The 57,671-nt window shown below is 68.3% G+C and carries 55 protein-coding genes and 2 tRNA genes (1 of these 57 cut by a window edge); 12 read left to right on the top strand and 45 right to left on the bottom strand.

What is annotated here, in order from left to right:
* Positions 1-186 precede the first annotated feature (186 nt).
* The 22 genes from AMD30_RS04195 to rsmD form a co-directional block, all read right to left on the bottom strand.
* The gene (locus AMD30_RS04195) at positions 187-1,155 is read right to left on the bottom strand and encodes a hypothetical protein (protein WP_055474825.1); all 969 of its coding nucleotides are present in this window, start codon (positions 1,153-1,155) and stop codon (positions 187-189) included.
* Positions 1,155-1,511: a hypothetical protein gene (locus tag AMD30_RS04190; RefSeq protein ID WP_055474785.1), complete on the bottom strand. Its 357-nt coding sequence runs from the start codon at positions 1,509-1,511 to the stop codon at positions 1,155-1,157. The genes AMD30_RS04195 and AMD30_RS04190 overlap by 1 nt, the downstream gene beginning before the upstream one ends.
* A complete protein-coding gene (locus tag AMD30_RS04185) occupies positions 1,498-1,842 on the bottom strand; it encodes a YbaB/EbfC family nucleoid-associated protein (protein WP_010841585.1) in 345 nt (114 codons plus the stop codon). The genes AMD30_RS04190 and AMD30_RS04185 overlap by 14 nt, the downstream gene beginning before the upstream one ends.
* A gap of 36 nt (positions 1,843-1,878) precedes the next feature.
* Positions 1,879-2,598, bottom strand: a complete 720-nt coding sequence (trmD, locus tag AMD30_RS04180) for a tRNA (guanosine(37)-N1)-methyltransferase TrmD (protein ID WP_010841586.1) — start codon at positions 2,596-2,598, stop codon at positions 1,879-1,881.
* Entirely contained in the window at positions 2,598-3,131 is a 534-nt protein-coding gene (rimM, locus tag AMD30_RS04175) for a ribosome maturation factor RimM (protein ID WP_055474784.1), read from the bottom strand. The genes trmD and rimM overlap by 1 nt, the downstream gene beginning before the upstream one ends.
* A gap of 26 nt (positions 3,132-3,157) precedes the next feature.
* Positions 3,158-3,400 carry an RNA-binding protein gene (locus AMD30_RS04170; protein WP_004572301.1) on the bottom strand — a complete coding sequence of 81 codons (243 nt, stop codon included), beginning with the start codon at positions 3,398-3,400 and terminating at the stop codon, positions 3,158-3,160.
* Positions 3,397-3,834 carry a 30S ribosomal protein S16 gene (gene rpsP / locus AMD30_RS04165; RefSeq protein WP_010841588.1) on the bottom strand — a complete coding sequence of 146 codons (438 nt, stop codon included), beginning with the start codon at positions 3,832-3,834 and terminating at the stop codon, positions 3,397-3,399. Before rpsP ends, AMD30_RS04170 begins: the two co-directional genes overlap by 4 nt.
* A 473-nt stretch (positions 3,835-4,307) precedes the next feature.
* Positions 4,308-5,378 (bottom strand): amidohydrolase family protein, encoded by a 1,071-nt coding sequence (locus AMD30_RS04155; RefSeq protein WP_055474783.1) that lies wholly within the window; start codon positions 5,376-5,378, stop codon positions 4,308-4,310.
* On the bottom strand, positions 5,375-6,937 hold the full coding sequence (gene ffh, locus AMD30_RS04150; protein ID WP_055474782.1) for a signal recognition particle protein: 1,563 nt from the start codon (positions 6,935-6,937) through the stop codon (positions 5,375-5,377). Before ffh ends, AMD30_RS04155 begins: the two co-directional genes overlap by 4 nt.
* Before the next feature lie 37 nt (positions 6,938-6,974).
* Positions 6,975-9,515, bottom strand: a complete 2,541-nt coding sequence (locus AMD30_RS04145; protein ID WP_055474781.1) for a [protein-PII] uridylyltransferase — start codon at positions 9,513-9,515, stop codon at positions 6,975-6,977.
* Positions 9,516-9,625: 110 nt separating this feature from the next.
* Positions 9,626-9,964, bottom strand: coding sequence for a P-II family nitrogen regulator (locus tag AMD30_RS04140; RefSeq protein ID WP_004572306.1), 339 nt, complete (start codon positions 9,962-9,964; stop codon positions 9,626-9,628).
* A gap of 50 nt (positions 9,965-10,014) precedes the next feature.
* Positions 10,015-11,367, bottom strand: coding sequence for an ammonium transporter (locus tag AMD30_RS04135; RefSeq protein ID WP_014926454.1), 1,353 nt, complete (start codon positions 11,365-11,367; stop codon positions 10,015-10,017).
* A gap of 231 nt (positions 11,368-11,598) precedes the next feature.
* On the bottom strand, positions 11,599-13,188 hold the full coding sequence (gene ftsY / locus AMD30_RS04130) for a signal recognition particle-docking protein FtsY (RefSeq protein WP_055474780.1): 1,590 nt from the start codon (positions 13,186-13,188) through the stop codon (positions 11,599-11,601).
* Complete coding sequence (smc, locus tag AMD30_RS04125; protein WP_055474779.1) at positions 13,185-16,793, bottom strand: chromosome segregation protein SMC; 3,609 nt, start codon at positions 16,791-16,793, stop codon at positions 13,185-13,187. Before smc ends, ftsY begins: the two co-directional genes overlap by 4 nt.
* A 44-nt stretch (positions 16,794-16,837) precedes the next feature.
* Positions 16,838-17,143 (bottom strand): acylphosphatase, encoded by a 306-nt coding sequence (locus AMD30_RS04120; protein ID WP_010841596.1) that lies wholly within the window; start codon positions 17,141-17,143, stop codon positions 16,838-16,840.
* A gap of 4 nt (positions 17,144-17,147) precedes the next feature.
* Positions 17,148-17,606, bottom strand: coding sequence for an OsmC family protein (locus AMD30_RS04115; protein WP_014926451.1), 459 nt, complete (start codon positions 17,604-17,606; stop codon positions 17,148-17,150).
* Positions 17,607-17,715: 109 nt separating this feature from the next.
* Entirely contained in the window at positions 17,716-18,606 is an 891-nt protein-coding gene (gene mutM, locus AMD30_RS04110; RefSeq protein WP_055474778.1) for a bifunctional DNA-formamidopyrimidine glycosylase/DNA-(apurinic or apyrimidinic site) lyase, read from the bottom strand.
* 36 nt (positions 18,607-18,642) lie between these two features.
* The gene (gene rnc / locus AMD30_RS04105) at positions 18,643-19,368 is read right to left on the bottom strand and encodes a ribonuclease III (protein WP_055474777.1); all 726 of its coding nucleotides are present in this window, start codon (positions 19,366-19,368) and stop codon (positions 18,643-18,645) included.
* Positions 19,361-20,008: a YceD family protein gene (locus AMD30_RS04100; protein ID WP_148281273.1), complete on the bottom strand. Its 648-nt coding sequence runs from the start codon at positions 20,006-20,008 to the stop codon at positions 19,361-19,363. The genes rnc and AMD30_RS04100 overlap by 8 nt, the downstream gene beginning before the upstream one ends.
* Positions 20,009-20,100: 92 nt before the next feature.
* Positions 20,101-20,952 (bottom strand): DivIVA domain-containing protein, encoded by an 852-nt coding sequence (locus tag AMD30_RS04095; protein WP_010841605.1) that lies wholly within the window; start codon positions 20,950-20,952, stop codon positions 20,101-20,103.
* Positions 20,953-21,069: 117 nt separating this feature from the next.
* Positions 21,070-21,558, bottom strand: a complete 489-nt coding sequence (gene coaD, locus AMD30_RS04090) for a pantetheine-phosphate adenylyltransferase (protein WP_014926444.1) — start codon at positions 21,556-21,558, stop codon at positions 21,070-21,072.
* A gap of 16 nt (positions 21,559-21,574) precedes the next feature.
* Entirely contained in the window at positions 21,575-22,126 is a 552-nt protein-coding gene (gene rsmD, locus AMD30_RS04085; protein ID WP_055474776.1) for a 16S rRNA (guanine(966)-N(2))-methyltransferase RsmD, read from the bottom strand.
* Positions 22,127-22,290: 164 nt separating this feature from the next.
* On the opposite strand from rsmD, the gene ectA reads away from it, so the two are divergent.
* The 3 genes from ectA to AMD30_RS04070 all read left to right on the top strand — a co-directional run bounded on the left by ectA (position 22,291) and on the right by AMD30_RS04070 (position 24,750).
* Positions 22,291-22,818, top strand: coding sequence for a diaminobutyrate acetyltransferase (gene ectA / locus AMD30_RS04080; RefSeq protein WP_010841608.1), 528 nt, complete (start codon positions 22,291-22,293; stop codon positions 22,816-22,818).
* A 232-nt stretch (positions 22,819-23,050) separates the two neighbouring features.
* A complete protein-coding gene (gene ectB, locus AMD30_RS04075) occupies positions 23,051-24,322 on the top strand; it encodes a diaminobutyrate--2-oxoglutarate transaminase (protein WP_055474775.1) in 1,272 nt (423 codons plus the stop codon).
* The gene (locus AMD30_RS04070) at positions 24,319-24,750 is read left to right on the top strand and encodes an ectoine synthase (RefSeq protein WP_010841610.1); all 432 of its coding nucleotides are present in this window, start codon (positions 24,319-24,321) and stop codon (positions 24,748-24,750) included. Before ectB ends, AMD30_RS04070 begins: the two co-directional genes overlap by 4 nt.
* 61 nt (positions 24,751-24,811) lie before the next feature.
* Here the strand turns inward: AMD30_RS04070 and AMD30_RS04065 are convergent, their stop codons facing one another.
* Entirely contained in the window at positions 24,812-25,657 is an 846-nt protein-coding gene (locus AMD30_RS04065; RefSeq protein ID WP_055474774.1) for an alpha/beta fold hydrolase, read from the bottom strand.
* Between the two features lie 92 nt (positions 25,658-25,749).
* Between AMD30_RS04065 and AMD30_RS04060 the strand changes: the two genes are divergently transcribed.
* Positions 25,750-26,367, top strand: a complete 618-nt coding sequence (locus AMD30_RS04060; RefSeq protein WP_055474773.1) for a TetR/AcrR family transcriptional regulator — start codon at positions 25,750-25,752, stop codon at positions 26,365-26,367.
* Positions 26,368-26,388: 21 nt separating this feature from the next.
* A complete protein-coding gene (locus tag AMD30_RS04055) occupies positions 26,389-27,267 on the top strand; it encodes a Sir2 family NAD-dependent protein deacetylase (RefSeq protein ID WP_055474772.1) in 879 nt (292 codons plus the stop codon).
* Positions 27,268-27,283: 16 nt separating this feature from the next.
* Here the strand turns inward: AMD30_RS04055 and proB are convergent, their stop codons facing one another.
* The 11 genes from proB to mobA all read right to left on the bottom strand — a co-directional run bounded on the left by proB (position 27,284) and on the right by mobA (position 41,323).
* A complete protein-coding gene (gene proB / locus AMD30_RS04050; RefSeq protein ID WP_010841614.1) occupies positions 27,284-28,435 on the bottom strand; it encodes a glutamate 5-kinase in 1,152 nt (383 codons plus the stop codon).
* The gene (obgE, locus tag AMD30_RS04045) at positions 28,432-29,901 is read right to left on the bottom strand and encodes a GTPase ObgE (RefSeq protein ID WP_010841615.1); all 1,470 of its coding nucleotides are present in this window, start codon (positions 29,899-29,901) and stop codon (positions 28,432-28,434) included. Before obgE ends, proB begins: the two co-directional genes overlap by 4 nt.
* A gap of 98 nt (positions 29,902-29,999) precedes the next feature.
* Positions 30,000-30,263 carry a 50S ribosomal protein L27 gene (rpmA, locus tag AMD30_RS04040; RefSeq protein ID WP_004019626.1) on the bottom strand — a complete coding sequence of 88 codons (264 nt, stop codon included), beginning with the start codon at positions 30,261-30,263 and terminating at the stop codon, positions 30,000-30,002.
* Between the two features lie 37 nt (positions 30,264-30,300).
* Positions 30,301-30,612 carry a 50S ribosomal protein L21 gene (gene rplU, locus AMD30_RS04035; protein WP_004019625.1) on the bottom strand — a complete coding sequence of 104 codons (312 nt, stop codon included), beginning with the start codon at positions 30,610-30,612 and terminating at the stop codon, positions 30,301-30,303.
* Between the two features lie 282 nt (positions 30,613-30,894).
* On the bottom strand, positions 30,895-34,467 hold the full coding sequence (locus AMD30_RS04030; protein WP_055474771.1) for a translation initiation factor IF-2 N-terminal domain-containing protein: 3,573 nt from the start codon (positions 34,465-34,467) through the stop codon (positions 30,895-30,897).
* Positions 34,468-34,894: 427 nt separating this feature from the next.
* A complete protein-coding gene (gene ndk / locus AMD30_RS04025; protein ID WP_010841617.1) occupies positions 34,895-35,311 on the bottom strand; it encodes a nucleoside-diphosphate kinase in 417 nt (138 codons plus the stop codon).
* A 37-nt stretch (positions 35,312-35,348) separates the two neighbouring features.
* A complete protein-coding gene (locus AMD30_RS04020) occupies positions 35,349-35,810 on the bottom strand; it encodes a hypothetical protein (RefSeq protein WP_083888955.1) in 462 nt (153 codons plus the stop codon).
* Positions 35,811-36,032: 222 nt separating this feature from the next.
* Positions 36,033-36,422, bottom strand: coding sequence for a DUF4233 domain-containing protein (locus tag AMD30_RS04015; protein WP_010841619.1), 390 nt, complete (start codon positions 36,420-36,422; stop codon positions 36,033-36,035).
* Positions 36,419-37,951: a bifunctional tetrahydrofolate synthase/dihydrofolate synthase gene (folC, locus tag AMD30_RS04010; RefSeq protein WP_055474770.1), complete on the bottom strand. Its 1,533-nt coding sequence runs from the start codon at positions 37,949-37,951 to the stop codon at positions 36,419-36,421. Before folC ends, AMD30_RS04015 begins: the two co-directional genes overlap by 4 nt.
* The gene (locus tag AMD30_RS04005; protein WP_055474769.1) at positions 37,948-40,638 is read right to left on the bottom strand and encodes a valine--tRNA ligase; all 2,691 of its coding nucleotides are present in this window, start codon (positions 40,636-40,638) and stop codon (positions 37,948-37,950) included. The genes folC and AMD30_RS04005 overlap by 4 nt, the downstream gene beginning before the upstream one ends.
* 67 nt (positions 40,639-40,705) lie before the next feature.
* On the bottom strand, positions 40,706-41,323 hold the full coding sequence (mobA, locus tag AMD30_RS04000; protein WP_014926435.1) for a molybdenum cofactor guanylyltransferase: 618 nt from the start codon (positions 41,321-41,323) through the stop codon (positions 40,706-40,708).
* Between the two features lie 70 nt (positions 41,324-41,393).
* Between mobA and AMD30_RS03995 the strand changes: the two genes are divergently transcribed.
* Complete coding sequence (locus AMD30_RS03995; protein WP_156354139.1) at positions 41,394-43,727, top strand: FdhF/YdeP family oxidoreductase; 2,334 nt, start codon at positions 41,394-41,396, stop codon at positions 43,725-43,727.
* A 74-nt stretch (positions 43,728-43,801) separates the two neighbouring features.
* Here the strand turns inward: AMD30_RS03995 and clpX are convergent, their stop codons facing one another.
* The 5 genes from clpX to AMD30_RS03970 all read right to left on the bottom strand — a co-directional run bounded on the left by clpX (position 43,802) and on the right by AMD30_RS03970 (position 48,437).
* A complete protein-coding gene (gene clpX, locus AMD30_RS03990; protein ID WP_010841624.1) occupies positions 43,802-45,082 on the bottom strand; it encodes an ATP-dependent Clp protease ATP-binding subunit ClpX in 1,281 nt (426 codons plus the stop codon).
* A gap of 192 nt (positions 45,083-45,274) precedes the next feature.
* Entirely contained in the window at positions 45,275-45,970 is a 696-nt protein-coding gene (locus AMD30_RS03985; protein ID WP_010841625.1) for an ATP-dependent Clp protease proteolytic subunit, read from the bottom strand.
* 49 nt (positions 45,971-46,019) lie between these two features.
* Positions 46,020-46,631, bottom strand: a complete 612-nt coding sequence (locus tag AMD30_RS03980; protein ID WP_014926432.1) for an ATP-dependent Clp protease proteolytic subunit — start codon at positions 46,629-46,631, stop codon at positions 46,020-46,022.
* A 276-nt stretch (positions 46,632-46,907) separates the two neighbouring features.
* Entirely contained in the window at positions 46,908-48,275 is a 1,368-nt protein-coding gene (tig, locus tag AMD30_RS03975; RefSeq protein ID WP_055474766.1) for a trigger factor, read from the bottom strand.
* A gap of 88 nt (positions 48,276-48,363) precedes the next feature.
* Positions 48,364-48,437, bottom strand: a tRNA-Pro gene (locus AMD30_RS03970).
* A 235-nt stretch (positions 48,438-48,672) separates the two neighbouring features.
* Between AMD30_RS03970 and AMD30_RS03965 the strand changes: the two genes are divergently transcribed.
* A tRNA-Gly gene (locus AMD30_RS03965) sits at positions 48,673-48,746 on the top strand.
* 52 nt (positions 48,747-48,798) lie between these two features.
* On the opposite strand, the gene AMD30_RS03960 is transcribed toward AMD30_RS03965, so the two are convergent.
* A complete protein-coding gene (locus AMD30_RS03960) occupies positions 48,799-49,047 on the bottom strand; it encodes a hypothetical protein (protein WP_010841628.1) in 249 nt (82 codons plus the stop codon).
* 248 nt (positions 49,048-49,295) lie between these two features.
* Between AMD30_RS03960 and AMD30_RS24435 the strand changes: the two genes are divergently transcribed.
* Complete coding sequence (locus AMD30_RS24435; RefSeq protein ID WP_081637187.1) at positions 49,296-49,481, top strand: hypothetical protein; 186 nt, start codon at positions 49,296-49,298, stop codon at positions 49,479-49,481.
* A gap of 253 nt (positions 49,482-49,734) precedes the next feature.
* Positions 49,735-50,493 carry a L,D-transpeptidase family protein gene (locus AMD30_RS03955; RefSeq protein ID WP_051129764.1) on the top strand — a complete coding sequence of 253 codons (759 nt, stop codon included), beginning with the start codon at positions 49,735-49,737 and terminating at the stop codon, positions 50,491-50,493.
* Between the two features lie 58 nt (positions 50,494-50,551).
* On the opposite strand, the gene AMD30_RS03950 is transcribed toward AMD30_RS03955, so the two are convergent.
* The 4 genes from AMD30_RS03950 to AMD30_RS03935 form a co-directional block, all read right to left on the bottom strand.
* Positions 50,552-51,481, bottom strand: a complete 930-nt coding sequence (locus tag AMD30_RS03950; protein ID WP_055474765.1) for a PE-PPE domain-containing protein — start codon at positions 51,479-51,481, stop codon at positions 50,552-50,554.
* 88 nt (positions 51,482-51,569) lie between these two features.
* Positions 51,570-52,007 (bottom strand): hypothetical protein, encoded by a 438-nt coding sequence (locus tag AMD30_RS03945; protein WP_010841631.1) that lies wholly within the window; start codon positions 52,005-52,007, stop codon positions 51,570-51,572.
* 104 nt (positions 52,008-52,111) lie between these two features.
* Positions 52,112-52,915, bottom strand: a complete 804-nt coding sequence (locus tag AMD30_RS03940; protein WP_055474764.1) for an Fpg/Nei family DNA glycosylase — start codon at positions 52,913-52,915, stop codon at positions 52,112-52,114.
* 16 nt (positions 52,916-52,931) lie between these two features.
* Complete coding sequence (locus tag AMD30_RS03935) at positions 52,932-53,414, bottom strand: ribose-5-phosphate isomerase (RefSeq protein WP_010841633.1); 483 nt, start codon at positions 53,412-53,414, stop codon at positions 52,932-52,934.
* A 22-nt stretch (positions 53,415-53,436) separates the two neighbouring features.
* Here AMD30_RS03935 and AMD30_RS03930 point away from each other — a divergent pair, with 22 nt between their 5' ends.
* On the top strand, positions 53,437-54,483 hold the full coding sequence (locus AMD30_RS03930) for a M48 family metallopeptidase (RefSeq protein ID WP_010841634.1): 1,047 nt from the start codon (positions 53,437-53,439) through the stop codon (positions 54,481-54,483).
* A gap of 32 nt (positions 54,484-54,515) precedes the next feature.
* Here the strand turns inward: AMD30_RS03930 and AMD30_RS03925 are convergent, their stop codons facing one another.
* Entirely contained in the window at positions 54,516-55,136 is a 621-nt protein-coding gene (locus AMD30_RS03925) for a mycothiol-dependent nitroreductase Rv2466c family protein (RefSeq protein WP_010841635.1), read from the bottom strand.
* Between the two features lie 198 nt (positions 55,137-55,334).
* Between AMD30_RS03925 and AMD30_RS03920 the strand changes: the two genes are divergently transcribed.
* A complete protein-coding gene (locus AMD30_RS03920; RefSeq protein WP_055474763.1) occupies positions 55,335-56,582 on the top strand; it encodes a TetR/AcrR family transcriptional regulator in 1,248 nt (415 codons plus the stop codon).
* 37 nt (positions 56,583-56,619) lie between these two features.
* Positions 56,620-57,671, top strand: partial view of an aminopeptidase N gene (gene pepN / locus AMD30_RS03915; protein WP_014926423.1) — the 5' portion only. The gene runs 1,552 nt beyond the window's last position; only the first 1,052 of its 2,604 coding nucleotides appear in the window; its start codon is at positions 56,620-56,622; its stop codon lies off the right edge, out of view.

Raw genomic sequence — 57,671 nt, 5'->3', positions numbered from 1 at the left:
AAACGTTGAGCAGAGGAACCTGGCGGCCCGTGGGCTCGACCGGTTCGTGCTCCGAGTCGTTGGCGTCGCTGCCGACGGTGTCACTGACGTCGAGGTCACGGACGGCCCCGGAGACGGGGCATCGTCGGCAGGCAACCCGACTATTGTGCCAGAGACACCCCGGGCCGACGAAATCGCGGTGCGGCACTACACGCGCGGGCCGACGACCACCACATTGCCGGCCTGCAAGGCGGAGACGGTGGCCGGGTCCATCGGGGTCGCCGCGGCGATCGCGGTGGGCGTGACTCCGGCGTGCACCATGTGGTCGAGAATCGCGAGTTCCGGCGCCCGCCCGTCGGCGGTGAGCGCCTCGTCGTCGGCGAGTTCCACCCCGGCCCGTTGATATGGCTGCGGGTCGTTGGTCCCCACGACGACCACCCGCGTTCCTCGTGCACCGGTCCCCACCCCCACCGCCGTCCGGAACCAGCCGGCGATCGACGACGGAACCGTCGTCTGCAGTCGCTCGGCTCTCGCCCGCAACCAGGTCAGGTCGGCGGCGCCGACCCCATCGCGGCCGGTGCGCGCGGCGGCGCCGGCCAGACCGCCGACACCGGCGGCCACCGCTCCCGCCGCGCCCATCGCCCCGAGCGGCATCATCGGCATCATGCCGCTCGTCGCCGCGGGCGCACCCGCGCTCTGCCCCGCCTCGCCCGACCGTTCGGTGTGGTCGTCGCCGGCGGCGGTGAGTGCCATCCGGCCCGTGCTCGCGGCTTCGACGCGCCACGTGTCGTCACCGATCGCGGAATTCACCTCCGCGCGCCGCACGTCGCGGTCTGCGATCAGCGCGATCACCGACATCTGCTGCCGGGTCTCGGTCACCGTCCGGGCATAGGCGTCCAGCGACGTCCCCAGTGCGCGAAGCCGGTCCGCCGCCCCGGGCAGATCGGCCGCGGCGCTCCGTCCGAGGCCGTCCACGACGGCCTGGTGAAACCGGCCGGCCGCACCCTCATCCCCCGTGTACGAGTCGGTCGCCGACGCCACCGCTCCGGCGAGGCCGTCCAGTGCATCCGCCAGTTCCCGGGCGCGCTGCGCCGAGTCGCGCAGGGCGACGGTGTCGGCAGTCGGCCACGTCCCGGGTGCCAGCCTCTCGGCGATCCGCTCGGCCTCGTCCGGCATCATCGGACGTCCCCCCGACCGATACGCGTGGACGCGTCGGCGTCGGTGGCGAGGAGCGCATCCACGCCGGACACCAGGGCCTGCCGGTGCGCATCGAGCCGGTTCTCCGCGTCGTCCAGGGACTCGGCGGCCGCCGCGACCGCCGGCGAGAAACCCTGCCGGAATGCTCGAGCCGGGTCACCGACGCCCACCGCCGCGTCGACGTCGCGGAGCAGCGCGGAGAGTTGGGCTCGCACGTCCGCGAGTCCCACCGTCGCCTCCGCGACACGCAGCGCCAGTGCGGCGGCCGCGCCGGTGTCCGCCGCGACCCGGTGGCGATCGGCGTCCGCGACCGCGACCGGATCAGGAGTCGCCATCGGTCACCACGCGCTCGAGACGGGCGTCGGCGTAATCGATCGGCAGATCCGCTGCGGTGGAGAGCACCTCGGCGGATCGGGTGCGCAGGGCGGTGTCCGCTTCGGCGATCAGCGTGGTGAGCAGGGTCGACAGCTGATCCGCGCGGTAGCGTCGAAGTGCGGCGGGTTCGATCGCGATGTCCACCGCGAGTCCACGCGCGTCGACCGTCACCGCGACGAGCCGATCGTGACTGGTGGCCCGAGAGGTCAGCTGAGACAACGCTTTCCGAATACGGTCGAGTTCGCTGCGCTGCCGGTCGAGTTCGTCGACCATGGCCGAATACCCCTGCATCCCCGAACCCCCTGCGAGTCGAATCCCTCGCGAATCCTAGCCCGGATCGCGCGGATGGTCCGTGGCGGAGTCCACAGCGTCCGTGAGAAGGTCGGGTCGTCGCGCGCGCGTGCGTTCGAGGGCCTGTTCCGCACGCCACCGGGCCACCTTCGCGTGGTCGCCACTGAGGAGCACCGACGGGACGTCGAGACCACGCCAGGTCACCGGCCGTGTGTAGCTTGGACCTTCGAGCAGGCCGTCGGAGAACGAATCCTCTTGATGCGACCGAGGATTGCCGAGCACACCGTCGAGGAGACGCACGGTCGCCTCGATCATCGCCATGACCGCGACCTCTCCCCCGATGAGGACGAAATCGCCGAGGGACACCTCTTCGACGCGCACCCGCCGGGCGGCGTCGTCGAAGACGCGCTGGTCGATGCCCTCATATCGGCCGCAGGCGAACACCAGGTGCTTCTCCGCGCTCCAGCGACGGGCCGTCTCCTGGGTGAACGGCACGCCGGCGGGGGTCGGCACGATCAGCAACGCGTCGTCGGGGCACACCTCGTCGAGGCACGGACCCCACACGTCGGGCTTCATGACCATCCCGGGTCCGCCTCCGTAGGGCGAGTCGTCCACGCTGCGGTGGACGTCGTGCGTCCAGTTCCGCAGGTCGTGCACCGTGACGCTGATTCGTCCGGCATCGATCGCCTTGCCCAGCAGGGCAACTCGGAGCGGATCGAGATATTCGGGAAAGATCGACACGACGTCGAGGCGCATCACGGCGCCTCGTCGATCGAATCCGGATCCAGCAATCCCTCGGGTGGGTCGATCACGATCAGTTCGCGACTGACGCTCGGCACGATCTCCCGCACGAACGGGACGAGCACCTCGCGGCCGTCGGTCGTCCGCACCGACAGCAACTCGCCGCCGGGCAGGTGCAGGACCGATTCGACGACGCCGACCGCGGCGCCGTCGACCAGTTGCACGGGCACGCCTTCGAGTTCGTGATCGTAGAACTCGTCCGGGTCGTCGGAGGGCTCCACCTGCGAGGAGTCGATGAGGAACAGCGTGCCGCGCAGGGCGTCGGCCGAATTCCGGTCCGCGACGGCGGCCAGGGACACCAACAGCCGCCCGGAATGCTCCCGGGCGGCTGTGATGGTGAAGTCCCGTTCCCCGGCACCGCGCGGCAGACGGCCGCGCAGCACCGCGTTCGGGGCGAAACGCACCTCGGGCTCGTCCGTGCGGACGTCCACGACGATCTCCCCACGGATTCCATGTGACTTGACCACACGGCCGACGACGAGATCCACGATGCGTTCGGTGTTCGGGTTCTCGGTCAGCGGTCGGTGTCGACGATGTCGACGCGCATCCCGCGTCCGCCGATTCCGGAGACCAGGGTGCGCAGCGCGGTCGCGGTACGACCGTTGCGCCCGATCACCTTGCCGAGATCGTCGGGGTTCACGTGCACCTCGACGAGCCGCCCACGGCGGCCGGTGACGAGGTCGACCCGGACGTCATCGGGGTTGGAGACGATTCCGCGGACCAGGTGCTCGACCGCGTCGGCGACGACTGCGCTCACGCGTCACCCTCGGCGGCGGGCGCCTCGGCAGCCTCGTCGTCCTTCTTGGCGGCCTTCTTCTTCGGGGTGGTCGCGGCGGCGACGGGCTCGTTGTCGGCGGCGGCGAGCGCGGCGTTGAACAGGTCGAGCTTCGACGGCTTGGCCTCGGCGGTCTTCAGGGTGCCCTCGGCACCCGGCAGGCCCTTGTACTTCTGCCAGTCACCGGTCACCTTGAGGATGGCGGCCACGGGCTCGGTCGGCTGCGCGCCGACTCCCAGCCAGTACTGGGCGCGCTCGGAGTCGACCTCGATCAGCGAGGGCTCTTCCTTGGGGTGGTACTTGCCGATGGTCTCGATGACGCGGCCGTTGCGGCGGGTGCGGGCGTCGGCGACGACGATGCGGTACTGCGGGTTGCGGATCTTGCCGAGCCGCGTGAGCTTGATCTTGACAGCCATGTCTACTTCTCTTTCGTGTGGTCACTGCGCAATTCAGCAGTCCGCCCGGAATGGCGGACCCGGTTTTGCGTCTGTATCGGTGTGACCGTCGGGCGGCCGTAACCGGATCCGACGAACCAGCGAGCCATTGTGCCAGACCGGACCGCGGACACCGAATCCGACGACCGGGCGGTGAGCGATGCCGGAGTCGGAGGCGCCGATGTACCGGCATGTGGTCACCCACCCCGCGAGGACGACCACATGCCGTACGTCGCTCTTCCGTCACTCATCGGTGTCGGCTCATCGGTGTCCGGGCTCGCGACACCGCCGGAGCCTCCCTCGACCCCTGGCTCCGACGGTTCCGCGTCGCCGAACCCAGGCTGAGAGGATCCGGCGTGGACTGATCCGGTTCGCAGATAGGAGAACCGTTGCAACGCCGTTGCTACGTTACGTGGCGGTAAGAACGCCAACCAGAGGCCGTCGTGTGTCGTTGCTCACACGATGTGGCGCCCCGACGACACCACTGCTAGCGGGTGTCGCAGGACGCCCAGATCGTCGCAGGGGTCGGCCGCATAGACCACGAAGTCGGCGCGATGCCCGTCCTCCAGGACGTCGGCGCCGAGCCAGCGCCGGGCGTTCGTCGAGGCGGCCGCGATCGCGGCCGCGGGACCCAGGCCGATGCCGGACAACGCCTCGATCTCGTCGACGACACGACCGTGTTCGACGAATCCGCCCGCATCGGTCCCGGCGAAGATCTGCACTCCGGCCTCGCGCGCGGCGTCGAACACCTTCGGCGCACCGGCGTGCAGAGCGCGCATGTGCGCGGCATAGGTCGGGAAGCGCTCGGCGCCGTCGGCGATCCCGGGGAAGTTCTCGACCTGGATCATGGTGGGCACGAGAGCAATCGAGCGGTCGACGAGCTGATCGATCAGATCGTCGGTCAACCCGGTGCCGTGCTCGATGCAGTCCACGCCGGCGCCGATCAGGTCGACCAGCGCGTCCGTTCCGAAGACGTGGGCGGTGATCCGCGCGCCGTGCTCGTGCGCCACGGCGACCGCCGACTCGATCTGCGCACGCGACCACAGCGGGGCCAGGTCGCCGACCTCGCGATCGATCCAGTCCCCGACGATCTTCACCCAGCCGTCGCCGGCCTGCGCCTGCCGGGCCACCTCGGCCGCCAGTTCGTCCGGATCGTCGAGGTCGACGCCGTAGTCGCGCAGGTACCGCTTGGGCCGTGCGATGTGCTTGCCCGAGCGGATGAAACGAGGGCACGCGGGATCGTCGTCGAGCGGGTGGGTGTCCAGCGGCGACCCGACCTCGCGGATCAGCAGGGTGCCCGCCCGGGCATCGGCATAGGCGAACCCGCGGGCCTGCTCGATGTCGACACCGAGGCCGGGTGCGATGCCCACATGATTGTGGGCATCGACGAGTCCCGGCAGGATCCAGCCGCCGTCGACCGCCGTCTCGGCGTCGGGAACCGGTGTGGCACTGATGGTGTCACCGTCGACCCAGAACTCGATGGGCTCGGCGGTCAGCGGGTCGGTGCCGCGATAGTGCCGGGTCACTTCTTCTTTTTGGGCTGCTGGAACTGCGACACGTCGAGACCCTCGAGCCCCGGCGGCAGCTGATCGAGGCCGGCCGGCATGTTCGACAGGTCCGGGAACCCGGCCGGCATACCGCCTGGCATGCCCGGGAAACCGCCGCGCACCTTCGGCGGCGTGGGGCCGCGGCCCTTACCCTTCTTGCCCTTGCCCTTCTTGCGGTTGGACTTGCGGTTCATCCCGCCCATGCCCATCCGACCCGACATCTGCGCCATCATCTTCCGGGCCTCGAAGAACCGGTCGACGAGCTGGTTGACCTCGCTCACCGTCACACCCGACCCGTTGGCGATACGGATGCGGCGCGAGGCATTGATGATCTTCGGGTTGTCGCGTTCGGCGGGAGTCATGCCGCGGATGATCGCCTGGACCCGGTCGAGTTGTTTGTCGTCGACCTGCGACAGCACGTCCTTCATCTGGCCGGCGCCGGGCAACATGCCCAGGATGTTGCCGATCGGGCCCATCTTGCGGATCATCAGCATCTGCTCGAGGAAGTCCTCGAGGGTCAGCTCGCCCTGCGTGATCTTGGCGGCAGCCGCTTCGGCCTGCTGCGCATCCCAGTGCTGTTCGGCCTGCTCGATGAGCGACAGCACGTCGCCCATCCCGAGGATGCGGCTGGCCATGCGGTCGGGATGGAAGACGTCGAAGTCCTCGAGCTTCTCGCCCGATGACGCGAACATGATCGGCTGGCCGGTCACCTCACGCACCGACAGCGCCGCACCACCGCGCGCATCACCGTCGAGCTTGGTCAGCACGACGCCGGTGAAACCCACGCCGTCGGCGAAGGCCTCGGCGGTGGTCACCGCGTCCTGGCCGATCATCGCGTCGACGACGAACAGCACCTCGTCGGGCGAGGTCGCGTCGCGAATGTCGGACGCCTGCTTCATCAGCTCGGCGTCGATGCCCAGACGGCCGGCGGTGTCGATGACCACGACGTCGTAGTGCTTGCTGCGTGCCTCGTCCACACCGGCCTGCGCGACCGAGACCGGATCGCCCGCGGTCACGCCGAGCGTGCCCTCACCGCCCACGCTCGTGCCCGGATGCGGCGCGAACACCGGCACACCGGCGCGTTCACCGACGATCTGCAGCTGCGAGACCGCGCCCGGCCGCTGCAGGTCACAGGCGACGAGCAGCGGCGTGTGCCCCTGCTGCTTGAGCCAGTTACCCAGCTTTCCGGCGAGCGTCGTCTTACCGGCGCCCTGGAGGCCGGCCAGCATGATGACGGTCGGCGGGTTCTTGGCGAACCGCACTCGCCGGGTCTCGCCGCCGAGAATGCCGACGAGTTCCTCGTTGACGATCTTGACGACCGTCTGCGCCGGATTCAGCGCCCCGGAGACCTCCGCACCCTTGGCGCGCTCCTTGATCCGGGCGATGAAGGACCGGACCACCGCGAGCGAGACGTCCGCCTCGAGCAGCGCGAGCCGGATCTCGCGGCAGGTGCGGTCGATGTCCGCGTCGGACAGCCGCCCCTTGCCACGCAGATCCTTCAGGGCACCGGTCAACCGGTCGGAGAGGGAATCGAACATGGTCCCATCCTTCCATGTGGGTCCCGGGACCGAACATCTAGGAGATGGGCACTCCGGACCGGCCGGTCCCGCCATAGGACTGCGGCCCGTCGCCGTCTTCCTCGCGCACCGGCCGCGGAGGCGGACAGACCGCGACGACGGCCTCGGCCAGTTCGGCCCGCGCGTCCTCGGTGTCGGTCGCCAGCCGGAGGCCGAAGATGTCCACGCCGGTGGTGCCCAGAGTCGACACCTTGGCCCATCGGATGTCGGCGCCCCGCTGCTCCAGGACCGCGCTGACCCGGCTGAGCAGGCCGATGCGGTCATCCGAGCGGACTTCCAGCACCGCCTCCCCCGCGGGTGCGTCGAGCCACGTCACCCGTGGCGGTGCGACGGCGAACAGCGCGGGCACCGCGTTCTTCGGATGCCCGGCCCCGTCCACCTCGGGATCGGTGCTGCCGGCGCTCGCGCCGATCGTCACGACGGTGCCGGGAATCGTGCTGACGGTCCCGATCGTCGGGATCGGCGAGTCCCGTTCGCGTGCGTCGAGCCGCGCGAGGACGTCGATCTTGCCGTCGACGGCAGCGATGAGCTGCTGACGCAACAGACCGGCATCGGGCGGACTCCCGAACATCGGGACCACCTGGAAGGAGTTGATCGCCTTGCCGTCGGCGCTCTGCGCAGAGGCCGAATGGGATCGCAACCCACCGAGGGCCAGCACCCCGGCCATCTTCGACAGCAGGCCGGGCTGGTCCGGCGCGACCATCGTGACGCGGTAGGTGTGCTGGCCGTCCGCCCGGACGAGCCGCACCGCGAAGTCCCCCTCGGCCGCCGTCGCGAGCTGTTCGGCGGTCAGCGGTTCCGGCGCGCTGGGCTCCTCCCCGTCGATGAGTCGCATCGACCGGCGGACGAGGTCGAGGATGAGCGAGGCCTTCCACTCCCCCCACACCCCCGGACCGGTGGCCAGGGAATCCGCCTCGGCAAGTGCGGCGAGGAGTTCCAGGAGCACCCGGTTGTGTCCGAGGGTCTCGACGACGGCTTCGGCGGTGGCCGGGTCGTCGAGGTCGCGACGGGTCGCGACCTGCGGGAGCAACAGGTGGTGGCGCACCATGTCGGAGAGGATCGCCACATCCTGCGGCCAGAGTCCGAACCGGTTCCCGACCTGGACCGCCAGATCTGCGCCGACGATGCTGTGATCGGCACCCCGGCCCTTGCCCAGGTCGTGGATGAGCGCACCGAGCACGAGGAGGTCGGGCCGGGACACCCGCGTGGTCATCGCGCTCGCATAAGCGGCCGTCTCCACGAGGTGCCGGTCGACGGTCCAGGTGTGGATGGCGTCGCGGGGCGGGAGGTCGCGGACCGCACCCCATTCCGGCAGCAGCCGTCCCCACAGTCCCGTGCGGTCGAGCGCCTCGATCGGGTCGACCATGTGGTGTCCCGAACTCAGCAGGACGAGCAGGTCGCTGCGCGCCTCGGCGGGCCACGGCTCGCGGAGTTCCGGCGCGTAGTCGGCCAGTCGGCTCAGCGTCGAAGCGCTGATGGGCAGACCGGTGCGTGCCGACGCCGCCGCCACGCGCAGGATGAGGCCCGGGTCCTTGCTCGGGATCGCGTTGCGCGCCAAGACGATCTCGCCATTGTGCTCGACCACGCCCTCGTCGAGCGGACGGCGCAGGGGCGAGCGCCGAAGCTTCGCCAGTCCGCGGCGCGGCAGGGCGTTGCCGGCGGTCCGCAGGCCGACGTCGATGGAGTAGCTGACGGTGCGGGCCGAGTCGCTGATGACCCGGGCGAGATCGAACCGGTCCCCGATCCGGAGCGCAGCCCCGATCTCGTCGGCGTCCTGCGCCTGCACGTGCTCGCGGGGACGCCCGGCGATGCGGTGCAGTTCGGTGCGGATGTCGAGGAGCCGCGTGTAGGCGACCTGCGGTCCGGCGCCGGGCGAGTCGGGCCGCAGGCTCGCCATCCCGTGGGTGAGCTGAGCGATCGCCAGTGCTCCCAGGAGCTGCACGTCGCGCAGCCCGCCCCGGCCGTTCTTGAGGTCCGGTTCGGCACGGTGCGCGATGTCGCCCGCGCGCCGCCAGCGGTCCTGGGCGTGGGAGACGACTTCGGGGAACCGATTGCGGATGTCGTTGCGCCACTGCTGGCGGACGCCGCTGATCAGCAGGGTGGACAGGTCCTCGTCGCCGGCGATGTGGCGGGCTTCGAGCAAGCCGAGCGCCGCGGTGACGTCGTCACCCGCGACCTGCATCGCCTGCGGCACCGTCCGGACGCTGTGGTCGAGCGGGATGTTGGCGTCCCACAACGGATACCAGAGACCGTCGGCCACCTCGGACACCCGTTCGGCGGGCATGTCGTCGTGCAGCAGGATCAGATCGAGGTCGGAGTACGGGAGCATCTCGCCGCGCCCGAGTCCGCCGACGGCGACGATCGCGAAGCCACTGTGCGGCTTGATGCCGAGTTCGGCGCCCTTGCTGGTCAGCCAGAACTCGTGCAGGTCGACGAGCACCTGGCGCAATGCCGGTGCGTCGAGTTTTCCCGAACGGCCGGATTCGGTGAGTTGCCGTCGGGTCTTGGCCAGGTCTGCGGCGCTTACGACTGCCTCCAAAGTGTGAGGGAGAGAGGATGATTCGCGCTGCCGAATGGTACGGCCCCGCGCCCGACTGGTCGTCGGGCACGGGGCCGTTCACCGGAGTTCGTCAACGCAGCACGGGCTCGCTACAGAGCGTCGCCGCCACGCTCGCCGGTGCGGACGCGGACGACGGACTCGACGGGCGACACCCACACCTTGCCGTCACCGATCTTGCCGGTCCGAGCGGCCTCGACGATCACGTCGACCACCTTGTCCACGGCCGCGTCGTCCACGACGACCTCGACACGGACCTTCGGTACGAAATCGACCGAGTACTCCGCGCCGCGGTAGACCTCGGTGTGGCCCTTCTGGCGTCCGTAGCCCTGGACCTCACTGACGGTCATGCCGAGGATTCCGGCCTGCTCCAGTCCGGCCTTGACATCCTCGAGCGTGAACGGCTTGACAATTGCAGTGATCAGCTTCATTAGTTATCCCTCTCCACAGGAATCAGCGTAGTAGCGATTTGGCTCGAGCGTCATGCCAGCTCATAGGCCGTCTCGGCGTGTTCTGCCTCGTCGATGCCGGTCTTCTCGTCCTCATCGCTGACCCGCCAACCCAGAGGCTTGAGGACGAAGGCGATGATCGCGGTGAGCACACCGGTGAACACGAGTGCGAAGAGGGCGATGACGACCTGGACCACGAGCTGCTTGTAGTCGCCGCCCCAGAACAGGCCCACGTCCTTGCCGATGAGACCGATCGCGACGGTGCCCCACAGGCCGGCGACGAGGTGGACCCCCACGACGTCGAGCGAGTCGTCGTAACCGAACTTGTTCTTCAGCCCGATGGCCGTCGCGGCGAGGGCACCGGCGATGAGGCCCAGGATCAGCGAGCCGACCGGCGTCAGCGAACCACAGGCCGGGGTGATGGCGACCAGACCGGCGACGATGCCCGATGCGGCACCGACGCTCGTCGCGTGCTTGTCGCGGATGACCTCCACGACGAGCCAGCCGATGATCGCGGCGGCCGTTGCCGCCGTGGTGTTGACCCACACCTGTCCGGCGAGGAGGTCGGCGCCCAGCTCGGAGCCGACGTTGAACCCGAACCATCCGAACCAGAGGAGTGCGGCACCCAGCATGACGAACGGGATGTTGTGCGGACGGTACGCGGTACGGCCGAACCCGACACGCTTGCCGATGATGAGCACGAGCACCAGTGCAGCGATACCGGCGTTGATGTGGACCACGGTGCCGCCGGCGAAGTCGATGGGTGCGACATTGGCCGATCCCTCCTCGTCGACGCCGAACATCTTGGCGGCCAGACCGTCCTCACCGGCGCCGAGCAGGCCGCCGCCGCCGACGAGTCCACCCCACACCATGTGCGACAGCGGGAAGTACACGATCGTCGACCACAGCACGGTGAAGACGAGCCAGGTCGAGAACTTCACCCGCTCGGCGAGCGCACCGCTGATCAGCGCGACGGTGATGACCGCGAAGGTCAGCTGGAATCCCATGAAGACGATGGCGGGGATGCTGAGTCCGCCGGTGACGTACTGCTCGGTGTCACCCTCCCCGATGGTGTTCATGAGCTGATCCGACCCGAACAGCGCGAACGGGTTCGCGAAGATGCCGCCGATGTCGCTGTTGCCGGTGAAACCATCGCTGAACGACATCGAGAAGCCCCAGAGCACGTACACGACGCTCACCGTCGCCAGTGCTCCGAAGGACATCATCATCATGTTCAGGACAGACTTGCCTCGCGCCAACCCCCCGTAGAAGAAGGCGAGACCTGGGGTCATCAGCAACACCATGGCGGCCGACACGAGCATGAATGCCGTGTTGCCCGTGTCTATCGGGCCAAACGATTCGTTTGGCAACTGAGCCAAATCCACTACGAAACCTCCTCAGGATGCGCCGACGGCTCGGCGCCTCCAAAGAGATTGTCCGCAGTCGGTTTCAGCCGTGGTGCCCCGACGTTTCAGGCGCGTAACCCCCTGGCCGGTTTATATTTCGCCCATGTAACGCCCCAGTTCGGCTCTGAGCCGTCTCTCAGGTTCGGCGGGCGACCGCTAACACCAGGTTTCCGATCACAGATCCCGAATTCACAGCAGCACCCGGGGAATTCACAGGAGGGCGTCGACGAACGCCTCCGGCTCGAAGGGTGCGAGATCGTCCGCGCCTTCGCCGAGCCCGACGAGCTTGACCGGCACCCCGAGCTCCTTCTGCACGTGGAACACGATGCCGCCCTTGGCGGTGCCGTCGAGTTTGGTGAGCACGACGCCGGTGATGTTGACGACCTCGGCGAAGACGCGGGCCTGCATCAGCCCGTTCTGTCCGACGGTCGCGTCGACCACGAGCAGCACCTCGTCGACCGGCGCCTTCTTCTCGACGACGCGCTTGACCTTGCCCAGCTCGTCCATCAGTCCGGTCTTGGTGTGCAGGCGTCCGGCGGTGTCGATCATGACGACGTCGACGCCGGTCTCGATACCGCGGTCGACCGCGTCGAACGCCACCGCGGCCGGATCGGACTGCTCCTTGCCGCGCACGATCTCGGCACCGACCCGCTCGCCCCAGGTCTGCAGCTGGTCGGCGGCGGCGGCGCGGAAGGTGTCGGCGGCACCGAGCAGGACGCGGCGTCCGTCGGCGACGAGCACCCGCGCCAGTTTGCCGGTCGTGGTGGTCTTCCCGGTTCCGTTGACCCCCACGACGAGCACGACCGCGGGACGGCCGGCGTGCGGGAGCGCCCGGATGGACCGGTCGAGCGTGGGGTCGAGCTGGTCGACCAGGACCCGCTTGAGCAACGCGCGGGCCTCGCCCGCGGTCCGGACCGGATTGGCCGCGAGTTCGGTACGCAGCGTCTCGACGACGACGGCCGTGGTCGAGGCGCCGAGGTCGGCCATCACGAGCGTGTCCTCGATCTCCTCCCAGCTGTCCTCGTCGAGGTCGCCGGCACCGAGGAGTCCGAGTACTCCCTTGCCGATCGCGCCCTGCGACCGGGACAGACGGCCACGCAGGCGACCGATCCGGCCGGCCGTCGGCGCGATGTCGTCCAGCGGTGGCGCCGTGGTCGCCTGCGCGACATCGTCGGGCACCCGCGTCTCGGGTTCGACGGTCTCCGGTTCCGGCTCGGCCGTGACCGGCTCGGGTTCGATGACCCCGGGTTCGGTGACCTCGGGTTCGACAACCTCGGGTTCGACAACCTCGGGTTCGACGACCTCTGGATCGGCCGTCTCCGGCAGTGTGCTCTCGGGCGCCGCCGCCTCGGACTCCCGTGTCCCGGGCGCTGGTGTCTCGGGTTCGGCGATCTCCGGCTCTGCTGTGTCCGGCTCGGGAAGCGACACCTCGGTGACGCCGCGTCGGATCGAGTCGCGCGGGACCGCGGCGTCGTCGCCGACACCCGGCTGGCCGTCCACGTCCGTGCGGTCCCCCGCGGGCCGCACCACCTCGGGCGCCGGGGGTTCCGGGGTCCGGGGTTGCGGCTCGCGTCGGGGCGGTTCGGCGAGCGCGGTCTCCCCGCGGCTGAAGCTGAAGCCCGATCCGGCCTGGTATCCCCCGGACCGGTCGACCTGACGGGTCGTGCCGTCGACGACCTCCGGCTGCCGTTCGTCGGTCAGCGAGATGCGCCGGCGGCGCGACAGCACCAGACCGAGCACGATCAACGCGATCACGACGAGTACCGCGACGACGATGCCGATGATGATTCCGGTGTTCACTGGCTGGTGTCCTCCTGTTGACCGACGGGCATGTTCACTCCGCGCATGCGTTGCGAGATGACCGTCGTGATGCCGTCGCCGCGCATGCTGACGCCGTAGAGCGCGTCCGCGACCTCCATCGTGGGCTTCTGGTGGGTGATGACGATGAGCTGGGACTTCTCTCGCAGTTGCTCGAACAAAGTGATGAGTCGCCGCAGGTTGGTGTCGTCGAGTGCGGCCTCGACCTCGTCCATGACGTAGAACGGGGACGGACGCGCGCGGAAGATCGCCACCAGCATCGCGACCGCGGTCAGCGACTTCTCCCCACCCGACAGCAGCGAGAGCCGCTTGACCTTCTTGCCGGGCGGACGCGCCTCGACCTCGATGCCCGTCGTCAGCATGTCGCCGGGTTCGGTGAGGACGAGTCGGCCCTCGCCACCCGGGAACAGTGTCTGGAAGACCTGGGCGAATTCGCGTTCCACGTCGGCATAGGCCTCGGTGAACACCTGCAGGATGCGGGCGTCGACGTCTTCGACGACGTCGAGCAGGTCTTTGCGCGCCGCCTTGACGTCTTCGAGCTGCGACGACAGGAAGTTGTACCGCTCCTCGAGCGCGGCGAACTCCTCCAGTGCCAGCGGGTTGACCTTGCCGAGCGTGTTGAGGTCCTTCTGCGCCTTCTTCGCACGGGCTTCCTGGGTCGCCCGGTTGTACGGCATCGGGGCCGGGGCGACGACCTGCTCGCCGCGCTCCCTGGCCTGCTCGTACTCGGCCATCTCCAGTGCCGACGGGGGCATCGGCACGTCGGGACCGTACTCGGCGATCAGATCGTCGGGGGTGATCGCGAAGGTCTCGAGGACCTGCTCTTCGAGCTGCTCGATCCGCAACGCGACCTGGGCCCGCGCCACCTCGTCGCGGTGGACGGTGTCGCGCAGGGAGTTCAGGGTGCTGGTCAGTTCGCCTGCCCGCACCCGCAGCTCGTCCAGGGTCGCGGTGCGCGCGGTGCGGATCTCCTCGAGTTCGTCGCGTCCGGCCTGGGCCGACGCCACCGCGGCGGCGAGGCGTTCACTCACCTGCGCGCCGGCGCGTTCGACGGCCGCCGCGACCCCGGCGGCCTGTCGCCGGATCTCGTCCTGGCGACGGGCCCGCTCGCGTGCCTCTCGCTCGCGCTGTGCGGCGCGGCGCAGCGAGTCCGCCTTGCCCCGGACCGAGGCCAGGCGTTCTTCGGCGGTCCGCAGCGTCAGACGGGCCTCCATCTCCGCGCTGCGCGCCACGCCGACGGCCGCCGACGCGGTGGCGCGCTCGGAGTCGTCGGTCGACATCTCGGTCCCCGCGTCGGACTCGTCCCGGGCCAGCCGGAGTCGCTCGGTGAGTTCCTGCAGGGATTGCAGGGTTTCCGCGCGGCCTTTCTCGAGCAGGTTCCGCTGTCGTGTCAGTTTGTCGGCCTCGGCGCGAGCCGCCCGGATCTCCTGGCCGAGCCGGGCCATCTGTTCGTATGCCGCTCCGACGCCGGCGTCGGACTCGTGGAGGGCGGCGAGCGCCTCTTCGGCCGCCTCCCGACGCTCGTGCTGTTCGGTCAGCGCCCCGTCGAGCGCCGCCTCCAGTTCTTCGACGCGTCGGCGCGTCGCGGTGAGTTCGGCGGTCGCCGCGTCGATGGCCGACTGGACCTCCAGCGTGGAGGGCCGGCGCGAGGAGCCACCTTCGACCGACGCCGCCGAGATGCGGTCTCCGGCGGGGGTCACCGCGCGTACACCGAGACGGCGGGCGAGCTCGAGCCCTTGCGCGGGATCGTCGACGATCACGGTGTCGGCCAGGACGGTGTCGATGGCGCCGCGGATCTCCGGCCGGGTGTCGACCACCGAGGCGGCCCACCTCGCCCCGTCCGGCAACGCGATCTCGCCCCGCCGATCCGGACCGGTGAGTCCGCCACAGATCAGCGCGGCCCGTCCCCCGTCGCCCGACTTGAGTGCCTCCAACGCCCGCACCGCGGCGACCCCGTCCACGGTGACGATGCCGTCGACCGCAGGTCCGAGCGCCCCGGCGATGGCGGTCTCGTAACCCGGCTCGACGGTGACCAGCTCCGACATCGGACCGAGGAGACCGTCGGGCGCGTTCTCCAGCAACCACGCGCCACCGTCGCCTCGTTCGAGGCCCATGGCGAGCGCGTCGACTCGCGCCGACAACGAGGCGATGGCGTGCTCGGCCTCGCGGTGTGCGGCCTGCAAGGTGGCCACGCGCTCGTTGGACAGGTTCAGCGCGGCGACGCAGCGTTCGTGGTGTTCGTCGAGCGCACGTTCGGCGGCCTCCAGTTGCGCCAGCTCACCCGCAGTCGAATCCTGTTGCGTCACAGCAACTTCGGCCCGTTCGACGGCGGTCGAGATCGCGTCGGTGAGGCGCTGGGCATCGGCGTCGGCCGACTCCGAGCGGGTCCGCAGGTTGTCCACCTGGCCCTCCAGCCGCGCGAGCCCCTCACGCCGGTCGGCGATGGCCCGGACCGCGGCGAGATGTGCGGCCTCGGCCGCTTCCGCGATCGATTCGCGCTCACCGAGCACTTCTCTGGCGGTTTCGAGCTGCTCGGCGGCGATCTCGACGCCCTCGGTCAGTTCGGCTTCGAGTTCGGCCGCCTCGAGGGCTTGCTCGTCGAGCTCGTCGGGGTCGGGCCCAGACGTCTCACCCACCGGCTCACTGAGGTATCGGCTGCGTTCGGCGGCCACCCGGCGGGTCGCGTCGACGCGCTCGGCGAGCGCCGACAACCGGAACCACGCACGGTTCGCAGCAGCGGCGGCCGGTGTGATCTCGGCGAGATGCTGTTCGTGTTCGGCCACTTCCGCGTTCGCGCGGTCCAGCTCGGCGGCCACCTCGTCCTGCCTGCGGCGGACCTCGTCCTCGACGGCGGCGTGTTCGGCCATCTCCATCCGGCGGGTGACGAGGTCGTCGGCGGCCAGACGCAACCGGGCGTCGCGGAGGTCGGCCTGCACGGTCTGCGCACGGCGTGCCACCTCGGCCTGACGACCGAGCGGCTTGAGCTGACGGCGGAGTTCGGCGGTCAGGTCGGTCAGGCGCGCCAGATTGGCCTGCATCGCGTCGAGCTTGCGGACTGCCTTTTCCTTGCGCTTGCGATGTTTGAGGACACCGGCCGCCTCTTCGATGAAGGCACGTCGGTCCTCGGGCCGGGACTCGAGGATCGCCGACAGCCGACCCTGCCCGACGATCACGTGCATCTCGCGGCCGATGCCCGAATCCGACAGCAGCTCCTGCACGTCCATCAGCCGGCACGAACTGCCGTTGATCTCGTATTCGCCGGCCCCGTCGCGGAACATCCGGCGGGTGATCGACACCTCGGAGTACTCGATGGGCAGCGCCCCGTCGGCGTTGTCGATGGTCAGCGTCACCTCGGCGCGGCCCAGTGGCGGGCGGCCGGACGTGCCGGCGAAGATGACGTCCTGCATCTTCCCGCCGCGCAGCGCTTTGGCCCCCTGCTCGCCCATCACCCAGGTCAGGGCGTCGACGACGTTCGACTTACCGGAGCCGTTGGGCCCGACGACGCACGTGATACCCGGCTCGAAGCGCAGGGTCGTCGCCGAGGCGAACGACTTGAAGCCCTTCAGGGTCAGGCTTTTGAGGTGCACGACGGTACAGACTACTCACCATCGCGATGTGTTTCGGGCTCCGCTCACCGTTCGACGAAGCCGTCGAGCTCCCCGCGCGGTTCATCCACACGCTCGACCACCAGGTCCACCTGTCCCGGGGTGGTGCCGGACCGCAGTGCGTCGAGCAGGGCGAGCGCCTTGTCTCGTGGCCCCTCGGCCACGACCAGCACCCGACCGTCGGCCTGGTTCGAGGCATAGCCCACCAGACCGAGTTCGAGGGCCCGGGACCGCGTCCACCACCGGAAGCCCACGCCCTGTACGTGTCCGTGGACATGCGCGGTCAGCCGGATGCGGTCGGTGCCGTCGTCGGTCCGGGTCTGGTCTGGCACCGTGTCAGTCCGTCTCGATCCGCAGATCCACCTCGGCACCGGCCTTGACGGTACGTCCGACGGTGCACACCGCGTCGATGGCGCGTTCGACGACGACGAGCAGGCGCGCCGCGGCCTCGGGTTCGAGCTCGGACAGGTCGATCTCGAGGATCTCCTCGATGCGCGGGTAGACCTCGTTCTCGCGGTCCGCGTCGCCACTCACCCGGATCGTCGCGTCGTAGTCGTCACCGAGGCGACGGGCCAGCGGCCGGTCCGACGACATCCCCGTACAGGCGGCCAGTGCGATCTTGAGCAGTTCGCCCGGGGTGAAGACACCCTCGACGTCCTGTGAGCCGATCAGCACCTCGGCGCCGCGAGAGCTTCGTCCGGTGTAACGGCGGGTGCCCGTGCGCTCGACCCAGAGGTCGGTGTGGACCTGGTCGGCAGGGACCCCGGACGTGGGGGCAGTGGCTTCGGTGGTCATCGAAGGCGGGTCCTCTCAGAGTCTCCGGCGGGCGCCGCCGGCATCGCGAACAATAGTAAGAGCTCCGGATCGGGAATTGTTCCCGGCGCCGCAGCACCACCCGGCTGGGTCAGCGGGCACTCGGTGGTCGCTGGCAGCGCGGACAGAAGAACGAGCTGCGGTTCATGAACTGCTCCCTGCGCATGATCGCCCCGCACCGGCGGCACGGCTCCCCCGCCCGCCCGTAGGCGTTGAGAGACCGCTCGAAGTACCCGGACTGTCCGTTGACGTTCACGTACAGGGCGTCGAACGACGTGCCGCCGACCTTCAGGGCCGACGCCATCACCTCGGTGACGGCGTCGATCAGCTCCCGCAGCTTCTTGCGACTGATCGTCTCGGCGATCCGCGCGCCGTGTAGTCGCGCGCGCCAGAGCGCCTCGTCGGCGTAGATGTTGCCGACCCCGGAGATCACGGTCTGGTCCAGGAGGACCCGTTTGATCTCGGAGTGCTTGGCGCGCATGCGATCCACGACGCGGCCGGAATCGAAGGCCGGGTCGAAGGGATCGGTGGCGATGTGCGCCACCGACATCGGGATGTCGGCGGGCGCTGCTGCGTTCTCGAGCGCGTACACATCCGGGGTGTAGTCGTCGAGATGCCAACCGCCGAAGGTCCGTTGGTCGACGAAGCGGAGTTCGTTCTCGTCGTCGAGGACGGCACGGACCCGCAGATGCGTGTGGTCGGGGGTCCCGGTCCGCGCGATCAGCATCTGTCCGCTCATCCCGAGGTGGACCACCAGCGCCGCCCGGTCGGCGGAGTCGGCGAGATCGATCCACAGGTACTTGCCGCGCCGGCGCACCCCGGTCACCTGTTTGCCGGCGAGCCGCCCGATCAGATCCGGTTCCCCGCCGAGGTGACGACGGATCGCACGCGGATGAAGGACTTCGGTCGACGCCACCACCCGACCGACGAGATGGGTCTCGAGACCGATGCGGACGGTCTCGACCTCGGGTAGTTCAGGCATGCATCGCCACGTGCGAGTCGTTCACGGGGTGGAGGTTCACGAGGCGGAGGCGCGCTCGGTGAGCACTTTCCAGGCGTGCGCCGCGGCCTGCTGCTCCGCTTCCTTCTTGGTCCGGCCGACGCCCTCGCCGAGGCTCTCGCCGGCGACCAGCGCGGTGGCGGTGAACTCCTTGTTGTGGTCAGGACCGGTCGCACTGATCTGGTACTGCGGCGGGCCGAACCCGCGTTCGGAACTCAACTCCTGGAGCGAGGTCTTCCAGTCGAGTCCGGCGCCGAGACGACCGGCACGATCGATGCGTTCGTCGAAGAGCCGGAGGATGACCCGCTGTGACGTCTCGAGTCCATGGCTGAGGAAGACCGCACCGAACAGCGATTCCAGACCGTCGGCCAGGATCGAGTCCTTGTCACGACCGCCCGTCATCTCCTCGCCGCGTCCGAGGAACAGGTACTTGCCCAGTCCGCCCTCGCCGCCGAGCCCGCGCGCGACGTCGGCGAGCGCGTGCATGTTGACGACGCTCGCCCGGATCTTGGCCAGCTCGCCCTCGGGCCGGTCGGGATATCGCAGATAGAGACGTTCGGTGATGACGACGCCGAGCACCGAGTCGCCGAGGAATTCCAGCCGCTCGTTGGTGGGCAGACCACCGTGCTCGTAGGCATAGGACCGGTGGGTCAGCGCCAGGGTGAGGAGGTCGTCGCGAATCTCGGTGTCCAGGGCGTCGAGCAGCGCGGCTCGCGGTCCGCCCTCGCGCACGACCTCAGTCACGATGTCGTTCCCGGTCGGAATCCGCGGTCTCGGCGGTGTCGCCGTCCGATGCCGACACCGAGTCGCCCTCGGCGAGGTCGGCGAACTTGTTCGCGAGGCCCGCCCAGCGGGGGTCGATGACCTCGTGCGAGTGCCCCGGCTCGGCGATGGCGAGCCGGACTCCGCAGACCTGGCACAGACCCTCACAGTCCTCGGAACACAGCGGCGACATCGGCAGTTCGAGTGCGACCGCGTCGATGATCGACTGTTCGAGGTCGATCCGGTCGTCGGCGATGCGATGGACGTCGTCGGCGTCGGTCGTCTGCTCGGTGGCGCTGTCCGGATAGGCGAACAGCTCGGTGAGGAAGACCGTCACGGTCCCGTCGACCGGCTCGAGGCAGCGCGAGCACTGACCGACCGTCTCACCACACACCGTTCCGGTGACGAGGATTCCCTCGGAGACTGCCTCCAGGCGGAGGTCGAGGTCGACGTCGGAATCCGCCGGGATTCCGACCATCTCGACGCCGAGCCGCTCAGGTGTCCGCACGGTGCGATGCACCTCGGACATGGTTCCCGGGCGACGTCCCAGCGAACGCACATCCAGCACGAACGGCTCGCGCTTCGGAGTCGAACCGGGACCGCGCGACGGCTCTGAAGTCACAGCATGATCAGCCACAGACGCCTACCATACGCTCGCCTCCGGGAATGATCGACCGACGCCGGCGGCGCGTGAGAGCCCGGTCGACAGCCGTGTCACACCGCGAGCGGCGAACCGTGGTCGCGGTCGTAGGTGTGGCGGGCCGATGCCTCGCGCGAGCGCGATCCGTCACCACGACCCTCCGGCCGTGCGGACTCGTCGACGCCCCGGGGGTACTCGACGTAGTCGTGCATTCCGGCACCGGTGCGCAGCTGATGCCGCCCACGGTTCACCGACCGCAGCGTGCCGGTCAGGACCTCTTCGAACTGAGCGAGCTTCTCGTCGACGTAGACGTCGCAGTCACCGCGCAGGCGATCTGCCTCGGCGTGCGCGGCGTCGATGATCCGCTCCGCCTCGGACTTCGCCGCACCGACCACCTCGGTCTCGGAGACGAGTCGCTGCTGCTCGGCGATGCCGTCGGCCACCGACTTGTCGTAGGAGTTGTTGGCCGCGTCGATGGTGCGCTGGGCTTCGGCCCGCGCCCGGCCGGTGACGGCCTCGAATTCCCGCGCCGCGCTCGTCTGCAGGCGATGGGCCTCCTCGGAGGCGTCCTCGACGAGCGAGCTCGAGTGCGCGCTGGCCTCGTCGACCATGCGGTCGGCCTGCGCCTTCGCCTCGGAGAGGATGCGGTCCGCCTCGGCGCGCGCGTGGGCGAGGACGGCCTCGGACTCCGAATCCGCCTTCGCCACCGTCGTCTCGGCGTGCTCGCGGGCGTCGCCGATGAGCGTGTCGCGCTGGTCGAGCACGTCCTGCGCGTCGTCGAGCTCGCCGGGGATGGAGTCCTTGATGTCGTCGAGCAGTTCCAGCACGTCGCCGCGCGGGACGACACAGCCTGCGGTCATCGGCACACTCCGTGCCTCTTCGACGATCGCGACCAGCTCGTCGAGAGCCTCAAATACCCGGTACACAGCCACCCCAATCCGGCGCTTGCCTGGTTGCAACAGTTGGTGAATCTGTGACTATTGTGCCGAATGGTGCGCTTGTGACTCGTGAAGCGCGTGGGGTGTGTCGCGATATGCCCCGGATCAGGCCGACAGTTCGCCTGACAGCCGGCTCATCAGGCGGTCGTGAACATGTCCCGACAGGAATGGCGAGACGTCACCGCCCAACTTCGCCACTTCCTTCACCAACGAGCTCGAGACGTGAGCGAAACGCGGGTCGGTGAGCAGGAAGATCGTCTCCACGTCGGCGAGCTCGCGGTTCATCTGCGCCATCGGCACCTCGTAGTCGAAGTCGACCGCGGAGCGCAGCCCCTTCACGATCGTGTGGATGGACTCCTGCCGCAGATAGTCGACGAGCAGACCCTCCCACCGATCGACCCGCACGTTCGCCAGGTCCGCGCAGTCCTCTTCGATGAGTCCGATGCGCTCGTCGACGCCGAACATGCCGCGCTTGTTGGGGTTGACCACCACGGTGATCACGACCTCGTCGAAACACGCCGCGGCGCGTTCCACCACGTAACGGTGACCAAGGGTGAAGGGATCGAAGGAACCGGGACACACAGCCGTCGTCATGGTCTGAACCTACCGGTCAGATCAGGCGGGCGATCTCCACCCGGGTGTCGCCGTAGGACTTGTCGACCATCACGTCGTACGACGCCGGCCACACCTCTCCGCGGGAACGGGCCGCCCGTTCGACGACGACCAGCGCGTCGTCGTCCAGGCGTGTGGTCAGGAGAGTGAGGTCTTCGGCTATCCGGTCGGCGGCGACGTCGTAGGGCGGGTCGGAGAACACCAGACCGAAGCGCCGTTCCGGCTCGCCCGCGAGGTAGGCGGACACCGCGCGCGTATGTACGGTGGCGTTCGAGGCCACCCCGCACGCCCGCACGTTCGCGGTGATCGTGGCGGTAGCCCGGCGCCCCGAGTCGACGAACGTCGCGCCCGCGGCTCCCCGCGAGATCGCCTCGAGACCCAACGCGCCCGATCCCGCATAGAGGTCGAGAACCCAGAGCCCGTCCAGATCGGATCGGGCGGCCAGCATGTTGAACACCGACTCACGAACACGGTCGGACGTGGGTCGGGTGCCTTCGCCCGGAACGCGCAGCCTGCGCCCACCCAGCCGGCCGGCGATGATCCTCGTCATGAGGCCATTCTGCAACCCGTGCAGCCGCGCAAACCAATCCTGAATCACGTCTTTGTGAGCCACTTCACATTGCATGCCTGAACAGGGACAAGGTAGTGGTTCTGCAGGCCAATTTCCGCAGGTACATGACTTCCCCGACACGCGTTGTTAACGTCGAGTGCGTTATGAGCCCTTCCCAAACAAGAACGGCCCCAACAACCACTCTTGCCGTCGACTACCGGACACCCACGGTCGACGACGGCACCCGACTCTGGGAAATCGCCTCGGACTCAAAGGTTCTCGACGTCAACTCGAGCTACTCCTACGTCCTGTGGTGCCACGACTTCGCCGCCACGTCCATTGTGGCCGAGGTCGACGGCCGCGCAGTCGGTTTCGTCACCGGCTACCGTCGGCAGAGCGACCCCTCCACCCTGATGGTCTGGCAGGTCGCCGTCGACGACGAGGTCCGTGGACACGGCATCGCCGCGACGATGCTCCATGAGCTGTTCGACCGCGCCAACCGCCAGGGCATGGTGGCCATGCACACGACGATCAGCCCGGACAACATTCCGTCGCAGCGCCTGTTCGGATCGGTCGCCAAGGCCCGTGGACTCCGATTCGAGCGCCGAGACCTGTTCCCCGCCAACGCGTTTCCCGACTCCCACGAGCCAGAGGACCTCTACATGCTCGAGCCGGAGATCCCCGAGCCCTGAGGCGAACGCCCCGAGCGCGCTTGCGCCGAACGCAGATCGGCGCCTGACGACCGGGTGCACCAGTGCAGATCGAACCGTCTGCCGACTCCGTGATCGATTGTCCCGCTGGACTTCTCGAACACAAGCCGACCCCGCCCGTGGGACATATTCCACCTCGGCCATCGCAACGAAGCGCCTCCGAGCCGAGCACATCTGAGAACCCCACGCTGTCACACCAGAAGGAAGCAAAGAAATGCAACTTCTCGACACCCACATGGACGATTCCGTCTTCACCACCCACGAGTCGGAGGTGCGCAGCTACTGCCGTAACTGGCCTGCTGTGTTCACCACCGCGAAGGGTTCCTACATCACCGACCAGGACGGTCGTGAATACCTCGACTTCTTCGCCGGCGCCGGTTCGCTGAACTACGGCCACAACAACCCGATCCTCAAGAAGGCCCTCCTCGAGTACATCGAGGCCGACGGGATCACCCACGGTCTCGACATGGCAACCGTCGCCAAGGGCAACTTCATCCAGAAGTTCACCGATCACATCCTCGAGCCGCGTGGACTGGACTACAAGATCCAGTTCCCCGGACCGACGGGTACCAATGCGGTCGAATCGGCCCTGAAGCTCGCCCGCAAGGTGACCGGACGCGAGTCGATCATCAGCTTCACCAACGCTTTTCACGGCATGACCCTCGGATCGCTGTCGGTGACCGGCAACTCGATGAAGCGCGCCGGCGCGGGCATCCCGCTCGTCCACGCGACCCCGATGCCGTTCGACAACTACTTCGGCGGGGTCATGGAGGACTTCCACTGGTTCGAGCGAGTGCTCGACGACTCCGGCAGCGGCCTGAACCGGCCGGCCGCGGTCATCGTGGAGACGGTCCAGGGCGAGGGTGGCGTGAACGTCGCCCGCGCCGAGTGGCTGCGTGCGCTGTCGGACCTCTGCGAACGGCGCGACATCCTGCTGATCGTCGACGACGTCCAGATGGGCTGCGGACGCACCGGTGAGTTCTTCTCCTTCGAGGAAGCCGGCATCAAGCCCGACATCGTCACCCTGTCGAAGTCGATCAGCGGTTACGGACTGCCGTTCGCGCTGACCCTGTTCAAGCCGGAGCTCGACGTGTGGACCCCCGGCGAGCACAACGGCACCTTCCGCGGCAACAACCCGGCCTTCGTCACCGCTGCCAAGACCATCGAGACCTACTGGACCGACGACGCGCTGACGCGTGACGTCCACGCCAAGGGTGAGCGAATCCACGAGGTCTTCACCGACCTGTGCAGCCGCTACGACGGCATCTCCACCCGCGGACGCGGCATGGTCCGCGGACTCGCCTTCGACGACCACACCGCCGCGGGCAAGGTCTGCACCCAGGCCTTCGGCGCGGGACTCCTGGCCGAGACGTCGGGTCCGTCCGACGAGGTCGTGAAGCTGCTTCCGCCGCTGACCATTTCGCGCGAGGACCTCGACCGCGGCCTGTCCATCCTGTCCGATGCAGTCAAGGAGGTGATCGGATGATCGTCCGAACCACAGCCGAGATCACCGGTACCGACCGTGATGTCGCCGACCCCAAGGGCAATTGGGTCTCCAAGCGCATCGTCCTGGGCGGCGATCGGGTGGGCTTCTCGTTCCACGAGACCACCATCAAGGCCGGCTCGGTCAACGAGTTCCACTACGCCAACCATGTCGAGGCCGTCTGGCTCGTCGAGGGGACGGGAACGCTGCTCGACCGTGAGACCGGCGAGTCCTATCCCCTCGCGCCGGGCACCATGTATCTGCTGAACGGACATGAGCGCCACACCGTGACCGCCGACACGCAGATGCGCATGCTGTGCGTGTTCAATCCCCCGGTCGTCGGCACCGAGGTGCACGACGAGAACGGCGTCTATCCGCTGGTGACGGTGCCCGCACCAACCGGCAAGCACGCCGAGGAAGCCGTTTCCTGACGGTCTGACCCTTCCGAACGATCGCCACTTCCGGTGTGGATCACCTCTCGCCCCAGGCGGGTTAGGTGATCGGCACCGGAAGTGGCGTTTGTCGTGCGTTCGACTCCCACAAGGCCAGAACCGCACCCGCGGTCTGAGCGGGTTGCTCGAGCGCCGGGATCACCCGGGCCTCGTGGACGGTGACCTCACGCGCATCGTGCATGGTGCGCGCCACCTCCCGCGCCTCCTCGGGCGTCCATTCGCCACGGTCATCGGTCGTCACGAACAGCACCGGACAGGAGATCTTCTCGGCCGCCCACGCCAGATCCGTGCGGTGGAGAATCGCGGTCTCGATGGCCGGGATCATGGACCTGCCCGAGACGCGGACCGCCTCTCGCACGAGATCGACCGCCTGGGGATCCTCGCGGCGGGTGCGCTCGGTGAACAGCGTGGACACGATGGTCGACCAGACCGGGCCGCGGGCTCCGATCATCCGGTACAGCGGCAGCAACAGCCTGACCCGGCGCCGCAGAGCGGGCTCGATCGCACCGGTCGGTGCGCTCACCGCGACCAGGGTGTTCACCAGCGCCGGTTCGACGGCGGCCACATGCATACCCACGTGACCTCCCCACGCGTTCCCGACCCAGTCCACCGCAGCGGCACCCGTCAGTTCGCGAACTCTTGCGATCACGTCGAGTGCGGCATCGGCGCACGCCGCGATGTCGGCGGGCCGGGCGGTCTTCTCGCTCTGCCCGCACCACGGGGCGTCGACCAGGAACAGACGCCGCCTCTCCGCCAGTGCGGGTACCACCCGGTCCCAGCTCCGCGAATCGACGAACATGCTGTGCCACAACACAGCCGGCGGGCCGTTGCCCACATCGCGAACACGGAGTCGCCCCAGTCGCGTCGGGACATCGAATTCTTCCATCACTGCTCCCACCGGTGATTGGTGACGCCCGAGCGGCTCACCGAATATTGACATTACACTGTGTATTTTCAATTCTGTCTAGACTCATCGTCGTGGTCAGGCCCTATTCATCCGAACTGCGGACAGAGCGAGCCCGCGAGAACCGTGCCCTGGTCCTCGCCACCGCCACCGCGATGTTCTGCGAAGACGGGTGGGTGGCGACGACGATGTCCGGGGTGGCGACCCGTGCGGGACTCACCCGTCCCACGGTCTACCGGCAGTTCGACAACAAACTCGACCTGCTCGACGCCTGCATCGTCGCCGCCCTGCGGCATGACGAGGGCGTCCCGGTCCGCGACGGTGCCGACTACCAGGCGATGGGTGAGGGCAACAGACCTCGACGCATCCGCGCCGCGGCATCGTGGTTGCGCGATGCGCACCTTCGCTCGGCGGCCATCCAGCACGTACTCGACGAGGCCGCCGTCACCGACGACGACGCGGCGACGCTCCGGGATGAACGGGAGCAGACCCGCTGGAACGAGGTCCGGTTCGCGCTCTCGCTGATCCTCGGCCGGCCGGCCGACGACGAGACCGTGGACTCGATGTGGATGCTCTCGTCGCGAACACTCTGGCTTCGTCTCGTCCGCGAACGCGGGTGGAGTCCGGACCGGTGGGAGGAGTGGTTCGTCGTACACACCACCGCCACTCTGGACCGGCTCGACGGAGCCTGAGTCGCGCTTATCCTGGGCAGGGTGCGTACTCGTCTCCAGCTCGGCACCACCCCCGCCGAACACACACCGCTCGACGACGACGTCGAGGACCGGATCGCGCTGGCCGCCGACATCCTCGCCGGTCGCCGTGTCGCGGTTCTGACCGGGGCCGGCATCTCCACCGACTCCGGCATCCCCGACTACCGCAGCCCCGGTTCGCCGCCGCGGACACCGATGACCCTCGAGATGTTCCTGTCGTCCGCCGACTTCCGCCGCCACTACTGGGCCCGCAACCACCTCGGCTGGCGGCACATGGACGCCGCGGTCCCCAACCGCGCGCACCTCGCCCTGACCGAGCTGCAGCAGCGCGGGTGGATCTCGCGGGTCCTCACGCAGAACGTCGACATGTTGCACACCAAGGCAGGGACGCGCGGAGTCATCGAGCTCCACGGGTGTTACGGCCGGGTCCGTTGCCTGAACTGCGACTGGCGGATCTCGCGGCATCGGCTCGCCGAGCTTCTCGAAGGTCTCAACACCGAGTTCGCGCGCCGCGTCCGCGGGCACGGCGCCATCGAAGTCGCCCCCGACGCCGACGCCACCCTGTCCGACACCTCCGACTTCGTGATGATCGACTGTCCGAACTGCGGCGGGATCCTGAAGCCCGACATCGTCTACTTCGGCGAGACAGTGGCCAGAGACGTTGTGGACGAGGCATTTTCGGCGGTCGACGCCGCCGACGCGCTGGTGGTCGTCGGATCATCGCTCACCGTCATGTCCGGTCTGCGATTCGCCCGGCGCGCACACCGGACGGGCAAGCCGCTGATCATCGTCAACCGCGGAGTCACGCGTGCCGACGACATCGCCACACTGAAGATCGACCATGAGGCCGGGTTCGTGCTCCCGGCGCTGGCAACCTTCTGATCACACGGTCCGCGCCTCAGCGCGAGACGACCACCAGATCGTCGGCGTGGACCACCGGGCGCTGCAGCTCAGGGGGAAGGTCGACGGTGGAGCGGCCGACCATCGAGGTCACGTCGTCGATCCCGTAGGCCGCGACTCCCCGGGCCCGCACCGTGTCGTACTGGTCGACGAGTTCGACGACGTCCCCTTCGAAGAACCTGCCGGTCGCCCCGACGATCCCCGCGGCGAGAAGCGAACGCCGCCTGCGCGACACCGCGTCGACCGCTCCGTCGTCGAGCACGATCCGACCGCGTGCGTCGGCGGCATGACGCACCCAGAAGCGTCGGGCGGACAGCCGCTCGGGCCGGGCGGCGAACACCGTCCCCACCGAGGCGTCGGCCAAGGCCTGCGCCGCCGACGAGGCAGCCGCCAGCAGCACGGGCACGCCGGCGTCGGCCGACAACCGGGCGGCGGCCAGCTTGGACGCCATGCCGCCCGTACCCAACGCGCCGCCGGATCCGGCGATCACCCCGTCGAGGTCCTCGGGTCCATGGACCTCCGGGATCAGCCGGGCACGACGACCGTCGATCCCGACCTTGCGCGGATCACCGTCGTAGAGGCCGTCGACATCGGAGAGCAGGATGAGCGCGTCGGCTCCCGACAGGTGCGCGACGAGCGCGGCGAGCCGGTCGTTGTCGCCGAAGCGGATCTCGTTGGTGGCCACGGTGTCGTTCTCGTTCACCACCGCGACGGCACCCAGTGAACGCAGACGGTCAAGTGTCCGTTGGGCGTTCGCGTGATGACTGCGATTGGAGATGTCGTCGGCGGTGAGCAGGACCTGACCCACCGTGCGGCCGTACCGCGCGAAGGACGTACCCCACGCGTGCGCGAGAGCCAACTGCCCGACGCTGGCCGCCGCCTGCTTGGTGGCCAGATCGGTGGGGCGTCGTTTGAGCCCGAGCGGCGCGATACCGGCGCCGATGGCACCGGAGGACACGACGATCACATCCGACCCGGCCCTCATCCGTGCTTCGAGGGCGTCGGCCAGGCCGTCGAGCCGGTCGCGGTCGAGCCCCTCGGTGAGGTCGGTCAGCGCCGACGAGCCGATCTTCACGACCACGCTGCGTGCGTGCGCGATCCGGTCGCGCACCGACCCGTCGCGGACGCGATCGACGGACCCCGCGGTCACGGGAGGTCCCGCTCCCCGCCGTCCTCGTCCGGGAGACCGCGACGCAGGCGTCGTGCCTGCTTGCGTTCGGCGGCGCCCACGCGATCGGAGCGGTCGAGTCGGATGTCGGTGCCGCGACCGGTGACCGGGACGTCGTCGCCCATCGGCGTCGACGGTTCCCAGTCGAAGGTGACGGGCCCGATCGTGACGGGTGCACCCGGCTCGGCACCGCGACGCACCAGTTCGTCCTCGACGCCGAGACGGTTGAGCCGGTCGGCCAGGTAGCCCACGGCCTCGTCGTTGTCGAACTGGGTCTGCGCGATCCAGCGCTCGGGGCGGGTACCGCGGACGATGAAGCCGCCCTCGTTGTCCGGATCGGTCTCGATCGTGAAGCCCGTGTCGTCGACGGCCTTGGGCCGGATGATCGCGCGCCGGGCGACCTTGGGGGGCTGGGCCTCCCGGTACTCCCGCACCATCCGCGCCAGCGCGAAGGTGAGCTCACGCAGACCTTCGTGGGCGACCGCCGAGATCCGGAACACCGGCCAACCGCGTTCGGCGAGTTCGGGTTCGATGAGATCGGCGAGCTCGGCGGCATCGGGAACGTCCAGCTTGTTGAGGATCACCACGCGGGGACGGGACGCGAGGTCGCCGAGTCCGTGGTCGTCGTCGAGTGCCGGGACGTAGGCGGCCAGCTCGGCTTCGAGCGCGTCGATGTCGGAGATCGGGTCGCGGCCGGGTTCCAGTGTGGCGCAGTCGACGACGTGTGCGAGCACCGCGCAGCGCTCGAGGTGACGGAGGAACTCGAGGCCGAGACCGCGGCCGGTCGAGGCGCCCGGGATCAGACCGGGGACGTCGGCGATGGTGAACACGTCGCCCGCGGTCTGCACGACTCCGAGGTTCGGGACGAGCGTCGTGAAGGGGTAGTCCGCGATCTTCGGCTTGGCGGCCGAGAGCACCGACACCAGCGAGGACTTGCCGGCCGACGGGAATCCGACGAGGCCGACGTCGGCGACGGACTTGAGTTCGAGGACGAGCGAACGCTGTTGCCCCTCCTCCCCCAGCAGCGCGAAGCCGGGGGCCTTGCGAGCCTTCGACGCGAGGGCCGCGTTCCCCAGACCGCCACGACCACCCTGCGCGGCTTCGAAGACCGTGCCCTCGCCCACCAGGTCGGCGAGGATGGTCCCGCGATCGTCCAGGACGACCGTGCCGTCGGGCACCTTGAGGACGAGATCCTCACCGTTCGCGCCGTCGCGGTTGTCGCCCCCTCCGGGCCTGCCGTTGGAGGCCTTGGCATGCGGATGGAAATGGAAGTCGAGGAGGGTGTGCACCTGGGGGTCGACGACGAGTCGCACCGACCCGCCGTTGCCGCCGTTGCCGCCGTCCGGCCCGCCGAGAGGTTTGAACTTCTCCCGATGGACCGACGCGACGCCGTGGCCGCCGTTCCCCGCGGCGACATGGATGGTCACGCGGTCGACGAACCGAGACATCGAGATTCCTTACTTCAGTCAAAAAAGAACAGGGCGGGCGGGGTACGCGATGACCCTGCCCGCCCTGTGTAAAGGCTGTGTCGTGCCGGTTGCTCGGGTCAGACCGAAGCGGTTTCCGGGACGATGTTGACCGTCTTGCGGCCACGCTTGGAGCCGAACTCCACCGCGCCCGCGGCCAGCGCGAACAGGGTGTCGTCGCCACCGCGACCGACGTTGACGCCGGGGTGGAACTTGGTGCCGCGCTGGCGGACCAGGATCTCGCCTGCGCTCACCTGCTGGCCGCCGAAGCGCTTCACACCGAGTCGCTGGGCGTTGGAATCGCGACCGTTGCGCGAGCTGGACGCGCCCTTCTTGTGTGCCATGTGTCAGTCCTCCTGAGGTCTTCTCGAACTGGTCGAACTACTTGATGCCGGTGACCTTGAGGACCGTCAGCTTCTGACGGTGACCCTGGCGCTTGTGGTAGCCGGTCTTGTTCTTGAACTTGTGGATGCGGATCTTGGGACCCTTGACGTGGTCGACGACCTCGCCGGTGACCGAGATCTTGGCCAGCTTGTCGGCATCGGTGGTCAGGTTCGACCCGTCGACGACCAACGCGACCGGCAGGCTCACCGTGCTGCCGATCTCTCCGTCGATCTTCTCGACCTTCACAGTGTCGCCCTCAGCGACCTTGTACTGCTTTCCGCCGGTCTTGACGATCGCGTACGTTGCCATCGAAGTTTTCCTCTTACTCGTCTACTCGGACCCTCGGGGCGCTGACGCTCCTGGGGCGTTTGTGTTGTGCGTGCCGGGGCGGGCCGCAGGGTAGCCCGTCACGTGGCGGGGAAGCTGCGGTTCGCACCAGAGGGCCTCCGACGGGATTCGCACCGTTGCTGTGCCGAAGCGGGCAGAACAGCGCAGACCCTCCGCAGGAGGCGACTTTCCAAGATTACGGGAACGTCGGTGGTCGGGTCAAACTCGCCCACCGCCGGCCCGTGACCAGTTGCCCCACTCCGGTCAGTCCTCGGCCGGCGGCGGTCCCGCCGGACGGCCGGCGCTGCGTTTGCGCGGCCGGCGCCGGACCGCGACGGCCGCCTCACCGGTTCCGGACGACACCGGACCGAAGGTCGTGGTCGGGGTGTCCGGAACCACGTCGACCGCGGTCATCACCACGTTCTCGGGTGCCGTGGTCGTCTGCGCGGGACGCCGGACGACCCGGCGCCGACGCCGTGCGGCCGCCGGAGCCTGACCGTCGGACGACGTACCGGCGGACTCGGCGTCCGCCGATTCCGTCGCCGCCGGCTCCGTGACGGCAGCCTCTGTCGCGACGGGCTCCGAAGCGACGGGCGCTGAGACGACGGGCTCTGGGACGTCCGGCGCGGCGGCCGTGCGGTCCCCGGAAGTGTCTGTCCCGGCCCCCGCGGCCGATTGCTCGGACGCCTCGACCGTCGGTGCCGTGTCACCGTCGGAACGACGCGCAGCGTCGCCGTCGGGGTGTGGTCCGCCGTGTTCATCGTGGTCGTCGTCGTGGGAGTGCGCTGCCATCGCCCGGAACATCGGATGTTCGGCGGGCTTGTGGGCGGGCGCGACGGCCGGTGCGGCCTCGGGCTGTGCGTCGGCCTTCTTCTTGCCCCGGCGCGACCGCTTCGAGCCCGAACCCTCCGCGCGTGCGGAGTCGTCGGACTTCACCTCGACGGGATTCGAGTGCACGATGATGCCCCGGCCGCTGCACGCGGTGCAGGTGGTCGAGAACGCTTCGAGCAGACCGGTTCCCAGACGCTTCCGGGTCATCTGGACGAGGCCGAGCGAGGTCACCTCGGACACCTGATGGCGCGTGCGGTCACGGGCGAGGGCCTCGGTCAGCCTGCGCAGCACCAGGTCCCGGTTGGACTCGAGGACCATGTCGATGAAGTCGACGATGATCATGCCGCCGATGTCGCGCAACCGCATCTGCCGCACGATCTCCTCGGCGGCCTCGAGGTTGTTGCGCGTCACGGTCTCCTCGAGGTTGCCGCCCGAGCCGGTGAACTTGCCGGTGTTGACGTCGACGACGGTCATCGCCTCGGTGTGCTCGATGATCAGCGTGCCGCCGGAGGGCAGCCACACCTTCCGGTCGAGGGCCTTCGCGAGTTGCTCATCGATGCGGTGCACCACGAACGAATCCGGCGCGTCGGCATGAGGCTTCTCGAACTTCTCGACGCGCTCCATCAGATCCGAGGCCACCGAGCCGACGTAACCCTCGACCAGGTTCCAGGCCTTGTCGCCCTCGACGACGAGCTTCTTGAAGTCCTCGTTGAACAGGTCTCGGACCACACGCACCAGGAGGTCGGGCTCCTCGTACAGCGGCTTCGGGTTCGACGACCCGCCCTTCTTGGCCTGTGTGACCGCCTCGTCGATGGTCTTCCACTGCGACTCGAGACGAGCGATGTCGGCACCGAGTTCCTCGGCGCTGACTCCCTCCGAGGCGGTGCGGATGATGACCCCGGCCTCGTCGGGGACGAGCTTCGCCAGGATCTGCTTGAGACGTTTGCGCTCGACGTCGGGCAGCTTGCGGCTGATCCCCGTCGACGAACCACCCGGCACGTACACCAGGTAGCGGCCGGCCAGCGAGATCTGCGTGGTCAGTCGGGCGCCCTTGTGCCCCACCGGGTCCTTGCTGACCTGCACGAGAACGTTGTCGCCCGGCTTGAGCGCCTGCTCGATCTTGCGCGAACCACCGTCGAGTCCGGCGGCGTCCCAGTTGACCTCACCCGCGTACAGGACACCGTTGCGTCCCCGGCCGATGTCGACGAATGCGGCCTCCATGCCCGGCAGGACGTTCTGGACCCGACCGAGATAGATGTTGCCGACCATCGACGACGATGTCGCGGTGGTCACGAAGTGTTCGACGAGGACGCCGTCTTCGAGGACCGCGACCTGGGTGTAGTCCTCGACCGCGGCGTGTTCGTGCCCGTCGTTTCCGGAGATGCGGCTGTTGGCGCTGCGTTCGCGGACGACCATGACCCGGTCGACCGCCTCGCGCCGCGCCAGGAACTCCGACTCGGTCAGGATCGGTGGCCGACGCCGGCCGGCATCGCGCCCGTCGCGGCGACGCTGGCGCTTGGCCTCCAGCCGCGTCGATCCCGAGATCCCCTGGACCTCGTCACGGGCGCGCTTGCTGCGCGGTTCGCGTTCGTGGACGACGGTGTTCGGCGGATCGTCGGGAGACACCTCTTCCGATTCGCCGCCACCTTTGCGACGGCGACGGCGACGACGGCGACGAGTCGACGACGAATCGCCGGAGTCATCGTCACCGGAGGCGTCGTCGTCCGACTCGTCAGTGGTGTCGGAGTCGTCGGTGGCCTCGTCGGCACGGTCGCCCGACGAGCTCGAGGACTCGGCGTCACCCGACTTGTCCGAACCCGACCGGCGGCTGCGGCGCCGTGTGCGCTTGCCCGACGGGCGGCCTTCCTCCGAGCGCGACTCGTCGGACGACTCGTCGTCGGCGGAGGTGTCGTCGGAATCGGTCTCGCCGGCGGTGCTGTCGGACTCGCGGGTCGCCTCGGCGCCCCGCCCGTCGGTGACGGCGGAGTCGTCTGCGTCGTCCGTGTCCGACTCGTCGGCGTCCGAGTCGTCCGTGTCGGACTCGCCGTCCGCGCCCTGGTCTCCCCGACCTCGCCCGCGCCCTCGCCGACCGCGCCGGCGCCGGCGACTCCGACCCGAACCCGAGTCGTCGCCGTTCGAATCGTCGGTGTTCGAATCGTCGGCAGAGTCGTCGCCGTTCGAATCGTCGGTGTCATCGGGGGTCGAGCTGCCGGCGTTCGAATCGTCGGTCGTCGCCTCGTCCGCTGTCGCCACGTCGGACGCCGACGCCTCGCGACCCCGCGCGCCGGCGGGTTCATCCCCGGATTCCGGGGTCGCGGCGGCCTCAGGGGCGGCAGTGCCGGCCGATTCGTCCTCGGCGTTCGCGTCGCCGCTGGCGCTCGTTTCGACCTTGGGCTTGGCGCGCCCCGAGCGGGCGGAGCGGGGCTTCTCGGCCGGTGCCTGCGGCTGCAGGAACAGCGGCTGCACGCCGGCAGACGTGTCGGCCTCGCCGGCAGACGATGCCACGGGCGCGTCGTACTGCGCCGACGCCGCCGAGAACAGAGTCGGGGCCTCGGCCGCCGGCGGTGTCGATGAGGCGTCGTCCGCGGAGGTCTGTGTCGACTCGTCCGCGGGGGTCGGTGTCGGCTCGTCCGCGGGGGTCGGTGTCGGCTCGACCGCGGTCGGCTCCGGATCGGCCGACGTGATCTCGGCTGATCCGGTCTCGGCCGGTGCGGGCTCGGCCGACGGCGCCTCGGTCGGGGTGTCGGCCGGCACTGTCTGCGCAGGCGTCTCGGCGTTCTCGTCGACGCCGGCCCGAACTCGTTCCGCCACGGCTTTCGCCAGGTCGCGGTCGACGCTGGATTGTGGGCTGCGGGTCTGCACGCCGAGATTCGCCAGGTGAGCCAGTACCTGTCGACTCGTCAGGCCCAAGAAACGCGCCAGGGCGTGCACACGAAGTTTGCTGGGAAATTCCTCCGCCGATTCCGACGCTGCGTTCGCGTCAGCCGGCGACCCGTTGTCGGTCACTCAGTCTCCTCGAACCCCCGGGCGCGTCGGGCTGACGCGGCCACGCGAGGGTCTGCTCTGTGTCCCGGTCCGTGTCGGACCGGTGTTGTGTGGTCTGCGCGTCGTCACGACGACCCGACCTGCGGATCACCCGACGACGCTCTTGCTGTGTCGATGACCGCGTCCCCGGACGCCTTCCACGCCACCGGGCACAGGCAGAACCTGACTGTTCGGCTGCTGGCAGCAGTGCGAACTCGGTGGGGTCAGCTGCGGTTCCGTGGCGTCGCGGTGCGTCAGTGCCGCACCGCGACGCGCCGGAACCAGGGCGCGTCATCCGGTTGTCGTCGACAAAGTGTGTCGGCGATAACTGCACAAGTATCCCACACCGCGGTCGGATGACCGCAAAGGATGAGCGTTTGACCGCGCGCGTCGAGCTGGAGACCCCGTTTCAGCCCTCGAGTCCGGGAAACCAGAGGGCGATTTCACGCTGCGCCGATTCGGGCGAATCAGACCCGTGGACCAGGTTGTATTGCGTGTCGAGCGCGAAGTCGGCGCGGATGGTTCCGGGCACGGCCTTCTCCACCGGATCGGTGCCGCCGGCGATCTGCCGGAACGCGGCCACCGCGCGGGGTCCTTCGAGGACTGCCGCAACCAGCGGGCCCGAGGTGATGAACTCGAGCAGCGAGGGATGGAACGGCTTGCCCTCGTGCTCGGCATAGTGTCCGCGGGCGACCTCGTCGCCGGCGGTCTTGAGCTCGAGAGCCACCAGGGTCAAGCCCTTGCGCTCGATGCGGCTGATGATGTCGCCGACGAGGCCGCGTTCGACGCCGTCCGGCTTGATGAGTACGAGAGTGCGTTCAGTCACGCTGACACCCTATCGACCGGCTGTGATTCCGCACCGGTCAGGAGCAGTACTCACCCGCAACCGGGAAGAAACCGTAATTGAAGAGACTCCCGGTGCGGGAGCGCGGATCGACGATCACCTGAACGCATCCGCCCGGTGAGGCGAGTGCGCCGGCCAGCGCGAGGTCGAACTGTTGCGCCAGACCGAGATTCGCGGGCCGGTATTGAGCCGGCACAGGAAGACTGGCGATCGCCTCGGGCGCCTTCATCGAGGCGGCGCGCTCGGTGATCGCGTGTGTGGCGACATAGCTGTACTCCCCCGGCCCGACGGGAACCGGCGCATCGGCGACGGGCGCTCCCGTGAAGTTCGCGATCGCGACCGGGGGCTGCTCGTCCTCCGGAGCCGCGGCGGCCGATGCCGGGACGGCCAGCGCGAGTGCCGCGCCGGCCAGGACAGCCGCGGGGAGCACAGTGCGGCGGGTGCGGTCGAAGATGGCGGTCCGGGAGAGCTGCAACTGCACGTATGTCCTCACATCGGGTGTATCGGAATGGGGTTCGACAAGCTGCGAGGAACGACCTGTCGCCCCCGCGGCTTGGGCCATTGTTGCAGCAAGCACCCCACACCGGCCCGCTTCGGCGATAACGGTCCGGCCACAGGTCTTGCGGCCACCAAACCCCGGCCTGATCAACGCGAACACGGCTGGTCACATGTCCGGGGCCGGCGGCACCGCCCGAGTTCCCGGTTACTCGATCGGCTCCTGGCCGGGCAGCATCCCGCGCTCGACACGCTTCTCGACGTCGGCCTTGATGTAGCGGATGTAGAGCCAGACCGACCCGAAGATGATCCCCACCACGGCGATCGACCAGTGGAAGATCCCGCCGACGATCAGGACCACCTGCAGGATGAGATCGAGGGTGATCGCGTACGGCCGTCCCTGGACCCCGGCGGCGAGGATCATCGCGATGACGACCAGCGTGAGGTACCCGCCCGACAACCAAGTCAGACCGTCGCCGAGGCGCCACACGATCGGGAAGGCCAGGATCACGACGATGACCTCGAGGATCATCGTGCCGGCCATCACGCCGCGCAACCCCTTCCACGGATCGTTCGTGGGTGGGGTGTACCGGGTCATGAGGGTTCCTTACCGAAAAGAGTTCGCGCGGCACCGGCGGTCACGACAGACCCGGTGATGACCACGCCGGCTCCCGACACGCGCTCCCCGTCGGCCTCCTCGGCCAAGGCGATGGCCTCTTCGACCGCATCGGGCAGGAAGGGTTTGACGACCACGCGGTCCTCGCCGAACACCTCGCGCGCGTATTCCGCGAGCGATTCGGGATCGAGGGCACGGGGAGATCCGTTGTCGGTGACGACGACGGCGTCGAGCACCGGTTCCAGAGCCTCGAGGACCCCACGGGCGTCCTTGTCGCCGAGCACGCCGACCACGCCGACGAGACGACGGAAGTCGAATTCCTCGGCCAGGGCCTGCGCGAGCGCGGCCGCGCCGTGCGGATTGTGCGCCGCGTCGGCGAACACCGTCGGCGCGCTGCGCAGCCGTTCGAGCCGCCCCGGGTTCTCGACTGTCGCGAAACCCGCACGGACGGCATCGATGTCGAGTTGCCGGTCGGCACCCGCACCGAAGAACGCCTCCACCGCAGCGAGGGCCAGCGCGGCATTCGCCGCCTGATGCGCGCCGTGCAACGGCACGAATATCTCGTCGTAGACACCGCCGAGACCCTGGATGGTGAGCATCTGCCCGCCGACGGCGATGACCGAATCGAGGACCGCGAACTCCGAACCCTGGCGGGCGACGATGGTGCCCGCGTCCACGGCCGCGCGCAGCAGGACGTCCATGACCTCGGGGCTCTGCTCGGCGATGACCGTGACGGGGTCGACGGTCCCGGCGGCATCGGGTTCGACGGCCTTGATGATTCCGGCCTTCTCCCCCGCGATCGCGGTCAACGTGTCGCCGAGATAGTCCGCGTGGTCCATCGCGATCGGCGTGATGACCGAGACCGTGCCGTCGATGACGTTGGTCGCGTCCCAGCGCCCACCCATGCCGGTCTCCACGACCGCCACGTCGACGGGCGCCTCGGCGAACACCGCGTACGCCATCGCGGTCAACACCTCGAACTTGCTCATCCGCGGTCCACCCGCCGTCGTCGACGAATCGTCGACCATGGTGATGTACGGCTCGAGTTCCCGGTAGGTGTCGATGTAGGTGCGGGCGGGGATCGGCCTGCCGTCCACCGAGATCCGCTCGGTGACCCGCTGCAGGTGCGGACTCGTGATCCGGCCGGTGCGCCGGTGCAGCGCGGACAGCAGGGCATCGACCATCCGGGTGACCGACGTCTTGCCGTTGGTTCCGGCGATGTGGATGGCCGGGTAACCGTGCTGCGGAGACCCGAGCAGGTCCATGAGCGTCGCGATCCGGGTCAGCGACGGCTCGATCTTCGTCTCGGGCCACCGGGTGTCGAGCTCTGCCTCGACGTCGGCGAGTTCGGCGAGCTCGTCGGCGCTGTCGGTGACGCGCAACGGCGCCGGCGCGGCATCGGGATCGGGTTCGTCCTCGTCCATGATCGCCGAGAGACCCAGGGGGTCACCCGCCGCATCCATTCCCAGGACGGCGGGGTCCTCTTCGGGGAAACCGTTGTCGTCACTCACGCGCCGGCCAGACTCGCCAGCTTTGCGTTCAGCCGCTCGACCTCTTCGGTCGCGATCCGCTGTCGGTCCCGGATCTTGGCGACCACGTGGTCCGGCGCCTTGGAGAGGAACTGCTCGTTGCCCAGTTTCGCCGACGTCGTCGACAGTTCCTTCTCGGCGACCGCCAGGTCCTTCGTGAGTCGCTTGCGCTCGGCCTCGACGTCGACGGTGCCCGAGGTGTCGATCGCGACGACCACCGTGGCCACACTCAGTCGGACCTCGATGGTCGCGGTCGCACCGAAGTCCGGTCCGGCCGGATCGAGGCGCGCCAGGGAGGTCACGTACGGCAGCAGCGGTTCGAGCCCGGCTTCGCCGAGTCCGTCGAACTGGACGGAGACGCGCTGACCCGGACGCAGACCCTGATCGCTGCGGAAACGGCGGACCTCGGTGATCAGTCGTTGCAGATCGTCCACGCGGGCCGCCGAATCCGACGACCATTCGCGTCCCGACGTGGTCGGCCACGGTGCGACCACGAGAGATTCGCCCCCGGTGAGGGTCTTCCAGAGCACCTCGGTGACGAACGGCATCACCGGCGACAGCGCCCTCAGCAACGGTTCCAGGACCGCGCCGAGCACGAGCGCGGTTGATTCCGAACGGTTCTCGTCGTTCTGGGCGATCTGCACCTTCGCCAGCTCGAGGTACCAGTCGCACACCTCGTCCCAGGCGAAGTGGTAGAGCGCCTCGCAGGCCTTGGAGAACTCGTAGGACTCGAATCCGGCGTCGACCTCGGCGAGCACCTCATCGAGGCGGCCGAGGATCCACCGGTCGGCGTCGGTCAGCGTCTCCGCGTCGGGCAGCTCACCGACCTTCGCACCGTTCATCAGTGCGAACTTGGTGGCGTTGTAAAGCTTGGTCGCGAAGTTGCGCGACGACTGGGCGTGGTCCTCACCGACCGAGATGTCCGAACCGGGATTCGCGCCGCGGGCAAGCGTGAAACGCAGGGCGTCGGCGCCGAAGCGCTCCACCCAGTCCAGCGGGTCGATGCCGTTGCCCTTCGACTTCGACATCTTGCGACCGTGCTCGTCGCGCACCAGCCCGTGCAGGAACAGGTTGTGGAACGGGATCTCGTTGCCCGGCCCCAGATCCTTGCCGACGTAGGTGCCGAACATCATCATCCGGGCCACCCAGAAGAACAAGATGTCGTATCCGGTGACCAGAACCGAAGTGGGATAGAACTTCTCGAGATCCGCGGTCTGGTCGGGCCAGCCCATCGTGGAGAACGGCCACAGCCCGGAGGAGAACCAGGTGTCGAGGACGTCGGTCTCCTGGACGTAACCCTCGGGGGCCTGCTCGTCGGGTCCGACGCACACCACGTCACCATCGGGTCCGTACCAGATCGGGATGCGGTGACCCCACCACAGCTGACGCGAGATACACCAGTCGTGCATGTCGTCGACCCAGGCGAACCAGCGCGGTTCCATCGACTTCGGATGGATCACCGTCGACCCGTCGCGCACCGCGTCGCCGGCCGCCGCGGCCAGCCTGTCGACCGCCACCCACCACTGCATCGACAGTCGCGGTTCGATCGGCTCGCCGGTCCGCTCCGAGTGACCGACACTGTGCAGGTACGGACGCACTTCTTTGACGATCCGACCCTGTTCGGCCAGCGCCTCGCGCACCTTGACGCGCGCCTCGAACCGATCCATGCCGTCGAATTCGGTTCCGGTGTCGGCGATCCGGGCCGAGGAGTCCATGATCGTCGGCATCGGCAGATCGTGTCGCTGCCCGAGCGCGAAGTCGTTGGGATCGTGCGCCGGGGTGATCTTCACTGCGCCACTGCCGAATTCCGGGTCGACATAGTCGTCGGCGACGACCGGGATCATCCGGTCGACGAACGGGTGCGGCAGTTCGGTGCCGACCAGGTGCGCATAACGGTCATCGTCGGGATGCACCGCGATCGCGGTGTCGCCGAGCATCGTCTCCAGCCGGGTCGTCGCGACGACGATGTGGGGTTCGGCGTCGTCGAGCGATCCGTAGCGGAAGCTGACGAGCTCGCCCTCCACGTCGGCGTAGCTCACCTCGATGTCGCTGACGGCCGTCTTGAGGACCGGCGACCAGTTGACCAGTCGCTCCGCCTGGTAGATCAACCCGTCGTCGAACATCTTCTTGAACACCGTGTGCACCGCGCGCGACAGACCCTCGTCCATCGTGAATCGCTCGCGTGACCAGTCGACGCTGTCGCCGAGGCGACGCATCTGCTCACCGATGTTGCCGCCGATCTCGGCCTTCTCGGCCCACACGCGGTCGATGAACGCCTCCCGGCCGAGGTCGTCGCGCGTCTTGCCCTCGGCGGCGAGCTTGCGCTCGACCATCGTCTGCATCGCGATCGCCGCGTGGTCCATGCCGGGCAGCCACAGCACCTCGTAGCCCTGCATGCGGCGACGACGCGAGAGCGCGTCCATCAGGACGTGCTCATAGGCATGGCCCATGTGCAGGGAGCCGTTGACATTCGGCGGCGGGATCACGATGGAGAACGGCGGTTTGTCGCTCGCCGCGTCCGCGGTGAAGTACCCGGCGTCCACCCAGCCCTGGTAGAGCGACGCCTCGTGCTCAGCGGGGTCCCAGGACTTGGGCAACCCGGTCTCGGGTACGGCAGTCCGGGACGACGCTGTGTCGGGCAACGCGGATGTCTGGTCGGGTGATGTCACGGGCGCTATTCTATGTTTCCGCCGGGCCGGACCTCGCCCGGGACCCGTCGGTGCACCCGCGCTCCCGCTAACCCGGCGACACGCGCAACCGGTGCAGGTCCTCGGGGGCGTTGACGTTGACGAGCCAGTCCGGTTCGGACACTCCGACGCGATGGGTGTTGAGCGCCTCGATCGCGCCGAGCATGCGTCGTTCGCCGCTCGCGACGAGATCGGCGATCTGTGCGGCCGCGTCCGTGCGGTAGATCCCCGCCATCGGATGATCCCGCTGTGCGTCGCGCGCGATGACCGCCTGGGTGGAGCCCGTCATCCCCAGCCGCAGCTCGTCGATCAGCTCCGGGGCGATGAGCGGCATGTCCGTGGCACAGACGAACGCGTACTCGGCGCCCGCCGCGGCAGCCGCGGACAGACCCGCGACGAGACCGCCCAGCGGACCCGTCCCCTCCTGCTCGTCGGTCACCCAGTGCACCTTCGACGAATCGATACCCGGCGCCGCACGGTCGCGGATGTCGTCGACACCGCGGAACGCGGCGGACGTCTCGCCCGCCACGACCAGCACCGGATCGCATCGCTGCGACACCACGCGCACCACCCGGGCGAGCATGGGTTCGCCCTCCCAGTCCAGCGCGGCCTTGTCGCTGCCCATCCGCCGCGAGCGTCCGCCTGCCAGTACCAGAGCGGCGATCACCGATGTGTCCGATCCCGTGTGTTGAGTCACAGTGACCAGTGTGCGCGATGCGTCACACGATGGGGGCAAGATGGACATCATGAGCAACACGCACGACCGGAACTCCTCGACCCACGACGTCGATGACCCGCGCGAGGTCCGGCGCAAGCATCGGAAGTCCTACGCCGCCGGGGTCCCGGCCGTCGCGGTCGCCCTCAAGCGCGGGGTCGAGCAGATGGGCGCGCTCCGGACGGCGCAGACCCTGATCAAGCTCAATCAGCGCGACGGATTCGACTGCCCGGGTTGCGCCTGGCCGGAGACCCCGGGACACCGCAAGCACGCCGAGTTCTGCGAGAACGGCGCCAAGGCGGTCGCCGAGGAGGCCACGCGTCGCGCGGTCACCCCCGACTTCTTCGCCGCCCACAGCCTCGACGACCTGCGCACGCGCAGCGGCTACTGGCTCTCGCAGCAGGGCCGTCTGGCCCACCCGATGTACCTCGGTCCGGGTGACACCCACTACCGCCCGATCAGCTGGGACGAGGCCAACGCGGTCATCGCCGACGAACTCGCCGCGATGGACTCGCCCCACGAGGCGGTCTTCTACACCTCGGGGCGCACCAGCAACGAGGCCGCCTTCCTGTATCAGCTCTTCGCCCGGAGCCTGGGTACCAACAACCTGCCCGACTGTTCGAACATGTGCCACGAGTCGTCCGGCGCCGCGCTCGGCGCGTCGATCGGCATCGGCAAGGGTTCGGTGACCGTCCCCGATCTCGAGGCCGCCGACCTGATCCTCATCGCCGGCCAGAATCCCGGCACCAACCACCCGAGAATGCTCGCGACGCTGGAGAAGGCGAAGCACAACGGCGCCCGGATCGTCGCGATCAACCCGCTCCCCGAGGCCGGCCTGATGCGCTTCAAGGACCCGCAGAAGGTCGGTGGACTCGTCGGCGCGGGTACCAAACTCGCCGACGACTTCCTGCAGGTCCGGCTCGGCTCCGACATGGCACTGTTCCGCGGCGTCGCACGTCTGCTCCGCGATGCCGAACGAGCCGCGCCCGGAACGGTTTTCGACCACGAATTCCTCGACGAGTCGTGTGCCGGGGTCGAGGAGTACCTCGCCCTGCTCGACGACGTCGACCTCGACGAGATCGCCGACGTCACCGGCGTGACTCGCGCGCAGATCGAGGAGCTCGCGCGAACGGTCGCCACCTCGCGCCGCATCGTCCTGTGCTGGGCGATGGGCCTCACCCAGCATCGGCACGGCGTGGCGACGATCGCCGAGGGCACCAACGTGTTGCTCCTGCGCGGCATGATCGGCCGTGTCGGCGCCGGACTGTGCCCGGTTCGCGGGCATTCCAACGTCCAGGGCGACCGCACGATGGGCATCTTCGAGAAGATGCCAGAGTCCTTCCTCGCCGCCCAGGACGCCGAGTTCGGCATCACTTCCCCACGCGAGCACGGGTACGACACCGTCGCCGCCATCACCGCGATGGCCGCCGGGAAGGTCCGCGTCTTCGTCGGGATGGGCGGCAACTTCGTGTCGGCCTCACCCGACACCGAGGCGACCGCCGAGGCTCTCCGGCGCTGCTCACTCACCGTGCACGTGTCCACCAAACTCAACGAGTCCCATCTGGTCACCGGTCGCAGCGCACTCATCCTGCCGACGCTCGGCCGCACCGACCGGGACGTCATAGACGGTGTGGCGCAACGTGTCTCGGTGGAGGACTCGATGTCGGCGGTGCACCTCTCACGCGGGTCGCTGCCGCCGGTGTCGGAGCATCTGCGCAGCGAGGTCGCCATCATCTGCGATCTGGCAACCCGAGTCTTCGGCACCGGCCATCCGGTTCCGTGGCAGGAACTCAAGCGCGACTACGATCGCATCCGCGACCGCATCGAGCGGGTCGTCCCCGGCTTCGACGACTTCAACATCCGCGTCCGACGCAGTGACGGCTTCGTACTGCCGCACCCGCCCCGCGACACCCGGTCGTTCGACACCCCCAACGGCAAGGCCAACTTCGCGCTTCATCCCCTCGAATGGGTGGACATCCCCGCCGACCGCCTGATCCTGCAGACGCTCCGCAGCCACGACCAGTACAACACCACCGTCTACGGCCACGACGACCGTTACCGCGGCATCTCCGGCAACCGCCACATCGTGATGGTCAACCCCGACGACGTCACGACCCTCGGTCTGCGCGCCGGACAGCTCGTCGACATCGTCTCCGAGTTCGACGGCGAGGGCGGGGTCGAGGAGCGCCGGGTCCGCGGCTTCGAGGTCGTCCCCTACGACACGCCGCGCGGGAACGCCGCCGCATACTATCCGGAGACCAATCCGCTGGTTCCGCTCGGATCGGTGGCCAAGGAGTCGAACACGCCGGTGTCCAAGGCCGTGGTCATCCGCTTGGAACCGGCCGAACCCGCCTAGCCGTCGAGGACGAACAAGAGAGCCCCGCCCGGATTCGGGCGGGGCTCTCTTGCGTCTGCGAAAGATGTTGTGCGTCAGGCGGTCTTGTCGCGGCGTTCGTCGCTGGAGGCCTTGCGGGGCACGATCGTCGGCAGGACGTTGTCTCGGACGGTCTCGCCCGTCACGACGACCTTCTCGACGTCGTCCCGGCTCGGGATGTCGTACATCACCGGTAGCAGGACCTCTTCCATGATGGCCCGCAGGCCACGGGCACCGGTGCCGCGGTGGATCGCCTGGTCGGCGATCGCCTCGAGCGCATCCTTGGTGAACTCGAGTTCCACGTTGTCCATGTCGAACAGGCGCGTGTACTGCTTCACCAATGCGTTCTTCGGCTCCGACAGGATGCTGACCAGCGAATCCTTGTCCAGGTTGGTCACCGAGGCCACGACCGGGAGCCGGCCGATGAACTCGGGGATCAGGCCGAACTTGATCAGGTCCTCCGGCATCACGTCGGCGAACTGATCCGACGTGTCGACCTCGTCCTTGCTCGCCACCTCGTTACCGAAACCGAGGCCGCGCTTGCCGATCCGCTCGGACACGATCTTCTCGAGTCCCGCGAACGCACCGGCGACGATGAAGAGCACATTCGTGGTGTCGATCTGGATGAACTCCTGGTGCGGGTGCTTGCGTCCGCCCTGCGGCGGCACCGACGCCTGAGTGCCCTCGAGGATCTTCAGAAGCGCCTGCTGGACGCCCTCGCCCGACACATCGCGTGTGATCGACGGATTCTCGCTCTTGCGTGCGATCTTGTCGACCTCGTCGATGTAGATGATGCCGGTCTCGGCCCGCTTCACGTCGTAGTCGGCGGCCTGGATCAGCTTCAGCAGGATGTTCTCGACATCCTCGCCGACATAGCCCGCCTCGGTGAGCGCGGTCGCATCGGCGATCGCGAACGGCACGTTGAGCATCTTCGCCAGCGTCTGCGCCAGGTACGTCTTGCCGCATCCGGTGGGGCCGAGCATGAGGATGTTCGACTTCATCAGCTCGACGGTCTCACCCGTGCGGGAGTCCTTCTTCTCCCCCGCCTGGATGCGCTTGTAGTGGTTGTACACCGCCACCGCGAGCGTTCGCTTCGCGGTGTCCTGGCCGATCACGTACTTCTCGAGGAAGTCGCGGATCTCGGTCGGCTTGGGCAGCTCGTCGAGCTTGACGTCGCCGTTCTCCGCCAGTTCCTCTTCGATGATCTCGTTGCACAGGTCGATGCACTCATCGCAGATGTACACGCCGGGGCCGGCGATGAGCTTCTTCACCTGCTTCTGGCTCTTGCCGCAAAAAGAGCACTTGAGCAGGTCGCCACCGTCTCCGATTCGTGCCATCTCGCGCTGTACCTACTTCCTCGTTGCCGGACTGTCGTGTCTGGTCCGTCGCGTCGCGCGCAGCCGGGCATGGGTCATTTGATCGACACTCGAATGCCCAGTAACCCGACGGTACCCGCGTGCCGCCCGAACTTCGACCGATAAGGCCAAATGTCGCGGCAGAAAATCACCGGGACTTCTGTACTGCCACAACTACTTCTTCATGGACTTCTTGCGATATTCGAAGACCTCGTCGATGATGCCGTACTCCTTGGCCGCCGCAGCGGTCAGGATGTTGTCGCGGTCGGTGTCCTTGCGGATCTTCTCCTTGTCCTGGCCGGTGTGGCCGGACAGTATCTCGTCGAGGCGATCGCGGATGCGCTCGATCTCGGCGGCCTGGATCTCGAGGTCGGACACCTGACCCTGGTACGCACCACCGGTGCGCGGCTGGTGGATCAGGACCGTGGCGTTCGGCAGCGCCGCACGCTTGCCGGGTGTTCCGCCGGCGAGGAGGATCGCCGCGGCCGAGGCCGCCTCCCCGAGGCAGACGGTGACGATGTCGCAGTGCACGTACTGCATCGTGTCGTAGATCGCGAGCATGTCCGGCACGCTGCCGCCCGGCGAGTTGATGTACATGGTGATGTCACGGTCGGGGTCCTGCGACTCGAGCACCAGCAGCTGTGCCATGACGTCGTTGGACACGACCTGGTCGATCGGGGTCCCGACGAACACGATCCGCTCTTCGAAGAGCTTCGCGTACGGGTCGTACTGACGCTGGCCGTTAGGCGTGTGCTCGATGAACTGCGGCAGGATGTACCGCGCCTCGATGTTCTTCAGCGCCAGGGCCGACGCAGGGATTCCGGCGGCGACCTCGGCGGGCAGGCCGTCGAAGGAAAGGGAATTGGTCATGTGATGCTCCAGTGAGTAGAGGTGGCTCGGAGATGGTCGGATCACGCGATCACGGAGTGGATCCCTGGCCCGGTCGCGAGATCACCTTGTCGACGAAGCCGTACTCCCGGGCCTCTTCGGCGGTGAACCACTTGTCGCGGTCGGCGTCGGCCTCGATCTTCTCGAGCGGCTGACCGCTGAACTCGGCGTTGAGCTTGTTCATTTCCTTCTTGGTCAGCGCGAACTGCTCGGCCTGGATCGCGATGTCGGCAGCGGTACCGCCGATGCCTGCGGACGGCTGATGCATCATGATGCGCGCGTGCGGCAGCGCGTGCCGCTTGCCCTTGGTGCCGGCGGCGAGCAGGAACTGCCCCATCGACGCGGCCATGCCCATTGCGTAGGTCGCGACGTCGCACTCGGCGAGCTGCATGGTGTCGAAGATCGCCATGCCCGCGGTGACCGAGCCACCGGGCGAGTTGATGTAGAGGTGGATGTCCTTCTGCGGGTCCTCGGCGGCGAGCAGCAGGATCTGCGCGCACAGCCGGTTGGCGATCTCGTCGTCCACCTGGGTGCCCAGGAAGATGATGCGCTCGCGCAGCAGACGCTCGAACACCGAATCGGTCAGGTTCAACCCAGCCATACCCGAACTCATCGAGGGTGTGTGGATGGTCGGCTCACTCACAGGTTCCTACCTTTGCCTTGTTGTCATGACCTGTGCGTCATCTCGGATGACGCACACGCTCATCGAATACTTCTCTGATGACGTCCTCACCGACACTAACCAATCGAGACCCCCGGGCACTCCCGAGGACACGCCACTTCGCTGAGAGCAGAACCACTTCGGCACCGTGAACGGCTCATGCGCGATGGTGGACCGACGGCAATCGCCGGCCCTCGTGGACGAGGACCGGCGATGTGCGTGATCACAATGCGGCACGCATGGCCGCGGTGGAGCCGATCAGTTGTCGGCGTCGGACTCCTCGGTTGCGGATTCCTCGGCGTCGTCCTTGCCACCGAAGTACTCGGCGGTGTCGACGGTGGTGCCGTTGGTGTCGGTGACGGTCACATCGCCGACGATGGCGGCCAGCGACTTGCCGCGACGGACGTCGGCGTAGACGGCTCCGACCTGGTTGGCCTGAGTCAGCTGCTGGATGAACTCCTGCGGCTGCATGCCGTACCGCTGGGCGGTGAAGATGATCTGCTGGGTCAGCTCGTCCTGGCTGACCTCGGTGTCCTGCTGATCGGCGATGGCGTCGAGAAGCAGCTGCTGCTTGACCGACTTCTCGGCCTCCTCGCGGGACTCGGCATCCCACTCCTCGCGGGTCTTGCCCTGCGCCTCGAGGAACTTGGCGACCTGCTCATCGTCGTGCCCGAGGGCGTGGATGACCTGGTGCTGCTGGCCTTCGACCTCTTCGTCGACGACCTTCTCGGGCAGCGGGATCTCGACGGTCTCGAGCAGCTTCTCGAGCACGGCGTCGCGGATCTTGTTGGCCTGCTCCAGCTTCGCGGACTGCTCGACGCGCTCGGCGAGGCTGGCACGCAGTTCCTCGACGGTGTCGAACTCGCTGGCCATCTGGGCGAACTCGTCGTCGACCTCGGGCAGCTCGCGCTCCTTGACCGACTGCACGGTCACCTTCACGAGCGCCTCCTCACCGGCGTGATCGCCGGCGACGAGCTTGGTCGTGAACTCCTTGTCCTCGCCGGCCTTCAGACCGATGAGCGCCTCGTCGAGTCCGTCGATGAGCTGACCGGAGCCGACCTCGTGCGACAGGCCCTCGGTGGTGGCCTCCTCGACGGGCTCGCCGTCGACGGTCGCCGCCAGGTCGATCGAGACGAAGTCGCCGTTCTCGATGCCGCGCTCGACACCCTTGAGGGTGCCGAAGCGGGCTCGCAGCCCTTCGAGCTGCTCGTCGACCGCGGCCTCGTCGACCTCGATCGCGTCGACCTCGACCGACAGGGTCGAGTAGTCGGGCAGGGTGATCTCGGGACGGACGTCGACCTCGGCGGTGAAGGACACCGACTCGCCGTACTTCAGCTCGGAGAGGTCGATCTCGGGCTGGCCGATGGCCTTGGTCTCGGTCTCGGCGACGGCCTCGGAGTACTTGGCCGGGATGGCGTCGTTGACGACCTGGGCGAGGATCGAATCGCGACCGACGCGGGCTTCGATCAGCTTGGCGGGCGCCTTGCCCGGACGGAATCCGGGGATCCGGATCTGCTGGGCCAACGACCGGTAGGCCCGGTCGAAGTCTGCCGACAGCTCCTCGAACGGGACCTCGACGTTGAGCTTGACCCGGGTCGGGGTGAGTTGCTCGACAGTGCTCTTCACGCCTGAATACTCCTTATATCTGCGGTGGTGGAAGTTCGGTCGTTCGCGGGCCGTGCACCGGGTGACCGGTCGGGCCACATCGATCAAGTCGGGATGACAGGATTTGAACCTGCGACCCTCCGCTCCCAAAGCGGATGCGCTACCAAGCTGCGCCACATCCCGGGGTCCGAACACGCGAGGAGCACCCCGGAGGGCGACCGCGCATCAGGGCCAACAAGAGATAGTACGTGCCGCCGCTGCCGACGCCGCGCACGGGTGTCCGAAGCGTCACGGAACCGGGGACGCCCGACGTATGCCGCAGCCGCAACACCGACCCCGATTTTCGGTTCCCGCCCCACTGCCGGTACAGTCACTGATCGCACGCGCCACCGGGTTTTCGACGGCCATCGCGAGCAACGCGGGTGTAGCTCAATGGTAGAGCCCTAGTCTTCCAAACTAGCTACGCGGGTTCGATTCCCGTCACCCGCTCCACCGGGTCCGGAGGCATCACGCCTCCGGACCTTCTGCATTTCAGGGCGCCGTTTCAGGGCGCCGGGGGCGCGTTCCACGGCAGCGGCAGCGGCACGTACTCGTACTCGATCTCGGGGGCCGGCTCCTCTTCGGGATGTCCGGGCGACGTCGGATCACCGGGGCCGGTCGAGACGATCGGCGGCGGGCAGGGCGCGAACTGGCCGTTGCCGATGGCCATCTTGCAGGGCTCGGCGTTCGCGAGTCCCGCGCCTCCGATGAATGCCGCTGCGGCGAATGTCAGTGTTGCAATGAGTCTGGTCATCGACTTTCCTTACGGTGTCTCACCTCTCGTGCCGGAGAGGTTGCGAGATGTAGAAGCGCACTCCTTCCCGGGGCACCGCGTACCGCCCCCGCCATCGACGCTCCTCTGTCGTGCGCGCGTCACACCCGGTTCCGCTCCGGATGTCTCAGATCGCAGCCCGAGTCACCCGACCGGACCACACCCACGCGCGCGATCACCGCAACCCGACCGCCCTGTGATCCTCGACACACCAGGCGTACCGTTGACCCATGTCCTCCAGCCACACGAAAACCCAGCGCCGGTGCGGCTCCTGCGGCGCCCCCCTGTACGTACGCCGAGACGTCACCGAGTCCGAGGCCGGCATCGGCCGCGTCGACGTGATGCTCGTCTGCCGGGACGAAGCATGCTCGCAACCAGCGCGGCACCTCCGGACCGAGCACCCACAACCCGCCTGACCGAAAACCCAACGCAGTCCAAAGCCCAAGTAACACTGGGACAAACGATCCTGTTGACATCGGCGGGACTTCGACGAAGATGAGTCCCGATCGTCGCCGTCCGGACATGCGACAGCCCGAATGTGATGACCGTCACATGTAGTGCCCGCAGCCATGCTCACCTTGGGTTTTGCGACGTCGTACTCCCCGTTCGCGATCGCGGGGTCATTCAGCGTGCGCGACTCCTTGGACCCAAGACAACGGTTGTGTAACGATGGTGCAGCGCTCAGGCCGATGCGCGGACAGACCCATCGAACCGAAGGTACGACCTGTGTTGAACTCCCCAACGCCGACCCCGCGCGCCTCGCGCCGCCGCTCGGCTCGACGCCTCACGGCTGTCGTCTTCGGCGTCCTGGCGATGGCCCTCGCCCTTCCCGGTGTCGCGAACGCCGTCCCGGTGACCGTGATCCCCGGCCTGCCGCCGGTCGAGATCCCCGCGGTCCCGGGCCTGCCGACCCCTCCGGCGCCGAGCACTCCCGAGGCTCCGCAGCCGCCGTCGTCGACGACGACCGAGGAGAAGCCCGCCGACCCGGCCATCCCGAACGTGAAGACCGAGACCGGCTACATCGCGCTGGCCGACGACAACACCCACACCATCACCTGGTGGCACAACGGTGAGGTCGTGAAGAAGATGCCGATCTCGATGGGGTCCGACAAGAACCCGACCCCCCACGGCGTCTACTACACCAAGGAGAAGTACCGCGACATGTACATGGATTCGTCCACATACGGCGTCCCGGTGGACTCCGCCGAGGGCTACCGGACCTACGTCGAGTACGCCACGCGCATGTCGTGGGACGGAATCTTCATCCACGCCGCGCCGTGGTCGGTCAACCAGCAGGGTCGCAGCAACGTCAGCCATGGCTGCATCAACGTGACCACCGAGTACGGCAAGTGGGTGTACGACAACGTCCCCCGCAACACCCCGATCGTGGTCCGCAACACCATCGGACCGAAGTACCAGAACACCTAGGTCAGCAACAGACAGCGACAGGGGCCGGTCACCAGTGGTGACCGGCCCCTGTCGCGCGCTACGCGGCGGTGCGGGCGGCGAACGTCGCCTGCACCTGTAGCCATCGCGCGATCACCTGACAGCCGGTGGAGGCGGGATCGGTGACCGAGGCCCGTCGGTAGGGTTCGCTCCCGTAGGACGTGTGCCGACCGCCCGCGGCATTCGACACCCACAGACCGCTGATGCGCATCCGCGCCGGCAGGTAGCACCGGACCTCACGCCACGCAGCCGCCAGACGTCCCAGGTCGCGACGCCACTGCGCCGGCCGGACGGAGGTGCGTCGCGCGTTCTGCAAGTCATTGGCGCGCAGCACATCCCACGCACTCCTGCCCCATCGGCCGAGTCCGGCGAAGGTCATCGACCCGGTGAGGTCGGCGACGTCACGCACGAGTGAGTCCGCACCCGCGTTGCAGATCATGTCCTCGGCCGCGCCCACCCAGTGCACCGGGAGCCCTGCGGGCAGGTCGACCCCGGGGCCGGCGACGCCCCATCCGCGACAGCCGGGCACCACACCGGGTGGCTGGTGCGGATCGGCGACCAGACCCACGCCGATCACCCGGTTCAGGGCGGGCGGCGTGTCGGTCGCGCTGCCGGCGGCCAGGTCGGCGAGGGCGGCGCGAATGACCACGGCTCCCTGCGAGTAACCCACCAGGGCAATCGGACCTGTCGAGGCACGGATGGCCGCGCGCAGACTGGATGCGCCGAGGGCAACGCTCTCGACGAAACTCATCCCACCCGGCGTCGGGGCAGGCCCGTAGCTCGCCGGGTATCCGATCCAGCGACAGACGAAGCGGTCGTCGAGTTCGTCCGCCACGCCCGCCAGAAGGCCCGACACGTCGGTCCGGGTGTCGCCCGCGAAGGACTCCCCCGTCCCACCGACCACGAAGACGGTGACCGCCGACGACGCGTCGCCCGGTCGTCCGGGACCGACTCCTAGACTCTGCTGCACCCACCCATCGTGGCGCCGGCATGTGTGAACCGGCCGCAGGGTCGCTGAGGGCTCGCTGAGAGTCCCTCCGCGGGTATGCCGACGCGGGTCAGGACGCCTGGGCAGGCGGCGGTTTCGCGACGTAGTCGGCGGTCTCGATGATCGCGACGAAGAATCCGCTTCCCTCGATCACGTTGGCGCTGTGCACCAGTCCGGCCGGGATGTAGATACTCGCCGGCGCCTCGACCTCGTAGACCTCGTCGCCGAGGGTGATCTCGTAGACGAGGCGGTCGAGCGACAACAGGATGTTGATCTCCGGGCAGTCGTGCACATGCGGCTCGCAGTAGTCACGGGCGGCAGCCGACACGGCGCGCATCTCGTGCGCCACGACACGCTTCTCCGCTTCCGGGAACAGATCGCCGCCGGCCAGTACACGGCGGGTGATCGGCGCATCGGCGGCCCCGTGGAAAGGTACGTCTTTCAGTGGGGACACCTCGCCCCGCGAGATCAATCCGGCATGAGACCGGATGCTTTCGCTGATTGTCACACTGCCCCCTCTGTCATCCCCGACCCTTCGCATGAGTAAGGAACTCATGGTCTTGCACGATGCTACTAAGGTTCGGCTACCCACACCGACCGGGCAGTAACGTGTCAGGTCTGACAGACGGGGCACCAATACAGTTTTCGCGCTTCGAGGTCGGCGACGAGGACGGGGGTTCGGCAGATCCGGCACGGCTCCCCGGCCCGCCGGTACACGTAGGTTCGCGGCCGGTTCGGCGCGTACGCCGGCGCGCCGGAATCATCCTCGGGACGTATCACGTGGATGCGTCCACGACGTACACCGATCTTCATGAGGTCCACCAGATCGGCCCACAGCGCGTCGAATTCCTCACGGAGAACACGCTTTCCGGGACGCATCGGGTCGATGCCCGCACGGAAGAGGATCTCGGCGCGATACACGTTGCCGATCCCCGCGATGACTTTCTGGTCCATCAGCAGGGCGCCGATGGGGCGCGCGGACCGCGAGATCGCAGCCCATGCCCGCCCGGGGTCGGCGTCGCGTCGGAGTGGATCCGGACCGAGGCGGGCTATCAACGTCTCGAGGTCGGCGGGGTGGTAGATCTCACAGGCCGTCGGTCCGCGAAGGTCCGTGGCGGCGGTCTCACTCTCGATTCGGAGTCGAACCTGCCCCACCGGTTCGGGCACGGGCACCGGGAGTTCGGTGAAGGCGCCGTAGAGGCCGAGATGGATGTGCACCAGACGCTCGGTGCGATCATCTCGGTATCGATGCACGAGGTGTTTGCCCCAGGCCTCGGCGGCGTGGAAGGTCAGTCCGTCCACCGCCGCCGCACCGTCGGCGAACCGCCCCTGCGGGCTGCTGACGCGGACCTGCGTGCCGCCGAACAGACGCTGCTGGCGACGCGCGAGTCGATGAAGAGTGTGGCCCTCGGGCACGGGCTGCGCCGGTGGCCTACTGGGCCGGGGCCGCCGGCACCTCGGGAGCCTCACCGGTGCGCTCGTACTCCGCGAGGATGTCGATGCGACGCTGGTGCCGCGCCTCCTCCGACCACGGGGTGGCGAGGAAGGCGTCGACGATGGCGAGCGCCTCGTCGGTGCTGTGCATCCGGCCACCGATTCCGATGAGTTGCGCGTTGTTGTGCTGCCGGGCCAGCTGTGCGGTCTCGACGCTCCAGGCGAGTGCGCAGCGGGCACCGGGAACCTTGTTGGCGGCGATCTGTTCGCCGTTGCCACTGCCGCCCAGCACGATTCCCAGGCTGCCGGGGTCGGCGACGGTCCGGGACGCGGCGGCGATGCAGAACGCCGGGTAGTCGTCGGCGGGATCCATCACATGGGCTCCACAGTCCACGACCTCGTGGCCGGTCGCCGCGAGATGATCGGCGATCTGGTTCTTGAGTTCGAATCCGGCATGGTCGGCACCGAGATAGACACGCATGGCGCCACTATAGATTGAGGGCGTGGACACGCCCCTGCCCATCCCCCGCGAGCCGAACGGCGGCGCACCCGCCTCCGGGGCGCCGATCCCGAACGTGCCCGGTGTCGCCGACCCGCCACCACCTGCTCCCGCCGACCCCGCCCGTCGGTGGCTGCGTCCGGCCCACTACGCGGCGAGGCCTCGGCTCCATCCCTGGGAGATCCCCGCACTCGTGGTGGTCATCCTCGCGACGGTGCTGGGATACGCGGCGATCATCGTGCTCGTGGCGCTCGGCATGCTCGACCAGCTCCTGCTGGGTGCGCTGCTGTTCCCGCTCCTGCTCTTCGTGATCCGCGGTCTGACCTACGCGTCTCCACGGGTGAACGGTGTGCAGATGACGCCGACCCAGTTCCCGGACGGGCATCGGATGGTCGTCGAGGCCGCGGCGCGCTTCGGCCTCGAATACGTGCCCGACGCCTACGTCGTCCTCGGCAACGGCGCGATCAACGCGTTCGCCTCCGGGCACGGGTTCCGACGATTCGTCGTCGTGTACTCCGACCTGTTCGAGGTGGGTGGCGCGGCCCGGGACCCGCAGGCACTCGAGTTCATCATCGGCCACGAGGTCGGCCACATCGCCGCCGGGCACACCTCGTACTGGCGACAGCTCTCGACGATCGTCGGCATGAACATCCCGGTCCTCGGGGCCGCGCTGTCCCGCGCGCAGGAATACAGCGCCGACAACTACGGGTATTACGCCAGACCCGGTGGCGCACCCGGCGCCATCGGAGTCCTGGCCGCGGGCAAATACATGCTCTCGGCGGTGGACTTCGACCAGTTCGCCGACCGGGCGACCCACGAGCGCGGCTTCTTCACCTTCTTGACCAACGCCATGTCGTCGCATCCGGTGCTGACCTGGCGCGCGGCCGCTCTCCGCGACCGGACCCGTGCGGGCGCGATGCTGTTGCGTCCGCGCCGGATCGTCCGCGGTGTGGGCAGCGGGAACGTGGTGGCGGTGCCACCGGCACCACACCCGGCCGTCCTCGCGCCCGGCGGACTCCCCAACGGCATCGAACCCCCGCCCCGTTTCTGACGCGGGGGTCCGTTGCGGCACAACCGGACCGGTCAGTCGAACTGCGGGTCCTCGTCACGCGTGCGCTTGAGCTCGAAGAAGTGCGGGTACGACGCCAGCGCGCGCGCACCGTCCCAGACCGTCCCGGCGTCCTCACCGCGCGGGATGCGGGACAACACCGGGCCGAAGAACGCGACGTCGTTGACGTGGATGGTGGGCGTGCCGACATCGTCGCCCACCTTGTCCATGCCGGCGTGATGACTCGCGCGGATGGTGTCGTCGAACTCGGTGCCGTCGGCGGCCTCCGCGAGCGAGGCGTCGAGACCGAGTTCGTCGAGCGCACCGGCGATGACCTCGTCGAGGTCTTTGATGCCCTGGTTGTGGATGCGGGTGCCCATCGCCGTGTACAAGGGCGCGAGGATCTCGTCCCCCTTCTGCGCGGCGGCGGCCGCGACGACGCGGACGGGACGCCAGGCGTGCTTGAGTCCCTCGCGGTACTCCTCGGGAATGTCCTTGCCCTCGTTGAGGACAGCGAGGCTCATGATGTGGAAGTTCACCTCGATCGGCCGGACCTGCTCGGCTTCGAGAATCCAGCGCGAGGTGATCCAGCACCAGGGACACAGCGGGTCGAACCAGAAATCGACGCGGTCGGTGGTCTGGGCCTGCACTGACATTGGAACGTCCTCTCGAGAGTCGGCTGTCTGTCGGGCGCCGGCCGTCCGGCCGGTTCCGCCGTCGGACGCCTCAACATCGCGGTGCGCCGAACTGTTCCCGGGTGCGTCGGACAGCCGGCCGCGGGGCTGGGGATACGCACCGCCCGGGCCGGGCGTGATGTGAGATGGTGCATGGACCGCCGAGGAACAGGACCCGGGATGTCGCTGCCACCACCGTCTGATCCGGATCAGCCGATCCGGGCAGATCGGCGCGGCCACCCGGTCGTACCCAGATCCGTCGGGCAGAGATCGGCACAGATCGTCCGGGCCGCCACAAAGCTCTTCCAGGAGGCCGGGTTCCGGAACGTCAGCATCGAGCAGATCGGCGCCGCCGTCGGTCTCACCGGCCCGGCAGTCTATCGGCATTTTCCCGGCAAACACGACATTCTCTCGCAGGCCCTGACCACCCAGGTGGAGCTCGTCGCCCAACTGATGGCCGACGCGAAGAGCCGCGGCCGTTCGCCGGGCGACCAGCTCTCCCTTCTCCTCGACGGGCTCGGCGACCTCACCGCGCATCGAGACGTCTCGACGTTGTGGCGCCGCGAACAACGGCATCTGCAGCACGCCGAACTCGACGTGATGAAAGAGTATTTCGATGAGCTGAGCGAGCATGTCGCCTCGCTCATCGTCGCCACGCGGCCCGACCTCTCGCCGGCGGCCGCGGAGGTGCTGAGTGCGGCACTGCTCAGCGTGTTCTCCAACACCTCCGGCATGCGCGGCTCACTTCCGCCGGCCCGCCTCAAGCAGGTTCAGCGAGCGGTGGCGGACTCGCTCATCACCTGCGAGCTGCCAAGGGCGCGCGGTCCGGACACCGGTGACCAGACCCCACCCGCGCGCCGGCGCCCCGCCGCCCGCCGCGAGCGGATACTCGACGCCGCCACCCGACTGTTCTCCGAGCGTGGATTCCCCGACGTGCGTATCGACGAGATCGCGCGGACCGCGGACGTCTCCATCGCGACCCTGTACCAAGAGGTCTCCGGCAAATCCGATTTGCTCCTGGCGGTCCTGTGGCGCGGCGTCCAGGGAATTCTCTATGTCTCCGGCCACGCTCTGGACCGTGTCGTCGCCGGCGATGCACTCGACGCGCTGATCCGGGTGTTCGTCGAGTATTCGCTGGGCGAACACGGTCGCATCATGCCGGTCTTCACCCGCGACCTGATGTACCTTCCCGACGCCGAGCAGACGCGACTGCTGAACGCGCAGGCGGACTATCGGGCCGAATGGATCGACGCGATCCGATCCCGCAACGGACTGCTGACGGCGGCTGACGCGAATGCGCTCGTGCAGGCGCTCTTCGGCTTCACCTGTGAGGTCATCGAGTCGCCACGGTTGCGGTCCAGGCCCGGGGTCGCGGAGGACCTCGAGGCGATCGCCCGGGCGATCCTGAACCCGGCCGGGTTGCGTTGAGCGCCGCCCGCGTCCGCACCTGGATAAGCTGGCCTGCGTGACTGCTCCGAACCTCACCAGAGACCAGGCCCGCGACCGCGCAGCGATTCTCGACGTGTCGAATTACCAGATCGAGCTCGACCTCACCGACGGTTCCGGCGCCCCCGGGACCGAGACGTTCCGATCCACGACGACGGTGCGGTTCACGGCGTCGGAAGGCAGTGAGACGTTCGTCGATCTCGTCGCCCCCACCCTGATCTCGGCCACCCTCAACGGCACCGACCTCGACGTGTCCGGCTTCGACGAGTCGATCGGCATCCCGTTGTCCGGCCTCGCCGCCGACAACACGCTCACCGTGGTCGCCGACTGCGCCTACTCCAACACCGGCGAGGGGCTGCACCGATTCGTCGACCAGTCCGACGACTCGGTCTACCTGTATTCCCAGTTCGAGACCGCCGACGCCAAGCGGATGTTCGCGTGCTTCGATCAGCCCGACCTCAAGGCGACCTACACCGTGACCGTCACCGCTCCCGCGGACTGGAAGGTCATCTCCAACGCGGCGCACGCGGAAGCTCCCGGTGACCCGGATGCCGCCACATCGGCTGTGGTGCATCGCTTTCAGGAGACCGTCCCGATGAGCACCTACCTCGTAGCGCTCATCGCGGGGCCCTACGCGGAGTGGACCGACGTCTATTCCGACGAGCACGGCGACATCCCACTGGGCATCTACTGCCGCGCATCGCTGGCCGAGTTCATGGATTCGGAGCGACTGTTCACCGAGACCAAACAGGGATTCGGCTTCTACCACAAGAACTTCGGAATCCCCTATCCCTTCGGCAAGTACGACCAGCTGTTCGTCCCCGAGTTCAACGCCGGTGCGATGGAGAACGCGGGCGCCGTCACCTTCCTCGAGGACTACGTCTTCCGGTCCCGCGTGACCAAATACCTCTACGAGCGTCGCGCCGAGACGGTCCTGCACGAGATGGCGCACATGTGGTTCGGCGACCTGGTCACCATGCAGTGGTGGGATGACCTGTGGCTCAACGAGTCCTTCGCGACCTTCGCATCGGTGCTGTGCCAGTCCGAGGCGACCGAGTACACCAGCGCCTG

Origin of the sequence: Gordonia sp. HS-NH1, assembly GCF_001418765.1 — a bacterium.
Taxonomy (GTDB): domain Bacteria; phylum Actinomycetota; class Actinomycetes; order Mycobacteriales; family Mycobacteriaceae; genus Gordonia.
Note: the sequence above shows the minus strand (reverse complement) of the source record. Positions and strands in the feature narration are given on the sequence as shown.

Bases quoted from the DNA above. Each gene is read 5' to 3' on its own strand.
- AMD30_RS04195 (WP_055474825.1), bottom strand. From the start codon at position 1,155: ATGCCGGACGAGGCCGAGCGGATCGCCGAGAGGCTGGCACCCGGGACG.
- AMD30_RS04190 (WP_055474785.1), bottom strand. From the start codon at position 1,511: ATGGCGACTCCTGATCCGGTCGCGGTCGCGGACGCCGATCGCCACCGG.
- AMD30_RS04185 (WP_010841585.1), bottom strand. From the start codon at position 1,842: ATGCAGGGGTATTCGGCCATGGTCGACGAACTCGACCGGCAGCGCAGC.
- trmD (WP_010841586.1), bottom strand. From the start codon at position 2,598: ATGCGCCTCGACGTCGTGTCGATCTTTCCCGAATATCTCGATCCGCTC.
- rpsP (WP_010841588.1), bottom strand. From the start codon at position 3,834: ATGGCTGTCAAGATCAAGCTCACGCGGCTCGGCAAGATCCGCAACCCG.
- ffh (WP_055474782.1), bottom strand. From the start codon at position 6,937: ATGTTCGATTCCCTCTCCGACCGGTTGACCGGTGCCCTGAAGGATCTG.
- AMD30_RS04140 (WP_004572306.1), bottom strand. From the start codon at position 9,964: ATGAAGCTGATCACTGCAATTGTCAAGCCGTTCACGCTCGAGGATGTC.
- AMD30_RS04115 (WP_014926451.1), bottom strand. From the start codon at position 17,606: ATGACCACCGAAGCCACTGCCCCCACGTCCGGGGTCCCTGCCGACCAG.
- mutM (WP_055474778.1), bottom strand. From the start codon at position 18,606: ATGCCTGAACTACCCGAGGTCGAGACCGTCCGCATCGGTCTCGAGACC.
- coaD (WP_014926444.1), bottom strand. From the start codon at position 21,558: ATGACGACGGCTGTGTGTCCCGGTTCCTTCGATCCCTTCACCCTTGGT.
- rsmD (WP_055474776.1), bottom strand. From the start codon at position 22,126: ATGACGAGGATCATCGCCGGCCGGCTGGGTGGGCGCAGGCTGCGCGTT.
- ectA (WP_010841608.1), top strand. From the start codon at position 22,291: ATGAGCCCTTCCCAAACAAGAACGGCCCCAACAACCACTCTTGCCGTC.
- ectB (WP_055474775.1), top strand. From the start codon at position 23,051: ATGCAACTTCTCGACACCCACATGGACGATTCCGTCTTCACCACCCAC.
- AMD30_RS04070 (WP_010841610.1), top strand. From the start codon at position 24,319: ATGATCGTCCGAACCACAGCCGAGATCACCGGTACCGACCGTGATGTC.
- AMD30_RS04065 (WP_055474774.1), bottom strand. From the start codon at position 25,657: ATGGAAGAATTCGATGTCCCGACGCGACTGGGGCGACTCCGTGTTCGC.
- obgE (WP_010841615.1), bottom strand. From the start codon at position 29,901: ATGTCTCGGTTCGTCGACCGCGTGACCATCCATGTCGCCGCGGGGAAC.
- rpmA (WP_004019626.1), bottom strand. From the start codon at position 30,263: ATGGCACACAAGAAGGGCGCGTCCAGCTCGCGCAACGGTCGCGATTCC.
- rplU (WP_004019625.1), bottom strand. From the start codon at position 30,612: ATGGCAACGTACGCGATCGTCAAGACCGGCGGAAAGCAGTACAAGGTC.
- AMD30_RS04015 (WP_010841619.1), bottom strand. From the start codon at position 36,422: ATGACCCGGTACACCCCACCCACGAACGATCCGTGGAAGGGGTTGCGC.
- AMD30_RS03995 (WP_156354139.1), top strand. From the start codon at position 41,394: ATGGACATCATGAGCAACACGCACGACCGGAACTCCTCGACCCACGAC.
- clpX (WP_010841624.1), bottom strand. From the start codon at position 45,082: ATGGCACGAATCGGAGACGGTGGCGACCTGCTCAAGTGCTCTTTTTGC.
- AMD30_RS03985 (WP_010841625.1), bottom strand. From the start codon at position 45,970: ATGACCAATTCCCTTTCCTTCGACGGCCTGCCCGCCGAGGTCGCCGCC.
- AMD30_RS03960 (WP_010841628.1), bottom strand. From the start codon at position 49,047: ATGACCAGACTCATTGCAACACTGACATTCGCCGCAGCGGCATTCATC.
- AMD30_RS24435 (WP_081637187.1), top strand. From the start codon at position 49,296: ATGTCCTCCAGCCACACGAAAACCCAGCGCCGGTGCGGCTCCTGCGGC.
- AMD30_RS03955 (WP_051129764.1), top strand. From the start codon at position 49,735: ATGGTGCAGCGCTCAGGCCGATGCGCGGACAGACCCATCGAACCGAAG.
- AMD30_RS03935 (WP_010841633.1), bottom strand. From the start codon at position 53,414: ATGCGTGTCTATCTCGGTGCCGACCATGCCGGATTCGAACTCAAGAAC.
- AMD30_RS03925 (WP_010841635.1), bottom strand. From the start codon at position 55,136: ATGTCAGTGCAGGCCCAGACCACCGACCGCGTCGATTTCTGGTTCGAC.
- AMD30_RS03920 (WP_055474763.1), top strand. From the start codon at position 55,335: ATGTCGCTGCCACCACCGTCTGATCCGGATCAGCCGATCCGGGCAGAT.